General features: G+C 31.7%; 48 protein-coding genes and 3 pseudogenes (1 of these 51 running past the window's edge). 10 read left to right on the top strand and 41 right to left on the bottom strand.

The genetic code is table 11. The features are described 5' to 3' along the window. From CN601_RS03175 to CN601_RS03135, 9 genes are all read right to left on the bottom strand, one after another. A protein-coding gene (locus tag CN601_RS03175; protein ID WP_098170026.1) for an MFS transporter crosses the window boundary here: on the bottom strand, positions 1-643 show its 5' portion. It extends 602 nt beyond the left edge of the window; only the first 643 of its 1,245 coding nucleotides appear in the window; its start codon is at positions 641-643; its stop codon lies off the left edge, out of view. A gap of 769 nt (positions 644-1,412) precedes the next feature. Beyond that, on the bottom strand, positions 1,413-1,967 hold the full coding sequence (locus CN601_RS03170) for an NUDIX hydrolase (RefSeq protein WP_098119690.1): 555 nt from the start codon (positions 1,965-1,967) through the stop codon (positions 1,413-1,415). Between the two features lie 126 nt (positions 1,968-2,093). Next, entirely contained in the window at positions 2,094-2,582 is a 489-nt protein-coding gene (locus CN601_RS03165) for a GNAT family N-acetyltransferase (RefSeq protein ID WP_098170025.1), read from the bottom strand. Between the two features lie 137 nt (positions 2,583-2,719). After that, positions 2,720-3,187 carry a hypothetical protein gene (locus tag CN601_RS03160; protein WP_098170024.1) on the bottom strand — a complete coding sequence of 156 codons (468 nt, stop codon included), beginning with the start codon at positions 3,185-3,187 and terminating at the stop codon, positions 2,720-2,722. A gap of 59 nt (positions 3,188-3,246) precedes the next feature. Further along, positions 3,247-3,765: a hypothetical protein gene (locus CN601_RS03155; protein WP_098170023.1), complete on the bottom strand. Its 519-nt coding sequence runs from the start codon at positions 3,763-3,765 to the stop codon at positions 3,247-3,249. Further along, positions 3,762-4,304, bottom strand: coding sequence for an RNA polymerase sigma factor (locus CN601_RS03150; RefSeq protein WP_098170022.1), 543 nt, complete (start codon positions 4,302-4,304; stop codon positions 3,762-3,764). Before CN601_RS03150 ends, CN601_RS03155 begins: the two co-directional genes overlap by 4 nt. A 255-nt stretch (positions 4,305-4,559) precedes the next feature. After that, a complete protein-coding gene (locus CN601_RS03145) occupies positions 4,560-4,997 on the bottom strand; it encodes a GtrA family protein (protein ID WP_098170021.1) in 438 nt (145 codons plus the stop codon). Then, a complete protein-coding gene (locus CN601_RS03140; RefSeq protein ID WP_098170020.1) occupies positions 4,990-5,997 on the bottom strand; it encodes a glycosyltransferase family 2 protein in 1,008 nt (335 codons plus the stop codon). Before CN601_RS03140 ends, CN601_RS03145 begins: the two co-directional genes overlap by 8 nt. 26 nt (positions 5,998-6,023) lie before the next feature. After that, the gene (locus tag CN601_RS03135; protein WP_098170019.1) at positions 6,024-7,709 is read right to left on the bottom strand and encodes a DUF6044 family protein; all 1,686 of its coding nucleotides are present in this window, start codon (positions 7,707-7,709) and stop codon (positions 6,024-6,026) included. A 349-nt stretch (positions 7,710-8,058) separates the two neighbouring features. Between CN601_RS03135 and CN601_RS03130 the strand changes: the two genes are divergently transcribed. The 4 genes from CN601_RS03130 (at position 8,059) to CN601_RS03115 (ending at position 13,793) form a co-directional block, all read left to right on the top strand. Next, complete coding sequence (locus tag CN601_RS03130; RefSeq protein WP_098170018.1) at positions 8,059-10,284, top strand: alpha-galactosidase; 2,226 nt, start codon at positions 8,059-8,061, stop codon at positions 10,282-10,284. Positions 10,285-11,236: 952 nt separating this feature from the next. After that, complete coding sequence (locus tag CN601_RS03125; RefSeq protein WP_098170017.1) at positions 11,237-12,430, top strand: COG4705 family protein; 1,194 nt, start codon at positions 11,237-11,239, stop codon at positions 12,428-12,430. Positions 12,431-12,784: 354 nt separating this feature from the next. After that, positions 12,785-13,333, top strand: coding sequence for a hypothetical protein (locus CN601_RS03120; protein WP_098170016.1), 549 nt, complete (start codon positions 12,785-12,787; stop codon positions 13,331-13,333). Between the two features lie 145 nt (positions 13,334-13,478). Next, positions 13,479-13,793 carry a hypothetical protein gene (locus CN601_RS03115; protein ID WP_098121190.1) on the top strand — a complete coding sequence of 105 codons (315 nt, stop codon included), beginning with the start codon at positions 13,479-13,481 and terminating at the stop codon, positions 13,791-13,793. A 79-nt stretch (positions 13,794-13,872) separates the two neighbouring features. Here CN601_RS03115 and CN601_RS03110 read toward each other — a convergent pair whose 3' ends face one another. From CN601_RS03110 to CN601_RS03065, 10 genes are all read right to left on the bottom strand, one after another. Further along, positions 13,873-14,277 carry a GGDEF domain-containing protein gene (locus tag CN601_RS03110; RefSeq protein WP_098121191.1) on the bottom strand — a complete coding sequence of 135 codons (405 nt, stop codon included), beginning with the start codon at positions 14,275-14,277 and terminating at the stop codon, positions 13,873-13,875. 6 nt (positions 14,278-14,283) lie between these two features. After that, entirely contained in the window at positions 14,284-14,913 is a 630-nt protein-coding gene (locus CN601_RS03105; RefSeq protein WP_098170015.1) for a nucleotidyl cyclase domain-containing protein, read from the bottom strand. A gap of 459 nt (positions 14,914-15,372) precedes the next feature. Continuing rightward, the gene (locus tag CN601_RS03100; RefSeq protein ID WP_098170014.1) at positions 15,373-18,072 is read right to left on the bottom strand and encodes an Ig-like domain-containing protein; all 2,700 of its coding nucleotides are present in this window, start codon (positions 18,070-18,072) and stop codon (positions 15,373-15,375) included. A 36-nt stretch (positions 18,073-18,108) separates the two neighbouring features. Continuing rightward, positions 18,109-19,683 (bottom strand): Ig-like domain-containing protein, encoded by a 1,575-nt coding sequence (locus CN601_RS03095; protein WP_142317297.1) that lies wholly within the window; start codon positions 19,681-19,683, stop codon positions 18,109-18,111. 555 nt (positions 19,684-20,238) lie between these two features. After that, positions 20,239-20,904 (bottom strand): DUF2642 domain-containing protein, encoded by a 666-nt coding sequence (locus tag CN601_RS03090; RefSeq protein ID WP_098121195.1) that lies wholly within the window; start codon positions 20,902-20,904, stop codon positions 20,239-20,241. A 26-nt stretch (positions 20,905-20,930) separates the two neighbouring features. Next, the gene (locus tag CN601_RS03085) at positions 20,931-22,268 is read right to left on the bottom strand and encodes an arsenic transporter (RefSeq protein ID WP_373604950.1); all 1,338 of its coding nucleotides are present in this window, start codon (positions 22,266-22,268) and stop codon (positions 20,931-20,933) included. A 321-nt stretch (positions 22,269-22,589) separates the two neighbouring features. Continuing rightward, a complete protein-coding gene (gene dnaN, locus CN601_RS03080; protein ID WP_098121197.1) occupies positions 22,590-23,720 on the bottom strand; it encodes a DNA polymerase III subunit beta in 1,131 nt (376 codons plus the stop codon). A gap of 99 nt (positions 23,721-23,819) precedes the next feature. Next, entirely contained in the window at positions 23,820-24,341 is a 522-nt protein-coding gene (locus CN601_RS03075) for a GNAT family N-acetyltransferase (RefSeq protein ID WP_098170012.1), read from the bottom strand. A gap of 268 nt (positions 24,342-24,609) precedes the next feature. Next, positions 24,610-25,131 (bottom strand): DUF2628 domain-containing protein, encoded by a 522-nt coding sequence (locus CN601_RS03070; protein WP_098170011.1) that lies wholly within the window; start codon positions 25,129-25,131, stop codon positions 24,610-24,612. A 196-nt stretch (positions 25,132-25,327) separates the two neighbouring features. Beyond that, entirely contained in the window at positions 25,328-25,750 is a 423-nt protein-coding gene (locus CN601_RS03065) for a VOC family protein (RefSeq protein WP_098121200.1), read from the bottom strand. Between the two features lie 471 nt (positions 25,751-26,221). On the opposite strand from CN601_RS03065, the gene CN601_RS26785 reads away from it, so the two are divergent. Beyond that, positions 26,222-26,458, top strand: coding sequence for a hypothetical protein (locus CN601_RS26785; protein WP_098121201.1), 237 nt, complete (start codon positions 26,222-26,224; stop codon positions 26,456-26,458). Between the two features lie 174 nt (positions 26,459-26,632). Here the strand turns inward: CN601_RS26785 and CN601_RS03055 are convergent, their stop codons facing one another. From CN601_RS03055 to CN601_RS03010, 10 genes are all read right to left on the bottom strand, one after another. Beyond that, on the bottom strand, positions 26,633-28,231 hold the full coding sequence (locus tag CN601_RS03055) for a xylulokinase (RefSeq protein ID WP_098170010.1): 1,599 nt from the start codon (positions 28,229-28,231) through the stop codon (positions 26,633-26,635). A 42-nt stretch (positions 28,232-28,273) separates the two neighbouring features. Next, on the bottom strand, positions 28,274-29,758 hold the full coding sequence (gene araA / locus CN601_RS03050; protein ID WP_098170009.1) for an L-arabinose isomerase: 1,485 nt from the start codon (positions 29,756-29,758) through the stop codon (positions 28,274-28,276). 70 nt (positions 29,759-29,828) lie between these two features. Further along, a complete protein-coding gene (araD, locus tag CN601_RS03045; RefSeq protein ID WP_098170008.1) occupies positions 29,829-30,524 on the bottom strand; it encodes an L-ribulose-5-phosphate 4-epimerase in 696 nt (231 codons plus the stop codon). Between the two features lie 97 nt (positions 30,525-30,621). Further along, positions 30,622-34,356, bottom strand: a complete 3,735-nt coding sequence (locus tag CN601_RS03040; RefSeq protein ID WP_098170007.1) for a CBM35 domain-containing protein — start codon at positions 34,354-34,356, stop codon at positions 30,622-30,624. 75 nt (positions 34,357-34,431) lie between these two features. Next, positions 34,432-36,558 carry a glycoside hydrolase family 36 protein gene (locus CN601_RS03035; protein ID WP_098170006.1) on the bottom strand — a complete coding sequence of 709 codons (2,127 nt, stop codon included), beginning with the start codon at positions 36,556-36,558 and terminating at the stop codon, positions 34,432-34,434. A gap of 12 nt (positions 36,559-36,570) precedes the next feature. Then, a complete protein-coding gene (locus CN601_RS03030) occupies positions 36,571-37,416 on the bottom strand; it encodes a carbohydrate ABC transporter permease (protein WP_098170005.1) in 846 nt (281 codons plus the stop codon). A 23-nt stretch (positions 37,417-37,439) separates the two neighbouring features. Then, the gene (locus CN601_RS03025) at positions 37,440-38,390 is read right to left on the bottom strand and encodes a carbohydrate ABC transporter permease (protein WP_257131596.1); all 951 of its coding nucleotides are present in this window, start codon (positions 38,388-38,390) and stop codon (positions 37,440-37,442) included. Between the two features lie 109 nt (positions 38,391-38,499). After that, positions 38,500-39,798: an ABC transporter substrate-binding protein gene (locus CN601_RS03020; RefSeq protein ID WP_257131595.1), complete on the bottom strand. Its 1,299-nt coding sequence runs from the start codon at positions 39,796-39,798 to the stop codon at positions 38,500-38,502. A 187-nt stretch (positions 39,799-39,985) separates the two neighbouring features. Further along, the gene (locus CN601_RS03015) at positions 39,986-41,008 is read right to left on the bottom strand and encodes a LacI family DNA-binding transcriptional regulator (RefSeq protein ID WP_098121208.1); all 1,023 of its coding nucleotides are present in this window, start codon (positions 41,006-41,008) and stop codon (positions 39,986-39,988) included. Positions 41,009-41,408: 400 nt separating this feature from the next. Further along, positions 41,409-42,143, bottom strand: a complete 735-nt coding sequence (locus CN601_RS03010; RefSeq protein WP_098170004.1) for a GntR family transcriptional regulator — start codon at positions 42,141-42,143, stop codon at positions 41,409-41,411. Positions 42,144-42,499: 356 nt separating this feature from the next. Here CN601_RS03010 and deoD point away from each other — a divergent pair, with 356 nt between their 5' ends. After that, positions 42,500-43,210, top strand: coding sequence for a purine-nucleoside phosphorylase (gene deoD, locus CN601_RS03005; RefSeq protein WP_098121210.1), 711 nt, complete (start codon positions 42,500-42,502; stop codon positions 43,208-43,210). A 362-nt stretch (positions 43,211-43,572) separates the two neighbouring features. After that, positions 43,573-43,815 (top strand): hypothetical protein, encoded by a 243-nt coding sequence (locus CN601_RS03000; RefSeq protein ID WP_098170003.1) that lies wholly within the window; start codon positions 43,573-43,575, stop codon positions 43,813-43,815. A 93-nt stretch (positions 43,816-43,908) separates the two neighbouring features. Here the strand turns inward: CN601_RS03000 and CN601_RS02995 are convergent. The 7 genes and pseudogenes from CN601_RS02995 to CN601_RS02965 form a co-directional block, all read right to left on the bottom strand. Further along, positions 43,909-44,453, bottom strand: a pseudogene (locus tag CN601_RS02995) (SpoVR family protein); the annotation flags it as partial. A gap of 68 nt (positions 44,454-44,521) precedes the next feature. Beyond that, positions 44,522-44,656: a hypothetical protein gene (locus tag CN601_RS02990; RefSeq protein ID WP_098121212.1), complete on the bottom strand. Its 135-nt coding sequence runs from the start codon at positions 44,654-44,656 to the stop codon at positions 44,522-44,524. A 166-nt stretch (positions 44,657-44,822) separates the two neighbouring features. Beyond that, positions 44,823-45,320, bottom strand: coding sequence for a DinB family protein (locus CN601_RS02985; protein WP_056471542.1), 498 nt, complete (start codon positions 45,318-45,320; stop codon positions 44,823-44,825). Between the two features lie 507 nt (positions 45,321-45,827). Beyond that, positions 45,828-46,439 carry a type II toxin-antitoxin system HicB family antitoxin gene (locus tag CN601_RS02980; RefSeq protein ID WP_098170002.1) on the bottom strand — a complete coding sequence of 204 codons (612 nt, stop codon included), beginning with the start codon at positions 46,437-46,439 and terminating at the stop codon, positions 45,828-45,830. A gap of 714 nt (positions 46,440-47,153) precedes the next feature. Beyond that, on the bottom strand, positions 47,154-47,894 hold the full coding sequence (locus tag CN601_RS02975) for an ABC transporter permease (RefSeq protein WP_098170001.1): 741 nt from the start codon (positions 47,892-47,894) through the stop codon (positions 47,154-47,156). Beyond that, a complete protein-coding gene (locus tag CN601_RS02970; protein WP_098121789.1) occupies positions 47,894-48,622 on the bottom strand; it encodes an ABC transporter ATP-binding protein in 729 nt (242 codons plus the stop codon). Before CN601_RS02970 ends, CN601_RS02975 begins: the two co-directional genes overlap by 1 nt. A gap of 211 nt (positions 48,623-48,833) precedes the next feature. Further along, positions 48,834-49,736 (bottom strand): hypothetical protein, encoded by a 903-nt coding sequence (locus CN601_RS02965; protein ID WP_098170000.1) that lies wholly within the window; start codon positions 49,734-49,736, stop codon positions 48,834-48,836. 1,190 nt (positions 49,737-50,926) lie between these two features. Here CN601_RS02965 and CN601_RS02960 point away from each other — a divergent pair. Continuing rightward, complete coding sequence (locus tag CN601_RS02960) at positions 50,927-51,424, top strand: FTR1 family protein (protein ID WP_179865422.1); 498 nt, start codon at positions 50,927-50,929, stop codon at positions 51,422-51,424. Between the two features lie 547 nt (positions 51,425-51,971). Here the strand turns inward: CN601_RS02960 and CN601_RS02955 are convergent. The 4 genes and pseudogenes from CN601_RS02955 to CN601_RS02945 form a co-directional block, all read right to left on the bottom strand. Then, positions 51,972-52,166, bottom strand: a complete 195-nt coding sequence (locus tag CN601_RS02955) for a DUF2187 family protein (RefSeq protein ID WP_098121787.1) — start codon at positions 52,164-52,166, stop codon at positions 51,972-51,974. A gap of 519 nt (positions 52,167-52,685) precedes the next feature. After that, positions 52,686-53,120, bottom strand: a pseudogene (locus tag CN601_RS02950) (SpoVR family protein); the annotation flags it as partial. A gap of 238 nt (positions 53,121-53,358) precedes the next feature. Then, a complete protein-coding gene (locus CN601_RS26780) occupies positions 53,359-53,511 on the bottom strand; it encodes a hypothetical protein (RefSeq protein WP_179865421.1) in 153 nt (50 codons plus the stop codon). After that, positions 53,508-54,770 carry a helix-turn-helix transcriptional regulator gene (locus CN601_RS02945; protein ID WP_179865420.1) on the bottom strand — a complete coding sequence of 421 codons (1,263 nt, stop codon included), beginning with the start codon at positions 54,768-54,770 and terminating at the stop codon, positions 53,508-53,510. Before CN601_RS02945 ends, CN601_RS26780 begins: the two co-directional genes overlap by 4 nt. A 298-nt stretch (positions 54,771-55,068) precedes the next feature. Between CN601_RS02945 and CN601_RS02940 the strand changes: the two genes are divergently transcribed. Together CN601_RS02940 and CN601_RS02935 are read left to right on the top strand one after the other, a co-directional pair. Next, on the top strand, positions 55,069-56,436 hold the full coding sequence (locus CN601_RS02940) for a hypothetical protein (RefSeq protein WP_098169997.1): 1,368 nt from the start codon (positions 55,069-55,071) through the stop codon (positions 56,434-56,436). 217 nt (positions 56,437-56,653) lie between these two features. Next, positions 56,654-57,199, top strand: a complete 546-nt coding sequence (locus tag CN601_RS02935; RefSeq protein WP_098169996.1) for a DUF4352 domain-containing protein — start codon at positions 56,654-56,656, stop codon at positions 57,197-57,199. A 343-nt stretch (positions 57,200-57,542) separates the two neighbouring features. Here CN601_RS02935 and CN601_RS27385 read toward each other — a convergent pair. After that, a pseudogene (locus tag CN601_RS27385) lies at positions 57,543-57,671 on the bottom strand (SpoVR family protein); the annotation flags it as partial.

Genomic DNA, 57,671 nt, shown 5'->3' with positions numbered 1-57,671 from the left:
AAATAAGTTCCCCTTTAAGGGTAGATTGCTTATCAGGTTTGGAAACGTTCTTTATTGGCTTTAGCTTCAGCTTAATCAAAGTTAATGCTGAGACAGCGAACGTAATACAAATAAATATAAAACATGTTTTCCCTTTATCAAATTGATATAAATAAGCACCGATTATTGGTCCTATTAAGGCTGTGATTTGCCAAGTTCCGGCAAATAAACTATTTGATTGAACATTTTTACTGTCTTCTATTACTCTCTGTCGAATCGAAGTAACTGCAGGCCAATAAAATGCGTCAACAGTTCCAAAAATAAACCCTAAAATCAAAATATAAGTCATATTAATACTATTTAATATAAGAAGGAAAAACATAACTAAAATTAAGATTGAACGAAGTAGATCAGACAAGATCATAACTTTTCTTCCATCAAATCGGTCTACAATCACTCCACCAATAAGCATAAACACAATCCTAGGTACTCCTACTACTAGCAAAAAAGTCCCCATCATAATACCAGAACCTGTTAGTTCCTTTATCATCCAAGGAACTAGAAAATAGTAAATAGAGTCACCTAATGCAGAAAATAAATAGCTTAACCAATACATCAAAAAATTACGACTTTTAAAAAGACTAGAACACCTATTTAAACTCATACATCCTCCCAAAATTTTCACAACTCATATTTTAAATTAAACATGGCTTATCTATTTTAATTATATCATCGGTAAATCTACTGAATTGTTAGTTTGCAAAATAAATAGATGATGTAACAAAGGTATAACTTTAATGGGAATGCTTTTATTTCTTTTAAAAGTTGAGTGGTTTATCCGTTAAAATAAAAATTAAGCTTCGGAACATGAAAATAGAAATAACTGAAGTGAAAGAACGTGTTCTTATAAACGTGGAATGTGCAAATTAAACCATGGATCGTGCAAATAAGTGTTTGGAATGTGCAATTAACAGATAAGATAATGCAAATAAACAGTAAACTGCAATTAATACTAATGAAACTGCAATTAAAACTTACAAATCTGCAATTAAAAATAGGGAAAGTGCAATTAAGTTCCCTTGTATTCCCAAAAAATTTGATAATACCCATACCAGTTAGGGTATTATTACGTAAATACTGTTCGAATTAACTGCTGATAAAAAGAAAATTAGTAAGTTTTCTCTAAATCTTTCTAAACCAACTAAAATAATTACGAAATCTTTTTAAAATCTATGAAAAAGGATCAAAAAACGACTGTAAATAAAAAATATCACTAAAATACCCCTCATTTCATTTTTTTGACCGAGGTTTTGGTACAACTTAGCACCTAAAGCTTTCGTAGACTATCAATAAAATCAGCAATTTTTTTAATTTAAATAAGGGGACACCCATTTGTCAGTTTTCCTGACCTTTAGGATTACCCCCTCGAAAACTTAAACTAATTTTAAATTCGTTAAATGCTGCAATGCTAAATAAAATGCACTTACTGTAAAGAGTTGATTTATTTCTCCATTCTTTATTTTAGCGAATACTTCATCTATATCTGCTAATTTAATTTCAATAAATTCAGTAGAATCAAGTTCTTGTTCAAATGCATGATTAGCATCTAAAATTAAATAAGAGATTACTTTATTATTTTGTGTTGATGGATTAATAAAAAACTCACCTAATAAAATTGGTTCAGTTTCTGTAATATAGCCAGTCTCTTCTCTTACTTCCCTTAAAATGGCTTCAGTATAAGTTTCGTTTACTTCTGCCTTACCTGCTGGAATTTCTATAAAAAACTCTTGGCCAGCATATCTAAATTGGTTTACTAGCACTATTTTATTCTCTTTTGTTACAACAATAGCATTAACCCAGTCTGAGTATTCATTAACATAATAATCCTGAATAATTTCTCCATTTGGCAACTCACAGCTATCTTTTCTTAAATTTCCAAATGGAGTCTTAAAAATATATTCTGAATTTAGCGTTTTCCATTTCTGCATATTAAACTCCCTAATTATTTGCTTTTAAAAAAACGATCCATAATAAAATAATTAGCTAACATAAAATGCAATTCCAGAGAACTATATCGAAATTACCGAAATAATAATTTCCATACAAATTCACGTTCAAATATACATCTCGTTATTTACTATTTTTTTATAGCCTACAAGTGTTGTGCGTTCATTTAACCGTTTTGTTTCGCCTGATTGCTTGTATCCCATTTTTTCATATAAATGACAGTTTCGTCTTTCTTCTAGTAATGTTCTTAATTCCCAAGTAGTTGCTTGTGGAAATTGCTGCTCTATTAGTTGAATTGCCTTTTGTGCAAGTCCCAAGCCTTGGTGCTCTGGTAAAATGAACATCGGGCTAATCCAAAATTGCGTTTTTTCCTTCCAATAAACACAGACTGCTCCAACAAGAACATCATCGTGCAAAATTTTATAAAAACCTCCTGCAGGATAGTTAATCCTCTTAATTACCCGATCTATTGATTCGTTTGCAGGACTTGTATCAAAATCTTGATATTTTTCTAACAATGGTAAAAAGGCTTTTACTTGCATGTCAAAAATGATTTGTGCATCTGCGATAGTTGCTTTGTCTAATCGTAAGTTCATAATTTTCACCTCTAGTTAGTCGTGTTCATATTCTAATTTCTATATGTTTTATTGTTTTTCCTTGTTTAACTATTTTCCAAACTGTTAATAACTTTTTAAATTAGGTTAGTTTTCAATGAAACTCGTATGTTTTTTACTTATTTCACTTCTAAAGCAAAAGCATAAAATGCGTCACCATGTGAAACATGTTTATCTTTTTTATCCCTCCAATATACTCCGTAAGAATAGTAATAGATTCCTTTTTTGGTTGGTACAGTAAAATGATTATTTTCAATTATTACTTCGCTTTCCTTATTATTAACTATCTCATTTAGGTGGATTTCTCCCGGTTTTGGGCTATAATTCATTACGATCGTTACAACTTCGCCAGCTTTTACTGGAATCTTCTTTTCATCTTTTAATAGTTCAATTGGTCCAGCCGTATCAACACACTCTGCTTGCCCTTTTGTCTCCCAACAATACGTTCCTAGCTTCGTTTCATATGTTTCATTCCCTATTTGAATATGTGTTTTTGGAGGTTTATCACCTTTCAAACTATCATTTTGTGAACAAGCAGTAAAAGTAAAAAGGATAAAAAGCAGAGATACAATTAACCTTTTAGACATTTGCTATACCTCCCATCTATTATTTGGATTATAAGTAACACTCAATTTATGAGAAACAATCATTTTTCTAAAAATTTTAATTTTGTCCCATCCATTTGCTCTACAATTAGAACTTTCGTATTTTCATTTGTAGAATAAATTTTATCGCCTACATTTAAAATATTAGAAGAAAAATTGTCTTTTAAAACTGCTCCACCTCTAATTGCTTTTTGAACAACCCCTAATTGCTCTTTAATTGTAAATTTATTAGTTTCAACATGCCCTTGAAACACATACTCATTTCCATTCATTAGTAAATAAGCCATAGTAGAATCTTGAACTGTATCAGCCATTTCGTGTACAGATGAACTGTCACTAGAATCATTAAATAAATTTTTAAAAGAAGGTTTATTAATCATTGAAAACGTTAGAAACAATAAAACGAATACACCTAAAGCAATTGTGATCCTAGTTCGCTTATTTTCTCGTTTATCATGCGCCTTATTCCACACCTGATGGAATGTGACTGTAGTGTTATGTACATCCAAGTTGCCTTTAAGCGTCTCTTTAATTTCAGAAATTGGAGCGTTTTCCTTCATTTAGATTCACTCCTTTTTAGTCTATGATCAACTTTAAGAATTTCATTGTCGGATAAGCGATTTCTCAATTTTACAAGTGCATAATTTAATCTTGATTTACAAGTTCCTATTGGAATATTTAATGAAGCTGCCACTTCCTCCAATTTAAGTTCTAAATAATAATGAAGCACAATCACTTCCCGACTCTTATAAGGTAACAAGTTAATCTCTTTCCAAAGTTCATCTTCCATTTCATTTTTTAAAATTGAATTTTCTACAATTTTGTCAGTTGAAATTGCAGAATTCAAACTAAAAATATGTTTTATCTTGTGTTTTCGAATCATATTACGTGTAACATTAACTGTTATTCTATAAATCCAAGGTTCAATTGATTTAGTAGCATCAAATAAATCCATTTTTTTAAATATGCGAATGAAGGTCTCCTGCGTTATGTCATCAGCCATTTCTTTTGATTTCGTCAAAAAGTAAGCAGTTCGAAACACTAATGAAGAGTGATTATTAAACAATTCTTCTAAACTATTTTTATTACTTTCAGCCACTAGATCTCCCCCCTTTATACCTTTTACTTTATATACACTTGAAACCAATTTATAGTTCGGTATTTTTTATATAAACTTATGTTCTATTAAATTTAATTAAAAAACATGATTATTTAGTATGTATTTTCTAATGGAGACAAACAAAAAAAAGCCACTTAAAGTGACTTTTGATTTTGTTAAACATACTAGTTTTAATGAGAAGAGAAAGTTGTACGACCTTTTCCTAATCCCAGTAATTACTAAAATTCAATAAGATTATATTCCTTCTTCATCAACCAAGTTTTCATTTTCCCGTTTATTATGGAAAACAAACATTTTTTGACCAAAATAATTTACGATTGTGTATAAACCTGTGCTAATTAAAACTGCTAAATCAGTTTTCATTTTATCTGAAATAAAATCTGTATTGCTTAATGAGAAATCGATTATTTTTGCCCCAAGATTATAGGCAATAAAATAACTTGCTAAAATGACAATAATAAATAGTGGAACACTTTTTGAGACTGAGCTTTGACTTTTAAATGTAAATTTGCGATTTAATAAATAACTTACACATGCTCCAATTGTATTTCCTAAAAAAGTAGACCACCAATATGACAAGCCAAGTAAATGTAGTAATAAATAGATTGCAGATAATCCGACAATCGTATTTAAAACTCCTACTGCAATAAAACGAAAAAAGGTTCTATTCATCTTTCATCCCATTATGCACCACTTCTTTTAGAAACTCGAAAGAATTGTTCGTGGAGTATAAATCCGTTTCAATCGCATATCTTGGGCGTTTTTTAACTTCATGGTAAATCTTTCCTATATATTCACCGATTATTCCGATTCCCATAAGCTGAATTCCACCTAAGAACCAAATTGAGACCATTAAAGACGGCCAACCAATAATTGTATTTCCTAAAATATGCTGTGCAACTGTATAGCCTCCAGCAATTAAACTAAAGATTATTGATAAAAATCCTAGCAATGTAACGAATCTTATTGGAGCTATACTAAAAGAAGTAATTCCATCAAATGCAAATGAAATCATCTTTTTTAATGGGTATTTAGATTCGCCAGCTAATCTTTCCTTACGATCATAGTAGACCTTTGTAGATGGGAAACCTACAAGTGGGACTAGTCCTCTTAGGAAAACATTAATCTCTTTATATTTGAATAACTCATCTAATGCTCGTTTACTCATTAACCTAAAATCTGCATGATTGGGCACTAAATTAATCCCTATTTTACTCATAAATCGATAGAATCCAAGCGCAGTTGAGCGCTTAAAAAAAGTATCTGTTTCTCTACTATCTCTTACGCCATAAACGATATCGTATCCATCTATAAATTCTTCTACAAATGTACGAATGACATTAATATCATCTTGTAAATCGGCATCAATAGAAATCACACAATCTGAATGCTTGTTAGCAATTTCAAGACCTGCAATAAGCGCATTCTGATGCCCTACGTTTTTTGAAAGCTTTAATCCTTTAACATAATAATTTTCATTACTTTCATTTTCGATTAATTTCCATGTTTGATCTTTACTTCCATCATCTACAAATAGAATTTTACTATCATCTGAAATCAAATGGTCATCTATTAAATCTTCTAATACGAGAGAAAGTTGATTAGAAGTTTCCTTAAAAACTTCCTCCTCATTATAACAAGGAACAACTATTGTTAATAAAGGTCTTTTCATATATATTATTCCTTCCATTTCAACCGTTATTTTACTTCATATAAATAAATTCGCCATGCTGAATTTTTATTATCAAAGGTTTTTTTCAATACTAAATCATTACTTTTTGCATTATCTATTGGTACTGCAGAAAAGATATATTGTCCACCCATTTTCTTAAACACACTCATATTTAGCTGCAGATGATGAATTCTTACGTTCGAGTTCTTTTTGAATTCATAATTTTTCCCTAATTCCGCTACAAAAATATAGCATCTTCCACCCCAATGATCGAAGTAATTTTCAAGTAAGGGACTTTTCTTAAGTTCTGGAGCTATAATTTTTCTAAATTGATGCTTATACTTTAAAGAATAAAAATTATTATAAGTATCAAGTGTGTAAAAACCGTTATATTGTGCAATCGCTGGATGAATCCCAATACTTGCAACTCGGTAACTATTTTTCGGTTTACCAATGTATTTTGCAATTTCTGTAAATTGATCAACTGCATAAAATTGTTTATATGACGGCTTACCAGCTACTCGATATACGATTTCGTCATTTGCACAAAACATAACAAGAACTTGAACAACGAGACATATTTTTACAAACTTCCGCCAGCCTTTTCCTTTTAACCATAAAAGATAGCCACCAACTGCAAACATCATATAAATAATTAATGGCCTTAAAAAATGGAATCTAGCAAAATTAAATGTATTTAATAGTTGATAATGGTCTTTTAACGGCTTCCATCCTTTATAAAACCAAAATGCATACCAAACAGATAGTAAAAAGTTTAAGACAAATAAATAATAAAATCTTCGCTCACTAATATTTCTCTTTTTATTTCTAATTATCCAAAACGTTATAAATGATAAAGGTACGATGACTAAAGTGTGAAGAGTCAAAACATGAGTATGTCCTAAGAAATAGTTCTTGAATACCAATCGAACCGTATGCCAAAAACCTAAAGTTGAGCTTACAAATTCATTTCTACTAGTAGGTTCAGTTGGAAAAACCAATGAATAAACTAGACGATACTCGATCCCTAAATACATTAACGTCATTAATAAAATACTTAAAAAGAAAACTAAATTCAGTTTCTTTTTGACAATTACGTCCCTTAGCCATAAAAAGCCCATAAATGCTAAAAAGAAAAAGAATCCTAATACAAAACTAGAATAGAATGGTAATAAAATTAAAGTAATCCAATCTTTCCAATTGTGTTTGCCGCTTCTTATATTTAAAAATGCCCAAAGTGCTAATGGCATCCCCAATGTACTTAACATCCCTGATGGCCAAAATGGAGTTAGTGCAAACGCAAGCGAAACCCATACTCTAATCATGTAGTTTTCTTTTAATGTTATAAAATGTTTTTTTAATAACAAATACATACCCAAAAATGCAAAAACTCTAGTGATTGCTTGGGCAAATGAGTAAGCTAGCATTGGTGGAAATATATTATTTAGCCACTGAATCCCACTAAATTCTGTTCCATATGCATTTCTTGGTAATCCATTAATGATTTGTGGGATTGTAGAATTTAAACCACCAAATAATTGACCAGAATTTTTAAGTGTTTTATACCATGCTATATTTGAATCCAGATTATCATGAACTCTTATATGAGCGTTTTCTCCTAAAATGAATAAAGGAGAAAGATAGATCAGCATTAAAATGAATGCTAATACTAAATGTTTTTTTTCTTGACTCCAACTTGAATAAAATTTCATATTTGTTACACCACTTTACAATTACTTATTTCATTTTTAATTATTTAAATTTCACACCAAAAATTAACTGTCGATTTAAATCTTACTTTTATAAAGTCCACTACTATTCAATAATCCTATAAAAATGAAACGAAAAAATTTAAGACTATTTAATAATAAAACCCTAATATGAAATTCTCATGAAAATTAGGATAAAATTTCATTTAAATTTCTATTTTTCTTCGTAGAAATGTAAAATATATTAATTTTTTAATGGTTTGTATCATAACAATTTGACAAAGTTAACTTTAAATGTAGTCAATTACGTTTACTAGAAAAACATTAAATTAAAAAACTCTGAGGTGTTATTATGCTTATTTTTGTAGATGAAGATAAAAAAAAGTTTCATCTTACAAATGGAAAAATAAGTTATTTGTTCTATGTAATGAGAAACGGTCATCTAGGGTCATTATATTTTGGAAAGGCTATTGATATTCATTCTGATTTTTCTCAGATTCTAAATGATCATACCGCGACAACCTATACTTCTTATTATTTTGGTGACCCATCATTTAGTCTTGAAACGTTAAGACAGGAATACCCAGTCTATGGAACTTCTGATTATCGGGAACCTGCACTTAGTATCCGTCAGCTTAATGGAAGCCATATTTCAAATTTCATCTATAAATACTATTCAATAACAAAAGGAAAACCCCTTTTACAAAGTTTACCAGCTACTTATACGGAGAATGAAGAAGATGCAGAAACCATTCAAATTGTTTTAGAAGATTCAACCCTTAATGCCGAACTTATATTATCCTATACAATTTTTAAAAATTTATCTGTCATTACTAGAAGTGCGTATATATGTAATCAATCGGTGGAGCCATTTTATTTAGAACGATTTATGAGTGCATCCATTGATTTTCCTGACAAAGAATTCACTATGATTCAATTAAGTGGTACTTGGGCAAGAGAGCGACATATAAAGGAACGAACTTTAGAACAAGGTACCCAAAGTATCTCTAGTATACGCGGGGCGAGTTCACATCAGCATAATCCATTTATAGCTCTTAAAAGAAAAGAAACAACAGAAACACAAGGTGAAGTATATAGTTTTAATTTCATTTATAGTTCAAATTTTTTAGCCAATATAGAAGTCGATCAATATGATACAACAAGGGTATTAATGGGAATCCATCCATTTCGATTTACATGGAAACTATCTGAAAATGAACACTTCCAGTCACCCGAGGTCGTAATGGTATATTCTGAAAATGGTTTAAGCGGAATGAGTCAAACCTATCATGATCTATATCGTAACCATTTAATAAGAGGAAAATGGAAAAATGCTGATCGACCAATTTTAATTAATAATTGGGAAGCTACTTATTTCAATTTTAATGAAGAAACTCTTCTTAATTTAGCTAAAGATGCAAAGGAATTAGGAATTGAATTATTTGTCCTAGATGACGGATGGTTTGGGAAAAGGAATAATGCTTCTACCTCTTTAGGTGATTGGTATCCAAATTTTGCGAAATTCCCTAATGGTTTTAAAAATTTCGCACAAAAAATTAATGAACTAGGATTAAAATTTGGACTTTGGTTTGAGCCAGAAATGGTAAGTGCAAATAGTAATTTGTTTAAAAATCATTCTGATTGGATCATTAGTACACCAAATCGGCCAGTTACACTAGGAAGAAATCAATTTGTATTAGACTTCTCAAAGAAAGAGGTCATAGAAGAAATCTATCATAAAATGGCCAGTATTATACGAGAAACAAATTTATGCTATATAAAATGGGATATGAATCGAAATATTACAGAAGCTTATTCAAATTCACTAAATTCCGATCAACAAGATGAATTTTTCCATCGCTATATTTTAGGGGTTTATGATTTATTCGAACGATTAATCTCAGAATTTCCAAATGTCTTATTCGAATCATGCGCTGGCGGTGGAGGTCGATTTGATCCTGGTTTACTTTATTATGCCCCACAAGCTTGGGCCAGTGATAATACCGATCCAATCGAACGAATTAAAATACAGTATGGTACATCACTCCCCTACCCAATTTCAAGTATCGGTTCTCATATATCTGCATCGCCTAACCATCAAACTCAACGTTATACCCCATTATCAACGAGGGCAAATGTCGCATTGTTCGGAACATTTGGTTACGAATTGAATCTATCTGTACTTTCCGAAGCAGAAAAATTAGAAATTAAAAATCAAATTCTGTTTTACAAAGAACATCAATCATTAATTAGAAATGGTGATTTTTATCGTTTGATTAATCCGTTCAAAGGAAATGAAGCTGCTTGGATGATAGTTAGTAAAGACAAAAGCGAATCAATTATAGGCTGGTATAAAATACTTGCAACTCCAAATCCACCTAAGTTTCCAAAATTAAAATTGGTCGGATTAGATCCAAATCGCAACTACTTGATAAGTGGCCAAAATCAAACTTTTTTTGGAAATGATTTAATGTACAATGGTATTCCGCTATCCCCTGAATTCAATGGTCCTAATAAAAAGACTGCTAAACGATTCGGTGATTTCCAATCTGAGATTATCTATTTAGTTAGTATTTAATAGAGTTGGCCAAAAAGAATCTTCATCGCGAAGATTCTTTTTCAATGAGTTGGTCAATTAGTGTCCAGTTCTCTTTTTTTAACTTATGAACCCTTTATGGGTTAATTATTTTCGGGTTTCCTCTCTTTTTTAACTCATGAACCCTTTATGGGTTAATTATTTTTGCTTTTCCTCTCTTTTTTTAACTCATGAGCCCTTTATGAGTTAATAAATTTCGTTTTTCCTCTCTCTTATTAACTCATGAGCCTCTTATGAGTTAATTATTTTCGCTTTTCCTCTGTCTTTTTAACTCATGAATCCTTTATGAGTTAATTATTTTTGCATTTCCTCTCTCTTTTTAACTCATGAACCCTTTATGAGTTAATTATTTTCGTTTTTCCTCTCTCTTTTTAACTCATGAGCCTCTTATGAGTTAATTATTTTCAGATTTACTCTCTCTTTTTAACTCATGAGCCTCTTATGAGTTAATAATTTTCAGATTTACTCTCTCTTTTTAACTCATGAACCCTTTATGAGTTAATTATTTTCGAGTTTCCTCTCTCTTTTTAACTCATGAGCCTCTTATGAGTTAATTATTTTCTTTTTTCCTCTCTCTTTTTAACTCATGAGCCTCTTATGAGTTAATTATTTTCGCTTTTCCTCTATTTTTTTAACTCATGAACCCTTTATGAGTTAATAGTTTTCTTTTTTCCTTTCTCTTTTTAACTCATTCTTTATTTTAAGATCATGGAAATCTTTCATGAGTATGATCGAGTTATTTTTCAATATTGACTAGATTTTATTTCAACACATAAAAAATGTAAGCTAAAGATCCATTAAATCAATGTTCTATTATAAGATTAATGTGCTCTAAAAAATTTTTAATAAAATTACCCGCATTTTCATTTTCCTTTCATAATTATTTGTGAATATAAAAATGTAATTAACTAAATCATATGAAAGGAATTTAATTATGGAGGAAAACAAAATTAATATGAAAGCATTGCTTAACAAAGTACCAGAAGTCACAATTTTTTTCTGGATCATCAAAATTTTATGTACAACTGTAGGAGAAACTTTTGCTGATTTCCTGAATTTTAACCTTGGTTTAGGATTAGGACCAACTACGATTATCATGGGTGTTGCATTTTTCATCTCACTATTTTTTCAATTCAAAGCAAATAAATATTCTGCAAGTATTTATTGGTTAACTGTTGTTTTAATCAGTGTTTTTGGAACATTGGTAACTGACAATTTGACAGACGCAATGGGAGTACCTCTGGAGACAAGTACAATTGTTTTCTCCGTATTACTAGGATTAACGTTCCTATTTTGGTATCTTAGTGAAAAAACACTATCTATTCACTCAATTTACACAAGAAAAAGAGAAGTTTTCTATTGGCTTGCCATTCTTTTCACTTTTGCACTAGGAACTGCAGTTGGAGATTTATATTCAGAACAACTTGGTTTAGGATATTTTAATACAGGATTAACAGTTATCATAATCATTCTTTGCATATTTTTAGCTTGGAAGTTTTTGAAACTTGATGGGATGTTAGCGTTTTGGATTGCATATATTCTAACTCGCCCACTTGGAGCATCTTTAGGGGATTATCTATCCCAGCCAAAAGTGAATGGTGGGTTAGGATTAGGTACTACAAGTACAAGTATTATTTTTCTAATCGCAATTTTAGCAATCATCGTTTTCCTTGCTGTTACAAAAATTGATATTTCAGGAAAAGATGAATCCACAAAAACAAACAAAGTAACCGATCGCAAGAAAAATATTATGACACAAACTATCTTGGTACTGGTTATTTTCTTAGCAGTTGGTATTGGAGGCTATGTTAAGTTATCATCAAAAGCCGCAACTACTGCAACAACATTATCAGGACAATTATCAGATTTTGTAACGATAGAAAATAATCTACTAACTGATGTGAATACAAAGAACTTTACTACAGCTAAAAAAGATGCTGACACTTTGGAACATCAATGGGATCAATCAGAGGCTAAACTTAGAAAAATAGATGGAACCACTTGGACTAAAATTGATGGCACGATCGATGTTGTATTAGCAACCGTTCGCACATCGAATCCAGATGCTAGCAAATGTAAAACTGTAATCAATCATTCGCTTAGTGTAATAGACGCTGCGAATAAATAAAAATCGTTTACGAAATTGGAGCAGAAATTTAAAAATTTTGTTTTTTATTAAAGACTCTCCTCTTTCCATAAACATAATGATTAAGACACTAGTTTTTGAAGTTTAACTTCATAAGCTAGTGTCTTAACTTTTTTAGAAGACCTTTTCTTCTTCGTTTTACATAATAGTCAGCACTCAACTTCTTGCTTATTTTCTCCGTCACTAAATGGTTTACAAACATTTTCTAGAATTATCTGTCAATTTCATTGAACAAGGATTTAATTAAATAACATAGAAATATATATAGATTAGATATATATTAGCATTTTGTTAACGGGACATTAATAATACTCCATCAAATAGGAGGAATGTGGCTTGAAGAAAAAAACATGGATAATTTCAGCATTGATAGTTCTCTCTTTATTTGGTTGTAACCACACGAATAACGGTACTTTAAATACATCTAACTTAAAGAAAGTTGAACAAAAGGGAAATATGACAAAGGAACAATTAAAAACCATTCCAGAAAGATATGAAGCTTCCTCACTAGAAGAAGGATTAGATGCACTTCCTTTTAAGATAAAAATTCCGAATGATATTCCATTTAACGCCATGCCTTTTCGAATTTCTACAATTGATGATATTGAACACGATGGAAAAAAATTAAGAGTTGATTTTTCAACATTTTCAAAAGAAAAAGACGAAATGATTATCTTAACGATTACCGTTCACAATTTTGAAGTGGAGTATAGTGGTACCAGCGAGGAGGTTAAACTGGCAGGTGGAGTAATCGGTCACTATTATGGAAATTCGCTCACATTTGAAAAAAATGGTATTTATTACGAAATCGGATACAATAACAAGAATATTTCTCCTGAACAGCATAAGAAAGACATAATCAAAATCGCAAATCAAATGTTATAAATATTTAAATAGTAAACTAAGAACACAATTATATAACAAGTTCTTTAACTAACGAAAACGTTTATCGAAGACCACAATTGCAGTTTTTTTAACTAATTGGCTTGCAAAAAGATTTTATTAAATTTTAAAAAATGGGTGAAAACAAATGAAAATAAAGACATTTTTTACTTATGTATTATTACCATTAATAATATTTGTAGCAATTTATTTAAGGATACAGCATAAAATTAGCACTAGTACTTTTGGGTTAATTGGTCTAGTTTTTGCCACAATTGAATTTATTCGTATGCAATTTTTTGACACTATGAAAACGAAAGAAAAACCGATTACTGACTTAAAAGACCTTTTAAATCCTATCAAAAATAGGAAATACTATGTTGGTGGATTAGTAATGGTTTTAGGCGTTTTTTACTTTATCATTCTGATTTTTAGTGTTTTAGGGCAAATTAGTCATTTCTAATTCAATTTATGAAATGGTTGTTTTTTGCCCACTAATTTATGTATATATTAATTATTTTTCGTTAATATTTTTAAATGCATTAAAACTCCTCTTTCAGACTACTTGTTAGTTGGTCTCTACCGTTTTGTTTTGATTCATATAATAGTTTATCAGTTTCATCAATCATTTTTTCGTGTTTAAAGAAATGTTTTGGTGTTGTTGTAATAAGTCCCATACTGATACTTACAAAGCCTTTTTCTGATTTTACATGTTCAATCTTTAATTTACGTACTGAATCCATGATTCGATTGGCAACAATTACTGCACCATCATAGTCCGTATTTGGAAGAATAATTGCAAACTCTTCTCCACCGTACCTGGCAACATTATCTTCTGAACGATAGATTGAATCTTGTATGGCAGTTGCAACTAGCTTTAAAACACTATCGCCTCTTTGATGTACGTAATGGTCATTCAGTTTTTTAAAGAAATCAATATCTAGCATGATTAATTAAATAGGTTGCTGGTGTTTTTGACAATAATTCCAATGGTATTCAATTTGTTCATCAAAAAATCGTCTGTTAAACATTTTCGTTAATCCATCAAGATTAACTATTCTTTCCAATTGTATGTTTTTATCTGGTAGTTCATATGTATACATTACTCTTTGTTCAGCTAATCTTACCGCGTATTTGCAACAATAAATACAAGCAAAATAAACGATTATATAAGAAACTGATAACAATAAAAACACTTCACCTTGATTAGTAAGTGATCCTCGAGGTTTTAATGTATATTTATCAAAGAAATAATAAAAAATTGGTATGAATATAATAATTATTCGATTAAAAAAACGTTGCTTCTTGTTTCGTTCCCAGTTTGTAAAGCTTAATAGAATTGCAAAAATTGATAACACCATAAAGCGAATCGTATTACTCTCATCAAAAATATTGCCTCGAAGCTTAAATAAGTAAAATCCGCCAAGTATTACTGCTACAATCGTCATAATTTCAATTCGTCCAAGCAATATACTTCCGACAATCACCGCTATAATCCGCATATCAATATATACAAGCGAACTATTTTGTAATTCGATAACAATAGGACTCCTATATAAAATGATTCCTAATAGACCAAACATTAGACCATTTATGAACCGTTCATGAAGAGTAATCGGATTCGTTGTTCTTTTTTGCCAAATTGTATTTGAGAAGAGAAAAATAAATGTCGTTACAATACTAATATTGTTAATGATTCCTTTTAGTAAGATCGCGCCATTTAATTTATCTCTCTCCCAATAGTTATCTATTGAAATTCGTTATTGTCATAGACTTTGATACTGATCAATGCGAGAGGAGGGAAAAAAGTTTGCTTGTTACTAACAGATTGAAAATTATCTACCATTACATGTTTATTTTTCCAATTCATATTCTTCATGATAGAAGGTAGTAATGAAATACCTATGGACATATTCGAATTTTTGAAAGGAAAACTGCATCCGAAGTGTTTCATCGTGAACTGTTATAATTACTTGAAGTACTGTTAAATAGAAAAAGGGATCTTATTCGCAAGATAAGATCCTTTTTCTGTATCACTAACATTAATTTATTTTAATGACTTTCTCGGTACTTTTGTTGTTTGCTTTATCTGTTGCAAAAATTCGTAATGATGTTCCTTTTTTCTGTTTACTAAAACTCATTACAAATTCTCCTTTTGAATTTGTTATTCCTTTTTTTAATAAGGTTGAACCTGAATAGATATTGACTGTCGATCCAATTTCAGATTTCCCTGAAAGTGAAGTTGAACTAGATTTAGTAATAGTTGGTGCTAATGGTGCGATACGATCTTTCACTACTAAGCTTTGAATCTTACTCTTCGCATTTTCTTTATCAGTCACATAGAAATTCACAACTGCGCCAGCTTTTTGAATTGGTATCGTTAAAACATAGTGACCTTTTATATCTGCTTTTGTTGCACCGATTTCTTTCGAATTGACATTTGCATGGACTGTTACATTAGGAGAAGCAACCCCAATAATTGTTGATTGTAAATTTGAAATTTCGTTGACTTTGCTTAATCTTGGTTTATCCTGATTTTCAGTTTTAAAGGCCATTAAATAATAATTATCTGATAAATCTTTATAAATTGTTATTAATCCATTATTGTAAATTAAATATTCAGCAGATATGTCTTTCTCAATTGTATAAAGTCTATTATTCTCATGTGTATTAAACACATCAATCCCGCCATTTTGATTAGCTCCATACATTAAGTTGTTTACCGGATCAAATGCATAATCATTATACTTATTTTCTAAATTATATCTCCACATTAATTTCCCTGAAACTAGTTCATACACATTACCACTAGCACTATATGCAGCTAAACCTTCAGGTGAAATTTTAGCGAGTTTTGTATAACTCCCATTAAACTCCTGGTAGTTTGATTCATCCCAATTCGCATTATTTACATCTATTGTAATTAAAGATCCACTTGTCATTGAGGTACTAATTGCATAAATTGTATTAAACCTTGGATTTGAAAAAAGATACGATTTTTCATATAAATTGGCTTTTGAACTTAATTCAATTATCTTATTTTCAGGAACAGAATAGCCGTATACTTTAACTTCGCTATTGCCACCTATTATTCGCATGCCGCTTGATACATATATAATCCCATTTTTATCAATTGATAAATCAAATGGATCAGTATTTAATTCGATATATTTCACGAACGAAAAATTACTTAAATTTACCTCAGCAATGCCACCTTGTTGCGAACTATAAATCAGATGACTTTGCTTATGTTGTGTTACGAAAAGCTTATCACCATATTGTTCGATTCTTTCAGCAGGGTATGGAAGTTCTAATGTTTTTATGATACCTGTTTCGTAATTCACTGAATAGAGCGTTTTATTACCGTTTTTCGTTATATAGATAATAGGACGATTGGGATCAGCCACTACATCATTTGGTTTAAATCCAAGATTAATTGACTCCCTGTACTCATCCTTATTTAATGTTTTGACCGGTGGAATTTTTTCAACCACTTTTAAATTAATTGGTTTGCTATTATTTCCTGATGAATCTTTTGCACGAATTGTTATAACAGTTCCAACTTTTTGTTTTGGAATTTTTAAAGTGAATGTCCCATTACTAGTAGCAGTGCCTTCTGTAACATTTTTTGAAGAAATATCTGCATAAACACGAACATTAGGCGATGTCTTTCCTGTAATAATTGAATCTGTTGATTTGACTGGATTGACCTCTACATTTGGAGTATCCTTATCTGTTCCAGTTAAATATGAAAGATAATGCTTACCATCATTTGACGTATAAGAAACAATTAATCCGTCACGATACAATACATGATCGACAGTGACATTTTTTTCTAATGTATAAAGGAATTTATTTGAATCATATGAATAAACATCTATTCCCCCATTGCTTGCTGCAAAAGTTAATCGATTGAAAAGATCAAATGCATAATCATTATATTCCTTTTTAAAATCATAGGTTAATTTCATATCACCTGATTGAACAAGTGATAAATCTAATACTTTCCCATCCTGTGTATACATATAACGCTCATCTGGAGTCATTTTCATATACGGTTTAAAAGAAGGGTATATATCACTTGAATAACCCGCAACAGCTGTATTGTTTTTCATTTCAAGTGCCTTAATTTGTCTCGGAGTTACGATATCATTTGTTATTGAGTATAACTTTGATGTGCTATTAGCCCACAAAATATACGATTGAGTAAAAATCGATTGGTTACCTTGAGTTTTCATTTCTTCATTTGTTTTAAGTGAATATTGATCAGTGATTCCATGTTGACCACAACCTGAAGAAATGAAAATCATTCCATTTTTATCTATAGCTATGTCAAAAGGATCAATTTTAACATCTATTACTCTTAATAGTTTAAACGTCGATAAATCTACTTCAGCAATACCACCTTCTTGCGTTCCAAAGAAAAATCGATCGTGCGCTTGTTTTTGTTGAGTTACATATAATTTATTGTCGAATATTTCTAATCGTTCTGCAGGATATGGTAGCTCTAATTTTTTTATTGCACCCGAAAGATAGTTTACAGCATAAAGCGTTTTACTATCTTCAGTTGTCATGTAGACAATTTTACTATTTGGATCGAGTGCTTGATCATATGGTTTAAAACCTGTTTCTATTGGACCAATTGCAGCTTTTACTTTTTTAGGGATAAATGTATTCGCAAAAGTCGTGACGCTTAGGATTAGTACGATTACATATATCAAATATAGACATCTTTTCAACAATGTTTCTTCCCCACTTTTAATATTTTATTAGTTGAATTATTTTTTTATTTTCACAGAAGTCTTTTGACTACGATTTCCTGATAAATCTGACGAAGTAAATGTAAAGCTTGTACCAATTTTTTGCGGTTTTACAGTCTTTTTAAACACACCATTTTTATCAGCTTTTAATTTAAATACACTGCGATTATATTGAATCGTAACAATAGCATATGGTTCAGTTTTACCAGATACTATTTTTGATTTACTTGTAATAAGACCAACTTTCGGAGCATTTGGTGGTGTTACATCTTTTACGGTTAATTTTTTCTCGATGCTTTTATTTCCTGACGCATCAGTACTGAATATCGTAATTGAAGTGCCACCCTTTTGAATTGGAATTGAAATGTTAAACAAACCATTCGTATTCGTAACACCTTTATACATTATGGAATTAATTTTAACAGTAACGTTTGAGCCAATTTCAGATTTCCCCGAAACGATTTTTGATTTATCTGTAACTAAATTTGGAATCGGAGTTGCTGGCGGTGTCTCATCTTTTACGATTTCCCAATCATAATCATATTGACCAGTTACACTATCTGCAGCTTGTATCGCTACTTCTGTTCCGGCAATTTGTGACGAGATTGGTAACTTAAATTCCCCATTGCTTGTTGTTTCACCAGTAAAAACACCCTTCGGTGATTTGATAGAAATAGAATAAGAATGTTTTAGATTTCCAACTATTTTTCCTTCAAAAAATTTAGACGCGTCTGTTACTTTTTTTGGAACAATTATAAATGGTGCATCCTCATTGTATTGTGTTAGGAACTGATCATAATCAAAATTTAATGAACCATCATAATTTTGTCGATTCGTATAAAACATTCTATTTATTACATTACGATCTGATGTTCCATAAAAATTTTTTTCCGCTTGAATATGAAAAGCTGGGTACATGTAAAATAGATGATAAACTTCTTTTCCAGTATCTAAAAAATTATTCCCATTTATTTGGGAATTTTGGTTTTGTTGTGGATCATAATTATTCAAAGCCGCTCGATTAAGATTATTAAAAAATGAATTATTCATTATATTCATCTGGTAACCATAATTGAAATATAAGGTAGAATTATTTTTTATCACATTATTCTCGATAAAAGAAGATTTATTCAAAAAATTTAGATGAAATTCAGATTGACTTATTACATTATTCGTTAAGGTTAAACTCCCATTTTCCTTATAAAATTGCACTTGATTAAAAACTACATGGTCAACTGTTACATCCCAGAATCCAACAACTAAATTGATATTTTTCATGTATATTGGTTTCTGTACTTCACCGGCTAAATTTTGATTTACATCTAATACGTTCGGTTCGATTCCAACACCAATAATTTGAACACCAGGCTCAATTGTTAATACAGCAGGAGATTTAACTTGAACTTTTCCATTTATAAAATATGGCGAACCTTTCAAATCCCAGGTTGTATTTTCTGTGATTGTACTAGTTTTAACAATCGTCCCTGTTTCTGCATGAACTTGTGTTCCTCGATTAAATAAAACAAAACTAAACAAAGCAACAAGAACCACACACATGTAGTAGTGTATCTTTTGCCTCTCCCATTTAAGCATTCTTATTTCCTACTTTCTTTCACTTTTTGAATAGCAGATTAATAATCTTTAATTATTTTCTCACAAAACAGAAATTACTGAAATAATTATTTTCTATTCTATATGAAGATAGTAAATTAGAAAAAATAGTTTAATTACCTTCCCTTTTAAGAAAGTATGATTAAATTAAAACTACATTTCCTATTTAACAACATGTCTGTTCCAAGTCACACACAATTTGAATTAATCTTTTTACTATCCTGAAAGCTACCAGTCATCACTTGTAAATCTTACTTTAGGCAACAAAATAAATTAATTCACTTATAATTAAAATCAACTAGGTATATGTATTAGAAGTAGAAACTAATCTACTTCTCTCTTAGTTATCTCATTGTTTCTTGTTTATCCGCTCTTACCTTATTAAACTTATTTAGGCATTAAAGATGAAACAAATTAATTTTTGAAATAGATCCACATCATTTGTGACTAGGAAAACGGGAAGGAACATCAGAGTAATGACTGGAAGGAGATTAGCAATGAAAAGGAAGATACATAATCTTTTTATGAATTTCATTACTATGGGGTGTGATAAGATTTAATATGATTAAGCCTCAATAACGTTACCTCTCCACTTGCAGCTACTAATTCAATTACTCCATCCTCCACTCTTTTGAGCAATCCAATTTTCATCGGATCTAGACCCCCATCAAAAACGACAAATTTTCCTTGTTCTTTCTTTAATTGCGATTCTATTAAACGCGAAAATGGCATATTAGATGGATTTACTGGTAATATTTCGATTTCTGCGTTGTAGGGATTTGCATTATGGTTGTATGGTGTTAGCCATTTTAAATGAGATAACGAGATATATAACATTTTAAAAACTGGTGAATAAAACACGATATAGTCACTTAATACGTTTGTAATATATCCGTGAAATGTGATGTTTCCAGTTACATATATTTCTGCAAAAATTCCTTTTGCATTCATTAATATTTTTCGATAAGATACTGTGCCTATGTCTTCAGCAATTGAAGGGTTAATCGGATGATCGATTTTATCTTTAATGTTGTTACTAAGATTAACCCTGTGGACATGAAACCATGGAATATAATAATATTTCTGACCGTTATATAAAACTAATACGTCTTTTCCATAATCAGTTAGAATGCCTTCAAAATAATTCTCTCCTGATAATTGGACATAAACTTTTTCACCAAGCAATGATTGTACATCACTCAATTATATTTCCTCCTTTATTCTTTAAATTAAGCAAATACTAATTGTACCCAATAATATAGTAGAAACAGCGAAACAATTGTTGTTAATGGGATTACGATTATTGATACATTTAGATAATCCTTCCATTTTATTTTAATATTATTTTGTTTTAATATGTGCATCCATATTAGAGATGCTAAAGTACCTACTGGAAGTAATAATGAACCAATATCACTACCGATTATATTAGCTAGATAAATAGTCTTTAACGTAATTGGATCAAGACCCATTTCTGTCAGTGTAATCGTTCCAACCATCAGTGCTGGATGATTATTAAACAAATTCGATAGGATTGATACTAGTCCACCCATAATAAAACTTGCTTGTAATAATCCTTGATTTACGATTGGTTCACAGAATTTTACTAAGGCTTCAGTTAATCCAGCATTATGCAGTCCGTAAATAATCACATACATCGAAAATGCAAAGACTAAAATATGCCAAGGTGTCTTCTTTAAAATATCTACAGGGCTTGTCCGTAAGTGGTACCATCTCCAAGCTAATAAGACGAGTGAACCTAAAACTGCTACATATTGAATCGGTATTCCCATAAATGAAGCGACGAATAATAAGCAGCGCATTAGGAAAACAAATCCTAATACCTTTAACATAAATTTTGTTCTTTTTTGTTTTGTTTCTACTGACAATTTTCCTTTTAAAGGATGAAAGTTTTTAATAAAAAAAGACTCTTCAATATCATCGGTAGACACTGGTAATCGTTTTGGTAATTTATTTCTTAATACCATGTACATTAACCATGACATAAAAAGTAATCCTGTACTTGCAGGGACAAACATCATCGCTGTGTGCATATAGAGAGTCATATGAACAATTTTTAAAGCGATTAAGTTTACGATATTACTTACACCGATTGGAGCACTTGAAGCTGTAGCAATTAATGCGCCACTGAGAAGATATGGGATTTGTTGATGTGGTTTTAAACGTAGGTTTTTTAATAGAAGAATTAAAATCGGAGTTGTTATTAAGATACTGCCGTCATTATTAAATAGTAATGTCATTAAAAAGCAAAGTAGCTGGATATACCAATATAATCTGCGCCCTGACCCTTTTGCTAAACTTGCAAGCCTAGCTGCAGACCAATGGAAAAATCCAAAACTTTCTAAAATAATCGCCATGACAATCGTTGCAATAATGGTAATCGATGCTTCACCAATTTTGTGTACAATATCGATTAAATTACTTTTTGTCACAATCCCAGTTAGTAAAATGATGGCTGCCCCAATTGCAGCAGGCCATGCTTCATTTATTCCTTTTGGCCTCCAAAAAATGATTGCCATTGTTAAAAGAAATACACTAGCACTCATTAGAATTTCAAAATTCAATAAAACTCACCTTCTTTTAAAATATTTTTCAATAGAACTTGTCCATTTGTTATATTATTATTCAAATATAGCATTCGTGTTTTAGGTTATTTCATTAAATTATGAAAGATAGTTGTTTTACCTATATAATTCAATTGTCCCGTAAAGATAAATGACTATCGTGGCATTTGTCCAGAGTAATTGGGAGATTATCCTCTTTTACTAAATAAATGAAAATAAAAAAGAGAAGCTCTCAATAAAGAGCTTCTCAATAACTTAAAAATGGAAGTATCCCTTTTACACCAACTAGGTGAAAGGAATCCGTTAGTAAGTTCTCACAGGAGAAATTAGATGTAAATGAGTATTGTTGTTAATCGGTTTAATTATGAATGGTTTCATCGATCCACTAAAACTTATTGAAACCTCTTCCTCTTTTATTACTTTTAGTGACTCTATCATATAATTTGCGTCAATGGAGATATTTAATTCTGGCTGACCAGTCAAATTCTTAATGATCTGTATTTCCTCTATTTTTCCAACTTCCGATGAGTGGGATGAAATTTTCAGTTTTGAACCATCTAGAATTTCTAAATAAACATTGTTGTTCTTCCATTCACTCGCAAAGATACTTGCTCTTTCAAAACCTTTTAATAATTGTTTCGTGTCAAGTGTCATTTTTGTCTTCAATTCTTTAGGAATTAGTCCTGATACTTCTGGATATTTCCCTTCTATTAATCTTGAATAAAGTGAAATCAATTCTGATTTAAAGACAATATATTGTTCGGTAATAAATACATTCATTTCATCTGAATCATTACTAAATAATTTTACTACTTCGTTAAGGCTAGCGCTTGGTACTATGAATGAACCATTCATTACTGAATCTATTTTTAACTCTTTAAGTGCTAACCTATGAGAATTTGTTGCTACACATTTTAGTTTGTTCTCTAATATAGACATATTAACGCCTGTTAGAACAGGTCTTGCCTCGTTTTTTGAAACCGCAAAAACAGTTTGTCTAATCATTTCAATCATTTCAGAAATTGGAATTTTAATTTGATTCTCATTCTTTATTAAAGGTAGCAGTGGATACTGTTCAGAATCGAATCCATTTATATGAGTTATAATCTCATCAGATTGTATTGTCATTAATTGCTTTTCATTTACTGTAACTTTTATTTTACTTGGTAATTTTTTTACTAAATCACTAATGTATTTAGCAGACACTACTATACTACCAGGTTTACTAACCTCTACGATTTTAACGTCATTAATTTCGATAGGAATCGTTTTTTCTATTACAATTTCTGAATTACTTCCAATTAAAGTTAGTCCTTGGGAATTTGCTACTATTTTAATACCTGTCAGAATGGGTATTGTTGTTTTTAGTGAGATTACTCTACTAACCTCTGAGATTGCTTGATTAAAATAATCATTATTTATGTTAAATTCCATTTTGAATTTCCCTTCCATATAGAGCTACTTTCAAGAAATTCGACAAATTATTCCAGAACCCTTTTAATATCTATTATGCTTAATGAAAGAACACATAAATTAAAACTTTGCTAAAACATTATCAATATCTTTCCATGCATATACTAGAAGATTCAATTCCGTCCCTGCAATATTTATCTTTTCAGATTTCAATAATTCAGCCCCATAATACTCGTAAAAATAACGGGTTTTATTGTCTTCTAGCACTTCAACGAATACACTATTAAAATTTAATTCTTTAAATTGATTAAAAAGTTGCATCAATAATTGTTTTCCAGTTCCTGTTCCTTGATATTCTTCAAGTAGATAAATAGAAGTTAAGTCACCCGAATGGTCAACTTTATTCTTTTCTCTTTTACCGCATGTCCCAAAACCAATAATTTCTCCCTCATTATTTTCTGCTACATAAATATAATTATTTTTATGAGAAAAATTTGTTTTCCATATATCAGTTCTTTGATCGTATGATAGACTTTGTAAAAAATGATCTGGTAGTATGTTTCTATAAGTGGTTCTCCAGCTATCGACGTGTACCTTGGCTATTCCTTCTGCATCATTTAGATTAGCTTTTCTAATTTTCATTTATTCCACCTCAAACTTTTAGAATTAAATATATATATTACAGTTCACACTTGGATAGTCCTTCTATTTATTCCATATTCCTCCAGTTCGCACAAAAAATAGACTACCTAAGTAGTCTACCATTCTGTTAACTTTTGCTAGATTTTATAAATTTCTTCATCTACTAATTATTACATCTATTGTGAGTAAAATGGATTAAAAATTTAAAATGTGCACATTCATTGGTAAACTATCTTTTTTTGCTGCTGTAGAAAGCGTTATAGGATTTTCATTTATTCCATTGGTATTCAATAAGGGTGAGTACCGTGATGATAGCGATTGTGAGCACAATTGCAAGTGCTACTGATTTACCACTTGTACCACCAATCCGTTCATATTCGGCATTTTTTTCTTGTGCTGAAATTGATGTTCTTTTAATTGCATCAATTTTTTTCGCGGAATGAGCGAAGTATAGCGCGTTGCCGTACATTCCGAGGAGAACACTGATAATTAAATTCACCAAACGGTCTAATGCGCTCACTTGGCTAAACAATAAATCGGACAGGATATAATAAGCAAAATAAATACTGACCCATCCCCACATCTTGCGGTACGCCATCCAGTACACACCTAAAAAGAAACTTGCCCAATTCCAGCTCAATTGCTTGTGTTCCCGTGCGTAATCATAGTCAGATTGCGAAAAAATTCTTAAACGATTTGCGTACACATTCGCATTGTTGCCCGCAAACTGCCAAAATCGTTCGACATCATTTGTGTCTGTTATGTTACTTGTTTGATCTTGTTCTGACATAGGTATTTCTCCCTTCTATAATTAATAGTATGACAGACAAAATTCTTTATGAAAATCGTTTTTTGAATTATCTGCACATTCTTGATTTACATCGGGGAATTAGAAATTCGAGTCTAAAAAGTTTGTGTATTTATTTTGGATTCAAAACATAAAAAAAGATCTTCGAATTTGAAGATTCTCTTTTTAGACTATTTTATTAAGCTGGCATAGTTGAAATCTGCCATGTAACACCAAATTTATCTACTACTTGACCGTATAAGGGACTCCAAAAAGTTTCGTGTAGTGATATGATGACTTTCCCACCATCTTGTAATTTGCCGAATACTTCTTTTGTTGTTTCAACGTCAGTAATTGAAAGTGCTAAGGAGGTTTGATCGCCAATTTGATAAGGTAGACCTGTAAATGTGTCAGAGATCATTAAATCTGTTGAACCAACTTTGAGATGTGCATGTAAGATTCGATTTTTTTCTTCGTCAGTTAAATTTGTATTTTCTTCCCCAGGCATATCGCCAAATCTTTGAAGCACAAGGGTCTTTGTATTGAATGCATGTTCATAAAATGAAACAGCTTCCTGTCCATTTCCATTCAATATTAAATAAGGGCTGATACCTAAAATCATTAGAAACACCTCTTTTTAAAATTTTGAATTAATCTCAACATAGAGTACCCATTTCTATATTTTCTACTTTAAGTCCTTAATCCCTTTAAAATTTAAAGTGGGTTATTTAGCCTTGAAATAATACCACTAGTGAGTTCATTAATGGTATTATCGACTTTTTAATAAATTAGCATATTTGTATACGATCAATTAAAATGACTGAAGTAGTTGAATCTTGCTCGATTTATGAATGAGTTAGTTGCATTTAATTAAGTTTTTAATTTTATTTTGTTGTTCATTTTAATAAATTTGATAAATAACTATTCTTTTTCCCATCCTACACCCTTACGCCATCAGTTTTTTCGAAAAAATTAATGTACTTTATTCGATAATCCAACAAGGATATTTGAAATTGCGAATTGATTTTTCTTCATCCACTCACTTTTTAATTTCTTTTGAATATTTTACTTATTAAAGTTAGGGGGCAATTTTATGGATTCAAATGATAATTATATACTTGTTCTTCTCAAAGAAATTTCAACTCTATTACTTAGTGGTAATCTAGCTGAGACTTTCGCTATTGCAATCCTTCTAAGAACTATTACTAATGATCGAATAATAAGAAATTTATACGTTTTATTACTAGTTGTCATACGTATTATAAATATGAACGAGAATCCTAATACGACAAATGAGTCAACAAACAATAATCCATCTACCACAGAGTGATATTTACTTTTTTTGAACTCTTAATTTCATTGCATTTTGTCTAAAAAAGATTTCAAATAAAAGTTGGTCATTTTTTGATAAAATTTTAATCATACTTCCTTTACCTCTTTTTACCCAACAAATAAAAACCCTCAACGGCAATTGCGTCAAGGGTTATTTAAAATGTCTCATTTTTTATTTAAGATAATCTATTGCTGCTCTTTCAATTGCCAAACCATTAATGTAACGTTCCATAAATAACTCAAATCCTTCAACATCTTTAGGATCAGGAGATATTGCTTTTCCTTCTTCTTCTATAAATACTCTTTGGTTTAAATATTTTTCAAGTGATTCATTTTCCGCCTTGTTAATCATATAAGATGCAAGCAGGGCAATTCCCCATGCTCCGCCCTCTCCTGCTGTTTCCATTACCGAAACCGGAACATTAAGAGCGGCGGCCATGATGCTTTGTCCTACATCTTCCGTTTTAAACAAACCACCGTGACCCAGTATTTCATCTAGTTTCACTTCTTCTTGTTTGAGAAGAATATCCATACCAATCTTCAGTGCACCTAGAGCTGTATAGAGATGAACACGCATGAAATTAGCCAGATTGAAATTGCTACTTGAAGAACGGACAAATAATGGACGACCCTCCTCGAAGTGAGTCATATGTTCGCCGGAAAGATAGCCATAAGCAAGTAAACCGCCGCAGTCCGGATCTCCTTGAAGAGCTAAGTTATAAAGAGTTTCATATAACTTATTTCCATCAACTTCCATCCCTATTACTTTTGCGAATTCATCAAACAGGCTGGTCCATGCATTTAGATCTGAAGTGCAGTTATTAGAATGAGCCATGGCTACCAAATTGCCACTAGGTGTCGTGACTAGGTCAATTTCAGGATATACTTTGGACAACTCTTTTTCTAATACAACCATTGCAAATACTGAAGTTCCCGCTGATACATTCCCGGTTCGCTTAGCAACACTGTTTGTTGCGACCATACCAGTACCTGCATCACCTTCTGGCGGACAAAATGGAATACCAGGCTGAAGTTCTCCAGTAACATCTAGAAGCTTTGCACCTTCTTCAGTAAGATAACCTGCATTTTCTCCTGCTACCAAGACCTTAGGCAGAATCTCTTCTAATTTCCAAGGTAAATTACGTGCTGCAATTAAATCATTGAATTGATCAATCATTCTTTGATTATAGTTTCTACTATTCAAATCAATTGGAAATACACCTGAAGCTTCACCAATCCCTAGCACTTTCTGTCCTGTCAATTTCCAATGGATATAACCAGCAAGAGTAGTCTGAAAGGTAATACCCGCTAGATGCTCTTCCTGATTCAAAATGGCTTGATATAGATGAGCGATATTCCAGCGCTGAGGAATTTGATAGTTAAATAATTCTGTCAGTACTTTTGACGCCTGTTCGGTAATATTGTTACGCCAAGTACGAAATGGTACTAAAAGTTCTCCATCATGGTCAAACGCCATATAGCCATGCATCATTCCACTAAAGCCAATAGCTTCTATTTTTTGTAAGGTGACTCCGAATTGGCGTTTTACTCCATCAGCCAACTTTTTATAGCTGTTTTGTATACCCTTCCAAATATCCTCTTCACTATAGGTCCATCTATTGTTGATATAACTATTTTCCCAATCATGACTACCCGAAGCAATCGGTACATGATCTTCTCCAATGAGCACTGCCTTAATTCGAGTTGAACCAAGTTCTATTCCAAGAACTGTTTTACCACTTTGAATGGCGTCTCTTTTATCGAGACTCATCTTACTCACCTCAAGCCCTAGATTTTATGCAAATCTATTAATCTATCTGTAAATCACATCGTTCCAACGTAATTCATTATTGAATGCCTCTGTTTTAGTATCTTTGTTAATTACGACCATCTCTATTCCAGTGAGTTCAGCAAAATCTCTCAGCTGTTCAGTCGTTACTTTGTATGAAAAGCTAGTATGGTGTGCTCCGCCGGCTTGAATCCAATTTTCAACCGCTTGATTTAAACTGGGTTCGGTTTTCCATAACACTCTTGCAACTGGAAGATTTGGCATCTCTATTTCTGGTTGAACTGCTTCAACCTCATTAACTAGTAATCGAAAGCGATGTCCAAGGTCAATGATCGTTGCATTTAATGCGCTACCGCCTCTCCCATCAAATACAATTCGAGCTGGATCTTCTTTGCCACCAATTCCAAGTGGATGGACCTCGATTTTTGGACGAGTTGCTGAGATTGAAGGGCAAACTTCAAGCATATGCGCACCAAGAACCATTTCGTTTCCTGGTTCAAAATGATAGGTGTAGTCTTCCATAAATGATGTCCCTTCATTTCCTGCTATAATTTTCATCAATCTTACAAGTGCTGCCGTCTTCCAGTCACCTTCACCTGCAAAACCGTATCCTTGTTCCATCAAACGTTGAACAGCAAGACCAGGAAGTTGTTTCATGCCATGCAAGTCTTCAAAAGTTGTCGTAAATGCAGTATATCCGCCCTCTGTAAGAAAATGCTTCATACCTAGTTCAATTGTAGCTTGATAACGGATTGACTCGCGGGTTGGGCCATCAGTCAGCCCCTCAGGCGTAATATCGTATTTCTGCTCATATTCAGCCATTAACTGGTCAATTTCTTGTTCGGTTACATCATTCATTCGCTGAACAAGGTCCCCCACTCCGTATCCATTCACAGTCCAGCCAAGCTTAATTTGTGCTTCAATCTTATCACCCTCGGTTACTGCAACTTGACGCATATTATCACCAAATCTCGCAATTTTAAGATTTTTACTTTCCTCAAATCCTGCTGCAGTTCTCATCCAGCTGCCAATGCGTTCTCTTACTGATGGATTCTCCCAATGACCCATAATAACTTTACGCTTAATATTCATGCGAGCTGCAATAAAACCATGTTCGCGGTCTCCATGCGCGGCCTGATTCAAGTTCATGAAATCCATATCGATTGAATCCCAAGGAATATCTCGATTAAACTGTGTAGCTAAGTGTAGATATGGCTTTTGAAGTGATGAAAGACCAGCAATCCACATTTTAGATGGTGAGAAAGTATGCATCCACGTAATAATACCAGCACAATTTTGATTAGCATTTGCTTCTAACATTAATTTACGAATTGACTCTGAATCTTTTAATACTGTTTTAAAGAGTACCCTATATTGGATATGAGAATCATCATCTAATCCATTTACAATTGTTTTTGAATTCTCCTCCACTTGTCGAAGTACATCTTCTCCATACAATAATTGACTTCCAGTTACAAACCAAAATTCATAGTTTTTTGTAGATAACAATGTAAATCCTCCTAAGTAAATAAAAGATCGTAATCTAAAATTAGGTCAAGTTAAACTAAACTCCTCTTCATTACTTTTGTCCGTAATAGGCATTTGCACCATGTTTGCGAAGATAATGTTTATCTAGAAGAAATTGGTCAATCGCCTTTATTTGAGGGTTCAGTATATAAGTATTTAAAGCCATTTTTGCTACTTCTTCTAAAACCACGGCATTATGTACCGCTTCGTTAGCATTTTTTCCCCAACTAAATGGAGCGTGACCAGATAGTAAAATACCTGGTACTGCCACAGGGTCAAGTCCTTCTTTTTTGAAGGTTTCAATAATGACGTTTCCTGTTTCACGCTCATATCCACGGTCAATTTCCTCCCTTGTCAACGTACGAGAACATGGAATATCTCCATAGAAATAATCCGCATGCGTTGTCCCAAGTGCAGGAATTCTCCTCCCTGCTTGGGCCCAACTTGTAGCTGCCGGTGAGTGAGTATGCACGATTCCACCTATTTGAGGAAATGCACGGTATAAGGCAAGATGAGTTGGCGTGTCAGAAGAAGGTCTTAATAATCCTTCAACTATATTTCCGTATAAATCTAAGACAACAAGATCATCTATTTGTAGCTCGTCATATGGTACACCACTTGGTTTAATGACAACCAATCCTGTTTCATGGTCAATTCCGCTTACATTTCCCCAAGTAAAAGTGACTAAACCATGTTTTGGAAGCTGAAGATTCGCTTCCAAAACATCCTTTTTTAATCTTTCTAACATGATGTCTCCTCCTTTGGATTAGGCAAATTTCGCCACAATCAAAGTGAATTTAAAGACGGGAGTTTCAGATTTATTTACTAGATTGAAATTTTCATATCTACCTAATATAGAACTCAAGTTCAGCAACATTGCCATACCCGCCATCCGGGCTTACATATCGAATATAGCGATAAGCTGTTTCTCCTGATAATTCTGCTACGTTCCATCCAAGCTCAGGTGTTGAAGAAATCGTGTATAGATCAACAAATCCTTCAGTCGGTGATATGTTTGAACCTTGAATTTTCCCTCCTACCATTCTTCCTGTATAGCCTGCACGCGGATAGTAACGTATTTCTTTTACCACACTTTGATTACCTGATCCTAAGTCAATTCCTGTATAGCCACCATTTGCTTGACTAAAGTCATAGAAAGTATTGATATTTCCATCAAATGCCTTATCATATTCCCCACCTGGTGCCCATGGAGGATTTTTTCCAAATGGCACTCCTGTTACTTGAGCTAGCTGATTTGTAATATTTACGACCATTTCACTTACAACTCCAGATCCATCCGCTGCCGTAGCTACAACTTTCACTTGACCATTTTTACCTACTTTATTTGCAGATAACAATCCATCTGAAGAGATCGTAGCTAAATCAGTTTCTGAACCATTTAAATTAAACACGGACCACTTAACACTCTGCTCAGCATTTGCTGGAATAACCTTTGCTTCCAATTGCAATGTGGCACGATTTGTCGCAATTGTTTTCTCTCCATTTTTTCCGGTCAAACTAATTTTAGATACATTGTCATAAAGATCAATCGAACTAACGGTGTCCTCAAGAGTAACTAAATCTCCGTTACTTTTTCCTAAAGTTATATTCGATGATGAGATATAGGTCGTTAACTTTTCATTTACCTTAGCTTTCATATTGATTTTTACTAAATCACTCACTTGTTTGAAATGCCCTGGTGCGCCTTCTAGTACAATATCCACTACTCCTGGCTCTACTGATTTCTTAGTTGTAACCTTAATTTTGCTACTTAGAGATTCAGCTGAAACAAAATCCATTGTTTCAGAATCATAGTTTAGTTGCATCTTAAAGGAGTGAATATTATCTACTAAATCGTTAAGTGAATAAGTAAGATTAAATGAATCATTTACTTTCACTAAATTCGGTCCTTTTACCGATAAAGTCGTTTCAGTTGTTTCTGGTGCTGCAATCTCAATCTTATCAATATTCGGTGCATATTGTTCATAATCCGGTGACTCCGTATCGTTATAGAATCGAATTGTGTTAGTACCTTTTTTAAGGTCTACATCCAAAACAATCGATTTAAATGTTTCCCAGCTATACGTACTTCTAAAGTAAGTCTTTTCTCCAGATCCACCGTTAACGCTAATGTTTGCATGTCTTTCCACTACGTTTGCATTATAGTCATGGTTACCTTTTTGTTCATTATTTGCATAGTGAACAATTAACTTATATTTTCCACTTTTTGGAACGACAATATCATTAAACTGAAGATAATTATTGGCACCTTTTCCTATTAAACCAACATATTTATCCCCTGAAGCATATGCACTTTCTTGTACATTAGCTGTGCCAGCAACAGTATTACTCGTTTTTTCAGCCTCGATAACCTGAATTAGTCCCTCTGTATCCTTTGGTGCCGCTTTAACCTCTAGATTATCAATGTTTATATTACCTTTAGCATTCTTTAATTCTATTAAGTTAATTCCAGCTTTTAGATAACGGATTTCTGTATGAGTATTCCAATCATCCTCTGAATTTGTACGCTCTAACTTAATATCTTTCACTTTGTTTCGGTCGACATAGTATTCTACACTGCTGTTTGCACTGTCTGTTGAGTACTTAAAATTCGTCTCATAATATCCATTTTTTTCTACATTCACAACAAACATAACACTTGAATGATCATCTTTTGAAAAATCAACATAACCAGTGCCACTATAATGATCAAGCTTTGAGTCTACTATTCCATCTGTTTCAGCATATTCCGCCTCGTACAAATCAGCTTTTGGAGCTAACTCCCCTGCGAACTTACCAGCTCGTGTAAGGTCAATACGGTCTAGGAGAGCTACTCTCGTTAAAAGTCCATCCTGCATGACTGGCATTCCAGAGAACGTTAATGTATGTTCACCAGCTTTTAAGTCTAGATAAACCTTTTTGATGCCAATAAATTTAAACCCAATATTAGCTGGATATACAATTTCAGTTGCATCTTGGTTATCAACCTTAAACGAGTGTTTTGCAGTTTTTCGTCGATCGGCAATCGCTGCTTCAGGACCTAGTGGACCGTTTCCATAATAAACATCCATCAAATATTTTCCATCTTCAGGTACATTGACTGTAAATTTCACACTGCTATTTTCATCGTCAATGCCTCCAACTTGTTTCCCACCAGAAGTTGGCCATTCGATATATGCGCTGCTATTACCTAAATCATATACACTTGCTTTTCCACTAAGCTTCGCATTTTCTGCTTCATAGATTTTTTTCCATGGCTGTTTCGGATAGTTTGTTTTTGCTGTTGCTGGAGTGACAATCGCTTTATATGCAGACATATTGTTCATATTTGATACAGGAACGATTACTTTACCATCAACAACTGGATAGTCTTTTTCTTGTACGACTACTGGATTACCTGCAGCACCATCAAATCCAGTCCAAGCACTTTCCCAAATCGTTACATGTACTGCATTACCAAATTCTTGGTGCTTATTAAATCCTTTTAACACAAGGTCAGCACTACCATTACTACCTCCAAAAACGACTTGAGATTGCTTTTTCGATTGGTCAATTGTTGCAATTCCTTCTAATCCCATTTCGTTAACATTTGGAGGAGTTACTTCAACCGATTGTTTTCCCTTCATTTCCGCAGTCCATTTATAAAGCCACCAAGCTCCATTAACTTGATTATTTCCTACAACCAAGTCATTCAAATTGTCAGCCATATGCCAATATGGTAGTTCTCCATATACTTTACTTCTTTCAAATTTTGCAAGAAATTGCAAAAGTACACCTTGATTAGATGGATCTCTCGGACGAGCATATTCATTAATATTAATTTCAAGCGGTCCGATTCCTAAATCTTTTTCGATTGAACGAAAATCATTATATCTGGAGTTCCATCCTGAGAAGAAATTATCTCCTAATTCATGCCAAGTTACGATATCTGGTAAAACATTATTTTCTTTAGCAAATTTGAAGAAATTACGATAAACAGTGGAGTTATAGCTAGCAAAGTTTGGTCCTGCAATCTTTGCATCTGGATGAAGTGATTTTATTTTCTCAACGACAGTTTTCCAATCTGAGAAAAAACGTGCTTGTGCATCAGCATTCATTCCTCCATACCAAATTTGATCTGGTTCATTGAACGGTACATAAACAAATGTATTTTTATTTGGATTCTCAACAACTTTTTTCACAATTGTTTCGACTTTATTCACATAATCTGGTATACCAGTAAATTCGTATGGCCACTTTTCATAATAATCCTGCAAATAGATTTGAATTTGTTGACCTCCCGCTTCAAGGAAATAGTCTGAAATCTTTAACGCATCACCATTTGGATGTTGCAACCCATCTGGGGCTTTTTGAACTGCTGCATTTGGCTTAAGTGGGATAATCGTGTTAATGTCAGGAACATTTGGTTCACTCATACCATATAAGAAACCAGCTCCTCCGTTTAACATCTTTCCAGTTTCTTTCGATAAATCAACTTCTAGCTGTGGGTCGGCTGCTGCAGAGGTCTTTCCCGGTGCAAAGCTAAATCCGCTGCAAATTAAGATTGTACAAAAAAGACAGGTAACGATTTTTTTTAACATTCAATTGTCTCCCTTATTATTATTTTTACAATCTAGATCTCCACGGTGTAAGAACTTGATGAATTTTAAGTTTTTTTACTGATTGTTTACTGTAACTTCAAATAGTCTTGCAGCATTCCTTTTTGGGATTTTAACTGTTAATGAACCACTATGTTTGTTCCATTTGTAATCTACTTCACCTTTTGACGGATAAGCTAATGTCACTTCTACATCTTTATTATTTAAATGGTTTAAAGGGATAAAGATTTTTTCCTCACTTGAATCCTGTCTCCAAACGGCTATAAAATTCTTATTTCCTTTTCTTAAGGCAAAGCTCATCCAAGAATCACCAAGATTAGGTAAACCCGTTGGCCAATAAGGGGTGCTTGTTGCGATGTATTGACGAATTGTTTTATAGTATTCAATTGCTTCTTTTACTAAAAGAAAGCGTTCTGGACTTATTTCAGCAAGATGTCCGCTTTGATGAATTCTTAGAAGTAAGCTATTTACCATGTTAAAAATTACTTCTTCTTCATCTCCTTCTTTTAACGGATATGACCAAACTGCACACTGTTCGGGTGTTACTAGAGAGGCAGCTGCAGCAGCAATTGCACCATTTTTTAAGTAGTCTGTTTGATCACTGCTAGATTGAAGACTATGACGGCTTAGTAAACTATAATCCATCCGCATCCCACCGCTACTACAGTTTTCGATTACTAAATCAGGATATTTTGCAAATATTTGATCAAGCCAACCTAAATAAGCCCGGTTATGCTCAAGTAAACCATCACCCATTGAATCCGCATGATAATCAGTACCCACTCCAGCATTAATGTTATAGTCCATTTTGATGTAACCAACACCATACTCGGCTACTAATCTATTAATTATTCCAGTTGCAAAATCTCTTACCTCAGGATTTCGATAATCTAACTGATACCTAGAATGATCAATCACTCTCTTTCCATGTCGCAGAAAAAACCATTCATCTGGAACTTTACTTGCAAGTGGGCAGTTGATTCCCATTACTTCTAACTCTAACCAAAGCCCGGGTACCATACCCATACTCCGGATATAATTTAAAACTTCAGTAATTCCATTCGGAAAACGCTCTTTAGAAGGAAGCCACTCACCAACACCATCCCACCAATAACCATCTGAATACCACCCACAATCGATGCAAAAATATTCACAACCAGCTTCAGATGCAGCATCAATTAACGGTAGCAATTTTTCTGTCGTTGGGTCGCCGAATAAACAATTCATATAGTCATTAAAAATTACTGGTAAATGTTTATTATCATTATTTGGACGACGAATTCTTCTACGATATGTAGTTATTTCTGAAATTGCATTTTCCGTCCCCCCACAAATCGCGCCAATTGCAACAGGTACGGAAACAAAGGTTTCGCCGGGAATTAGCTCTTTCCACCACTGATTCTCATTTTCTGTAGGTCCACTTAACTGTAAATAAAGTGAATCCACTATATCGCTTATTTCCCAATGCCAAGAACCGTGGTGTTCAATTTGCCAAATAAAACCTGTTCCAGTCTCTGTATTTTCTAAAAAGGCCATTGGAACATATTGTGAAGTTGACCACGTTCCAGTACTTGAATAAGATAATCTTTTCATTGAAAATTCATTAACTGTGTATAACCCCAATTCGGTCAATGAATACCGTTGCCATTGTGCTTCTCCATACCATGTATTATGAGGGATATGTAATCTCATTTTTTCTTCTCTGCTTGTTAATCCCTCTTTATCAATACCTGTATAAGCAAAAGATGAAACATACTCCATACCAACTGGCTCGTTTCCCTTATTAACAACCTCTGTCCACGTTCTTACAATCTGAATACCGTTAAAAAATTGTAAAAATGAATTTACTTCAACATTAGTTACTTCATCGATCATTTCAAACACAATTCTACGACCGTTTAAATTGACAGTATCCTTAAAATTTTGTAATTTTAAGCGTCTCCCCGGATTTGTTCCAGTATGTTTCGACCCATGATGATCATTTTGATTTTCACCAGAAAAATGAATTTCAACAAGACGATATTTACTTCTTTTACGATCATCCCAATTTAAATACTCATTTGAAGGAATAGACGAAAAGTGAAGAAATCTAACATCTTTGTCCTCGGTGACCTCAAATGCAAGGAAAATTCCGTTTTCTTCGATTTCGATTAATTTTCCAACTTTTTCTATTACTTCTGACATGTTGTAACCTCCTTATCCTTTAACTGACCCTGCTGTCATACCTTCGATTAAATATCTTTGTAAATAAATGAACATAATGACGATTGGAATAACTGCTAACACAGATGCAGACATGATACTACCCCAATCTGTAGAATAGAGCCCTTTAAAAAGTGTGATTCCTGGTGTTAACGTACGATGAGCTTCGTCATTAATGAAAACATATCCAAACATAAACTCATTCCAAGCGTTAACAAACGCAAATAGTGCTGTTGCAACAATACTTGGAATCGAAATCGGAAGGATAATTTGAAATATTATTCGAACTCTTGAACAGCCATCCATTTCTGCCGCTTCTTCTAACTCATATGGAATAGAATCAAAGAATCCTTTTAACATAAAAGTACATAAAGGAACCATAAACGTTGTATATGCTAGAATCATAGATGCATATGTGTCCAACAAACCAAACCTTTGCATCAAGATATAAAGTGGCACTAACAATAGAACCCCTGGAATCATTTGCGATAATAGCATCGTTATATTTAGGAATTTAACTCCTCTAAATCTTTGAAACCTACTCAATGCATAGCCAGCAAAGATTGATACCAATATCGATATAAGCGTTGTAGAAATGGCAACTATGAAACTATTCATAAAAAACGTAATAAATTTTGTATTTACTAGCACATTTTGAAAATGTGAAAAAGTAGGATGTTTAATGAAGAAACTAGGATGGGTACTACGTATTTGATCAGTTGGTTTTAAGGACGTTACCAACATCCATAGAAATGGGAACACGCAGAATATCGAGATGACGATTAGTACAACATAGGTTACAATTTTACTGACAAGCATCCTTCTTTTACTCATTAGCATGTCACTATCACTCCTTACATAGATTAAACTCTATTTTTTCTGACATTATAGTAGTAATTGACTACAAAAATAGTAATCATAAATCCGATCATCATCGTTGCCAAAGCTGATGCTGACCCAACATCAAACTGTTTCATTGCATACCGATAGATCATAATTGGGAGGGTTTCAGTCGCATTAAGTGGACCGCCTTCTGTCATTACCCAAATAAAATCAAAATTTATAGCTGTCCAAATTAGATGAATAAATATTAATACAACTGATACCGGTTTTAATTGTGGCAACACAATTTTAAAAAATCGCTTCATCGCACCTGCTCCGTCAATCGCTGCTGCTTCTAATAATTCTTTAGGTATTGATTGCATTGCAGCTAGTAAACAAATAGTATAGTATGGGAAACTTCTCCAAATATTAACAAAGGTTACTGTTAGCAATGCTGAATTTAATTCACCTAACCAATAGTACGGTTTATCTAATATCCCAAACTTAGTAAGAAGAAAATTAATAATTCCATAGTCAGGTGTTAACATCCAGATCCAAGTCGTTCCAGCAATGACAATTGGAACAACCCAAGGTATAATAATTAATCCTCTAAAAATTGCTCTTCCTTTTAACTTTTGATTTAAGGCTACTGCAGAAATTAAGCCTAAAATAAACTCACCAGCTACAGAAAGTACAGTCCAGATGGTCGTATTGGAAAGTGCCTTAGTAAAATTTTCATCATGAATAACATTTTTATAATTTTCCAATCCCGAAAAGGAAGTTTTTAAAGTACTAACGAGGTTTTTAAAATGGAAGCTATCCCAAACGACATTGATCAGAGGCAATGCAATTAAGGCAAGAAAGAAAAGTATCGCAGGAAATATAAATAAATAAGCTTGAAACATATTCTTCTTTTCTTTTGAAAGTCCCCGTTTCACCTTTTCTTGTTTTAATCCAAATTCTTTATTAACTTGCTTAGATTCTATGTTCAAGAGTATGTACCCCCACTTTCGATACGGATGTTAAATGAATGATTATAAGTAATAAAAGAGCAAGTATTGCTTGCACGACTATACAATACTTGCTACTCCTTAGACGAATTTATTTACCGCTAAGTTCGCCTGATTTCTGTAAATCACTATTAATTTGATCTGACAACCATTCTGCAACTTTTTTAGGACTTTGCTTTTGCAATAATGACTTTGCAAGTGCATCCTCCATACTTTTTGTAACGCCACCTAAAGAGATTTCAGGATATGTTACACCAGTTGACGCTAAGTCAGTAAAACCTTTACCCCACTGGCTATCACTGACAACATCTGTACGTGGAGAATTAGTCGGACGAATGTTAGATTGCCATTCTTTTCCTAAAATATAGCTTGCAAATTCCCATGTTTCTTTCGGATGTTTACTGTTTTTGTATAAATATAGAGGGCTGATTTCTAGGAATGTTGCTGGTTTTTCCTTATAAGGAGGAGCTGCTACTTTTACATCTTTCATCTCTTTAGGATTTTCTTTTGCTCGATCTTCAATCCATGGTCCATTTACGACCATTGCATACTGCCCAAGAGAGAAGTTAGTATCTTCTTCTTCCCATCCCCATGCTTTCGCATCCGCTGGAATTACGCCTTTATCTTGCATTTCTTGATAAAATTTAAAAACGTCTGCCGCTTTTGCAAGCTGATCGGGATTATCTTTCCAAGTATTTTTGAATTTGCCATCATCCATTTTCTCAGCAATCTTAAGATCATTTGAAGCTAAGTATGCAAGTAGCTCTTGAGGCGAACGCACTCCTGCACCAGCTATACCGAAAGCTGGTTTACCAGTAGCTTTTTTAATATCACCTGCTACTTTAATTAAATCGTCAAAGGTTTTTGGAGGTTCTTGAACCCCAGCCGCTTTTAACATATCTTCATGGTATAAAAGTGCTCGAATTCCCAAATATTGAGGTAGAGCAGTAACCTTCCCTTCGAATGTTAGGGCTTTCATTACATTCGGATAAATTTTATCTTTATCAGCCCAAGCATTTACATAAGGAGTTAAATCCTGCAAAGCACCCATTTTGTTAAATTCTCCGTACCATTCACTTAACCCCCAGCTTAAATCTGGAGCCGCACCACCACTAATTGCTGCTACTAATTTATCATGAAGAGCATCGAACGTAATAACTTGAGTATTAATCTTAATATTTGGATGCTCATCTTCAAATTTTTGAATTTGCTCTTTCGTTTTTTTCTCTTCTTCAGAACCTGGTGCCCATGAAGCCCAGTACTGCAAAGTCACTTGTTTATTTCCGTTTTTATCAGTTGAAGCTTCTTTCGAATTATTACATCCGGCTAAAGTAGTCGAAAAGACGAGTAGTAACATAAATATTATTAAAAAGGACTTTTTCTTCACCACTATTAAATCTCTCCCTAAGATTTTTTATAAAATAATTACAAATTGCAAACTCTTTTATTCACTAAAGTAACCACTTTAAGACAAAATGCTAGAATGTTGGTTAAGAAATAACTAATGTTAAACATTAGAAATCTATGTAACTACTAATCTATCTCTACATAAAACCACCTCCAATAATGATCTTCTTTCAAACGCCACCACTACTTTCTCTGACTATTAATTTTGTTGGGACCGTTACTTTTAAAGGAATATCCCTTCCGTTAATCCGGTCGAGTAACAGCTTCACTCCCGTTTGCCCCATCTCTTTTGTAAATACTTTCACAGTTGTTAATGGCGTACTTGCAAAACTTGCCAACTCAATATCATCGAAACTAACAATTGCTATATCATTTGGAACTGAAAGATTTGCTTCTTGGAGTGCTCTTAATGCACCTATTGCCATTGGATCACTCGAAATAAAGAAAGCTTCCGGCAGTTCCTTTTGTTGGATAGCCTTTTTCATTAACTCATACCCTTGTGACATGGAATATTCCCCAATAAATGTATATTTTTGGTTATATATCCCTCTTTCTTTCATCAGCGTTTCATATGTTGTGAGACGTTTATCTTCAATAACAACTGTCTCATTTTTCAAATATTCAATATCCACTCCACCTATATAACCTATTCGCTTATATCCTCGCTCAAATAAATGCATCAATGCGGTTTCTGTAGATTTAACAAAATCTATGACAACTGAATCATATAAATCTTCATCTGGAGAATGATGGATATAGACTACGTTTTCAATGTTATCGCTAATAGCTTTGAATGCCCTTTCACTAATTTTCCCAACTATTATAATCCCACCTAAATCTTTAAATAGATGATTTGAACCAATATCATTCCACCTAAACATGAAAGTCGAAGAAATACCTTGGTTCAGTAATTCCTCTTCTACTCCTTGTCTAATTGTTAGGAAGTATGGATCAGCCATTTCTTCTTCCAAAGTTTTAGAAAGTAAAATCCCAACACTAATCCCTGGCTTATCTGATTCCTGCTGTTCAACTCGCCTTTCTAAAACTGTCTTATACCCTAATTCCTTTGCAGCTTGTATTATACGTTCTCTCGTTTCTTCTAAAACTGTAATCTTTTGATCATTATTTAATACTCTTGATACAGTAGCTGGTGACACTTGAGAAAGTTTTGCTATATCTTTAATAGTAGCCATATTATGAACCTCTTTACGTAATATTTTAGTGATTTTTATTTTATATTTACTAATTTATTTACTGATTATATTTGTATGTTAACAGATACTGTAAATGCTTTCAATATCTTTTTTCTAATTTTTCTAAAAATTTCAACAAAACAACAGTTTAACTGCAGAGCTTTATCAAATTCTATTGTTTATAACCACTAAATATTACCGGTAAATTATTTACTAAAAGAATAAATCCATATTTAGTTAATTAAAAATTTCCTGATGCACAAAAAAACCACCTAAAAAGGTGGCTAGATTTTCGATTTTCGTTTTAAATTCATCCCTTCAGAACTTTTAATATAATCGTTCTGAAGCTTTCATTTGCACTTCTTCATTTATACTAATTTTTTATAAATCGCTTATTCCACTATTTGTTTATTCGATTAATTTTTATTGAACTAAGTTCGATTGGGATATAAATCTTATTTTTAAGTACAATATTCCCCATTGAGTTATATAGATTTTCAATTAATAATACGAATAAATTATTATTTGAACGTAATTCATAGTTTGAAGAAGGAAGAACTGATTCTGTAAATTTTATTTCGATTGTCGATGAATGTATTAGCATATAAATATCTTCTTCAAGTATTTTTAATACACTCTGTTGATCGTTAAGATTCATTTGATATTGGGAAGCTGTTTCACTTGGGAACATTGTAAAAGCATGTGCGACAATTTTATTTTTAGACTTGTACCATCTATTAAACCTAATCATCACTGCTGAATCTTTATTAAAGATCCTTTTAATGTAATCATAATCGTCCGAAAAACTAACTTCTATAGAAGCATCTATATCATCAATTGTTTCTGTACAGCATTGAAAAACAGTATTTTCAATTTTTTCTAGGCCAACACTTCTTATATTCACATTTTGTTTTATAAAGTGCCCTTGCCCATGGATTGTTTCAATATATCCGTCCTCTTTTAGTAAACCCAATGCTTGCCTTAATGTCATTCTACTAACATTCATCATCTTAGAAAGTTCTGGTTCTGAAGGTAGCTTACTTCCAATTGGATAGACTCCCTCATTGATTAGTTTAAATAATTTTTCATAAATCTCTACATACAAAGGTAATTTTTTTTTATTTTCAACGGACATAACAACACTCCTTATAATTATTATATCGAGTTATGAATTATTCGCAATCTTGTCTGTTAAGTGAAAAGGGAAAATACAATTAAAAAAATGCGAAAGTTTAAGTTGTTATTGCTTTCTATATTATGTTGAAATATAATTTAGTTGTATCGAATTAGACAACTAAATATACAACTATATTTCATGGTACAATTTTAAACTTTAGGAACTTGTTGTTCTTGTTTTATTTTGTAAGCGAAAACATATTAAGAAAGAATGATCAGCTTTAGATTAATTGACATGCGAAAAAGGAAGAATATGAGTTGTATAGGTATTGTTAGTTAAGTAAATAAAAAGAGTAGAATTGGAGAGATGATAATATGACAACACCACATAATACTGCTAAAACAGAAGAAATCGCAAAAACAGTTTTAATGCCAGGGGATCCACTACGCGCGAAATATATTGCGGAAACTTATCTAGAAAATCCAACTCAATTTAATACTGTACGTAATATGTTTGGCTATACAGGAACTTATAAAGGTAAACAAATATCTGTAATGGGATCTGGTATGGGAATGCCAAGTATAGGAATTTATTCATACGAATTATATAAATTTTATGATGTAGAAAATATAATCCGCGTTGGTAGTGCGGGTGCTTATACAGATGAACTAAACATTCATGATATCGTGCTTGTAGATAGTGCTTGGAGCCAATCAACATTTGCAAAAACTCAAGCAGGCGTAGAAGGTGACATCCAGTACCCTTGCGAAACCTTAACAAATAAAATTGAAGAAACTGCAAAACAGATTAATACTCCGATAATTAAAGGAAGAATACATTCAAGTGATGTATTTTATTATGAAAGTTCAGTTCCAAATTTTGTTGATTTTTATAATGACCATAAATGTATTTGTACCGAAATGGAAAGCTATGCACTATTCCATAATGCGAAAGTATTAGGAAAGAACGCAGCTTCTTTACTTACAATTTCAGATTCTTTAGTTACTCATGAAGAGATTAGTGCTGAAGCAAGACAAACTTCATTCGATAAAATGATGAAACTTGCATTAGAAGCTTGTTTGTAAAATGTAGAAATATGAGATTTATATAGATGTAAGAGCGTTTATTAGCATCTTAGGAATTATTAGGATTGCCTTTTAATAGTAGAAAAAGTTAGAACACAAACAAAAATTATACAAATAATTAAAAAGAAAAGTATTGAAAATGAAGTCAAAGATTAAAAAATTTTTATTCAACAAACACATACGTATGTTATTAAATAAAGCAGCCAATGGCTGCTTTTTTAATATTAGTATTTTGAAGTATAGTTAATTAAGGCATGGTATAATTAATTCTTAAGTCGATTAAAAACAATAAAATAGATAAAAACAATAAAATAGATTTTTATTTAAGTTATTACAGATATTTTATAAAAGGGGATGAAGTAATGGAGAGAATTTGTGGGCCATGTGCTAAAAATATAGGAATGTCAAAAGAAGAACGCATGAAACTGGCTGACTCACGCATTAACAAACAAATATATATCTGTCCAAATTGCGAAAATGAGCACAGTTATGTTAGTGCAGTAAAAATAGCTGTTCATGTAAATAATACTCCGAAACAAATAATTGAAAAGAAAAAACCCACAAAGAAAAAGAAAGTGGAATCAGAGCAATTTACATTATTTTAGATTTAATATTTCAATTAAGTCGAACTTTTTATTTCAGAATTCAAATTGAATAATAGTTAAAGTAGCAAGCAATTCATACAAAAAAACCACCTTTTAAAGGTGGTCTATTATATACCTCCGATGAATATACTTCCCATCATAACTAAACAACACAGACTTATTCTCAGTATTCATCTCTAAATGTACGACTCTACCTCACAACTGATGAATATAAGGTATTACTTTCTCCACATAATTACATCTAATTCCATAATTTTGATCTCTTACATTTTCCCATGCCTTATCGATAACTTATATTCCTTACCTTGTCGTTGGAATAAATACATATCTTCTCGCATGACAAGATCTTTAGTTAAGTAGTTTCGAATAAATGAACTAAAAGATTCTAATTCTCGCACTTCAAACATTTTTTCTCTTCCGCTGCCAGGTTTAACGCCTAATTCTTGCATTTCTTTTGTTGGATTATTATATCTCTCTTCAATATCTTCAAACATTCTTAAACCTAAATTATAGGGATTAATGCTTGTTTTTGACGGCTGAATTACTCCTGCATTAAGCTTTGCGTACTCAATTGCTTCATTGGAATCAAGATTTAGTTCGCGCATAATTCTTATATGCCAATAACTTGCCCAGCCTTGTTTCTCTCAACGATCTTCTTTTTGATATTCCTCACCAAGAATTTTCCCTTCTGTTTCAATATCAATTTTTATTTATTTTTCACCGTTTCTTGCATAGATCGAATGAAGTCGAGGTAATCCGTTGAAGTTGCATGATCTACATTCACAATGAAACCTGCATGCTTCTTTGATACTTCTGCTACCACTCCAACTACTTTAATCATAAGAGCATAAAAAAATTGGACAACTAGTAATTTAACTAGTTGCCCTTATAATACGAACATATACGTTAGTCATAATGAACTAATGAAATGCCCTCCAATTGTTGACTCAACTAACCTTTATAGTGAATTTCAATTGGCTTCCATGAATTCACTGTTGATCCAAAGTTTAGGCAGGATATCCTCCGGTTGGTGGTGGCCAAGCACTAAATAATCTGCGTATTAGTACGATTTCACCTAAATGATAGGAGTTGTGTGATGCAATATTGCGTAGTACACCACCTGGGGATTCGCCTGGCCATTTCTCTAATGATTTGTCCAATTGAACAGTTTGGGCAATCGTACATGCCTGTTCTATCCCTTGAAGAAAATGCTGAATAATCTGTTTCCACTCTTCCTCATTACTAGGTCCTTCTTCAACAGGCCAGCTTTCTTTCACATCAGAAGGTAATTTAGGCCTCTCTCCTTGTGCGAATAATAAGAGGAATTCTTGCCAGTATGTCATGTGTTTGACTAATTGATAAATAGTATAAGGTAACTCCTCTATTCTTTTTCCAGCAAGATCCATGTCTATATCCAACAAAGCATTCTTGATAGGAAGATGACCACGTTCTCCTCTTAATGATTTTACTAATGTGTCACTAAACGCTTTATTTGACTGCTCCATATTATCGACTCCAAACATTTTTATTTCTATTTTACTAAATTTGTTGTTCTATCCCTTTCTATTATCTAAATATTTAATAGAAAAAATCACTGATTACATTAATCAAATCGAATTTTCCATCTGAACCATATGATGATAAAGACACAATTTTTTACTAATTACAGTAATTTTTCATATCTTTTTTTTATTATATTGTTTAGAGTAAACTCTAAGTCAATAGATTATGAGAGGATTGCTTTTTAATAGTAGAAAACGTAAGAACCCAAACAAAAACTCTACAAATAATTAAAAAGATATGAATTGAAAATGAATACTAAGATTAATAAATCTTTTATTCAACAAACGCATTAGTTAGTTGAATAAGATTATTTAGATTTTAAATAAGTAAACAGTTAAAATCTTTTAATTTCCGTTATCATTAAATTTGCATCTTCTTCAGGAACTTCACCACTTTTTACTTTTTCATTTATTATTTGTATGACGGATTTTTTAAATTTCCCTCTGATTCTAATAGTTCTTTTTCCGTTCTATCCATTTATCCTTGGTACGGAGCTTTAAAATTACATTTTTAACAAATTGATTAAACTTCTCTTGTGCTTCAGAACGTAGTTTGACGGAAAAAAGTATTATACTTTCTGGGAACGGAGAATTTTTCTTGTACGTTGAATCAAAAAATAGTGCTTCCTCTTCTTCGGAATAATCTCCAAAAAAGATATCCCATTCTCCTCGGTCATTTTTATAGCCTATAGCTTCAATTTCCTCTTCATATTCTTCAATGTAATAGGCAATATGCCAATGGCGACCTTTTAAATGCTCCTTTATTTCATTGGAGTATGGTATAAAAGAGGTTTCTACATCAATTAATTCCATTCCCTTTGTAAGTAACTCTTTTTGAATAGAGAGTGGTATTGGAAGAGATTCATTATCATATAAAATTCCTGCTAAAGAATACGCTAAATCCTTTTTTGCATTTTTAATAGCTTCAAATTTGGTAACACCTGCCGATAAAGAAAAGTCCCACCCAAACTCAGGAAAAAGAGTAGGAAAATAAACACCAAATCCGCCTTCATCATCTTGTTTAATGAATGCTGGATAAACTAATTTTTCGAAATTAACCATAAGAACACATCCTTTATTTCTTAACAAAACGTTTTTCATATTAACTTCTACTTTTAATATCAACTATAACAAAATAAAAAGATTTTTACAGATTCTTATTCCACTAACCTGCCATTTAGTTGCAAATGGTTCACTTACCAAAAAAGAATTTTATACTTTCTAATCCATTAAGAAAACCACCTAAAAAAGGTGGCCTTAAATATACTACCGATGAATATTCTTCCCATCATAACTAAACAAAACAGACTTATTCTCAATATTTGTCTCTAAATGTACCCCTCTACCCCACAACCCCATTTTTTTAACATAACACTACCTTTTTTCTTAATTATTTTATTGTTTCAATTTATTAAAGTATCTTTAACATCCTCTAATTATTTAATCCGTATTTTTCCTTAATGCATTAATTCTTTGTGCATAAGCAATTTACCCTTCTTAGATCTATCCTGTCATTTAGCAAAAAAGAGGATGTTCAAATACTGATCATCTTCTTTTTGCTGTTGAAATATTTGGGGCCTTTTTTTTCAATAAGTGGCATTTAATAAAAGTATAACTTGCTAGTTTTAAAGTATTTTGTACTTTCTTATTTTAAACTTCATACCTCTTCAGAAATACATTTAAAATCAATTTTCAGTGTAAATCTAACTTTAAACTGATCCTATAAACAAAGAATCAGAGAAATAAAGGCTAGTAAAACCAACTTAGATTACTAAATTAATACTCTTGTTTATCAAAAAAATAATATCCGATAATAAAAAAAACGATCATGTATCCTAATAGCATGAAAAAATGATTTAGATTGAATAAAAGTGTTCCACTTGATAACCATTCGTGTGACCAGTTTAAATAATTGGTAAATAGTATATTATTAAGACCTGAAATAAATAGAGTCAATATTTGTATACCGATATACACTAAAATTCCGCTGATCAGAGCTGTACTGCTACTTTTAAAAAATTGCACCACAAAGGTTGCGAAAACCATAAAAACAACAGCTGGAATAACATCCACAAAATAAGCACTTATCACATATAAAGTATGGTCAATGTGTAATTTTAATATCATACTTGAAATAATTGAAACCAATAACGCCATTACTAAGCAACTAATAATATAAAAAGCAATTGCTATATTTTTTGAAATAAAAACTTTTAAACGACTTATCGGTCGAATCAATACTAATTTCATTGTTCCGTCCGCTACTTCTCCAGAAAAAAGTTCTGCAGATACCATAAATATAAATAATGGTAATAGTAAATTCGTTAGTATACTTAAGATAATGGAAGGATAATCTATAGAATCCATCGCTATAAAAATTAATTTTTGTTTAATTGAAGAGATAAAGAATGCAGGTAAGAAGCTGATCAAAGCTATTAAAAGTAAAGAGACAATTGTCTTTTTTTTCAAAAAAAGCTTCTGTGTTTCGTTTAAAACATTACCAACCAATATATACATTATTTTAATACCTCTTTTTTTATTGAGGACATATAAAATTCCTCTAATGAATTAAACTCTTTTTTTATTTCAGAAATTTCTCTTCCATTATTCACTAGTTCTCCATAATGGATAATGGCAACTCTACTACACATAAGTTCAATTTCATGGACAAGATGACTAGAAATAAAAAATGTAATTTGTTGTTCTTTAGCTAATTTTATTATTAGATTTCTCATTTCAATGGTACCTTCTATATCGAGACCATTTGTGGGTTCATCTAATATAACGAACTTAGGATTTGATAACAGTGCTATAGCTAAAGCTAGTCTTTGTTTCATACCTAATGAAAAATTTCTGACTTTCTCGTTTTTATATTCTTTTATTTTAACGACGTCGAGAATCTCATCAATATCCGATTCGCTTACTGACTTATAAAATCTTGTTGCTATTTTCAAATTATTATAAGCGGTCATAAATAAATATAAATCAGCTGTTTCAATTATCGATCCAACATGTTTTATAGCTTCTTCAAAATTTTCATGCAAGTTCGTTCCAAATATGTTCACGGTCCCAGATTGAATTGTATTTAATCCGACTATCGCCTTCATTATTGTTGTTTTGCCTGCTCCATTAGGCCCAAGAAATCCAAACACTTCACCTTTATAAACTTCAAAGTTTATATTTTTAACTCCTCTACCATTTTTATATATCTTTGTTACATTATTGACCTCAAGAATTTTTTCCATATATGCCTCCATTTAGAAAAGCCAAGTGCCTATGTCAATGTCAGACCAATTAAGATGTTTTTCTCGAATATTTAGCTACTATTAAGGTGCTAAAATATAGAAATTTGAAATAAAAATGAGTTTGTTTTTTCATGTTCAACCATAAATTTGAAAAACAAAGAGGGGGAGATCCGAAAGCTAAGCTTTTGGATTGCTCCCAATCTCATTAATATTATTCTCTATGATCTTCTTTAAAATGGCTGGTGATAACTTTTACTTTTTTACCAGATAAGTTAATATTATCTGGAGTTGTTTTGTTTATGTTTGATAAATCTAGATTTACATTAATTTCGATGCTGTGAGCTTTACCTTTAGCATCTGTACCATTTATTACGATTACAGCATCTTGGTGATTAATAATTTTATTTTGATTAAGATCTACATTAGATTTCACACTGTTTATTGTAATATCGCTCTGAAGTTGTGGAATTAAATTTTTAAAATTTTCTACATCCGTAAATTGCTCATCTTTGTTATATTCTTTGTTATTATCCATTTCGTGATGAGATTCACCAGCTTTTGTCAAAGCAATTGATGCAAATGCATTTACTAATGGAGTAACTTGATTTTTATCCATTGCAATTGTTAATTTTGAACCATCTTGATTAGCTGTTACATTATCTTTCATATTTCCAACTAAAGAGTCAATGATAACTCCCACACTTTTTTGTATTTGAGGGTTCAATTGATCATGATGGTCTTTAAATTTTTCAAATTCATTTTCATGAACTAAATATTGATTACTGCTACTTGATTTCGTAATTTCTTTTCCACCTTGATTGTAGGAATCAATTGTTACAGACTTAGTTCCTACTGTAACCGTCTTTGTGCTGCTAGAAGCATTTTCTTTTTGGTTTTGTTTTATGTTCGTACTAGCATTAAATAATTGAGTGCCATTATCCTTAACAGCAACATGTAAAGTAACTGTTTCATTTGTTAGTTGCTTAGTTTGAATGACAGCTTCTTTATATGCTTCATAACCAGATACTTGAGAGGCATTAGCAAAAACCGTACCTCCTAGTAAAGCTCCACCTATTGTAAGACTTGAAAGAATCATAAGATTTTTTTTCTTCATAATTATTTCCTCCAATTACTTATTTTAATTAAAGTATTTTAAATAAATTCTTTTCTCGTCCTAGTTCAACCAAAAAAGAAGTAGCATTTATGTATTTCTAATCTAAAAGGTTGAGTTGGACACTTAAATCATTTTAAACAAGAAAACAATTTCATAAACAAATAAGAAAGTAACTTAGGTAACATTGATATAATCTAATTACATATACATCACCACCTATTATAGAGATTCTTTAATACCGATAATAATAGCGGTTATCAAAGCCTCTTTAACTTTAAATAGATATTTAGCATTACAATTAGATACGATACAAAATTAAAATGAAAACTTGATGAAAATATGTTCCATTTCTATTTAATTTTTGGAGTATACAAAAAAGAACTTCAATTAAACTGCCAGTAACTTCAATAAAAATAAAAAAAGCCCTTTACAAGGAATTTGATTCCATTAGGAAAACCTCTTTTATCCAAAATAAAAGAGGTTTTCCTTTTGAAAGAAATGTGTGGATCAACGAAAATAAATATTTAGCAATATGCAAAGTAAACTAAGATCATAATTTCCAATTAAGACAGTTTCCGTTTTTGGAAAATAGAATGTTGAAAGTTCATCTTCACTTGCTATTAACTTTTTTAATATGTCCACTATGTGAAAAATACACACAATTCGGTGATCAATATGCATTTACTTTTTCCAGCATTATTGTAAATTTTTTTAACCAGTCCTTAGGAAACTGCTTATTGTAATTATATGGACCGTTCATTAGGATTGGGATATCTGAAAAGGCTCTCTTATACTAGTTTACTAGCTTTAATCATTGGATTTTGGTATTTCACTGAACCAACTGTAAACGTAATAAGAATTGAGACAAAACGAGTAGTTGGAGTACATTCTTTAAATCATTGCACAATTTTTCACATTAAACTTTAGTTAAAATTTAATGCGAAAAATTATAATTTCATTAAGTTTATTGACAAATATAAGACGGTGAAATACACTTCGTACAACGATAATGATTATCAATATTACTGTTTAAAATTTGGGGAAATTAATTTGTTAAATAAAATTTTTATCTAAAAACTATTCTTATATCAATCTCTTTACTAGTATTAATAACAGTTATTGTTTGGCAAGGAGTAAATTTTCACGGTAATCCTGATCCTACCTCTAAAAATTTAACACCAGGTGCTGCTGTGATTAATACATCTATTCTTATTTTTCGTGAAGGGTTAGAAGCAATTTTAGTATTATCAGCTATTATTTCGGGATTAGTAAAAAAGAAACAGGATAATTATTGGAAACCTATTTCTGTAGGAGCAGGTGTATCTTTCTTAGCAACTATTGCAACATGGTTTATCGTAGTAGCAATTATTTCTTCTGTAAATGCTTCAGAACTTCATATTCAAGCTGCAACTGGAATATTAGCTGTTGTTGTTCTATGTATTATTATGAATTGGTGCTTTCATAAGCTTTACTGGACAGGTTGGATTAACCTACATAATCGAAAAAAACAAAAAATAACAACAAATTCATTTGAAAGTGTTGCAAAAAATACATTTTGGTCCTTATTTTTACTGGGTCTTACTTCAGTTTATCGTGAAGGATTTGAGGTAGTATTATTTCTTCAAAATCTCCGTATGAAATTAGGAAACGACGTAATTTTTTTTATTAAGCTTAGACTTCAGAATTAAAGGCATTAAATTTACAAATATCAATGTCTTTTTTTATTTGTTTAACATAATATAACTTTCATAATTAAATTAAAATACATATGTAATTGTGTTTTATGACCACATTTATTACTAAATTTTTTACTCCATAAAATCCATAATTAAAAAGCGCATTCTATTTTTCTACTAAAGAAATAGTTAACTAATATAAAAAAATCGATGAAATGTCATTCCTGTTATGCAACTAGTCATTGCTAGTGAGACTTTTTTAGCAAACAAAAACTGGATAGCTTTTAAAACTATCCAGTAATTTCTTTTTATCCAATTACATTATTACTCTTATTTCTTTTTATTTATTCATCACATTTTCAAAAACATTAACAATTTACATCACATATACAATTTCATTATTCCCTGGTATTGGCCCCACCTACGCCAAATACGATGATAGCCACACATGCCATCCAACCTACTATTTAGCATAACAGAAAACGCTTACATTTTCAATTTTTAGAATATTCGTTAAAAATATTTTAATAACTCGTGAATAACTGACTTTTCTTTTCCTTCAGACACCATCAATCACTTTGTAATTTTTATGTGATATAACAGTTCTGTTTCCTTCAAACACCAATTCCGTTTTATTATCAATTATATTTACAATAACTGTATTTTCATTGACCTTTTCAACAATCCCTTTAATTCCATTCTTAAAAAATACATGTTCACCCAATCCAGCTATCTTTTTTGACTTAAATTTCATCATTTACTCCCCAATCTTAAACATTATTTTCCTTAGATTTACTACCATTGTTTTAGTATAATTTTTCTTCTTCACAATTAAAAACACCTTCATTAGTATAAAGATGAACATTTTAATTCGTACCAAGTTAGCTAGATCCTTAATAAGTAATACGTCTAAATCCATTTTGTAATTCTAACTTAAACAAATAACCTAATGGACATTTTTCTTTCTTCGTTTCATACAATGATGAAAAGTTAAGAAGTAATGATTTTAATTACTTTTCTTTCAAACTACTTTTTTATTATATTACCAAAATTTTAGATAAAAATATAGTATTTATTTTGAATAATAGAATTTTAGGAGTGTAGCATCGTCTTTTATTTTTAACCAGCAGTTCATCCGAAAATTAATTTTGTATTACTAGAAACTAAAATAAAGAATATTATTAGGGGAATTCTACTCCATCTAGGATAATAACGGAACAAATAATTCACTTTGGCATCTGCCTCTTCATTTAATGTTAGGATGAGAAAGTAACTCTTGAACTACAATATAAGGGAATCCCCCATTTACCCGACTAACTACAAGTTGATCTCGTACATTCTCCCATGCCTTATCAGTAACTTTATATTCCTTACCTTGTCGCTGGAATAGATACATATCTTCACGCATGACAAGATTTTTCGTTAAGTAGTTTCGTATAAATGAACTATCAGATTCTAATTCTCTTACTTCAAACAATTTTTCTCTACCGCTGCCAGGTTTGACACCTAACTCTATCATTTCTTTGCTTGGATTATTATATCGCTCTTCAATATCTTCGAACATCCTTAGTCCTAAGTAGTATGGATTTATACTTGTTTTAGAAGGTTGAACTACTCCTGCGTTTAGTTTTGCGTATTCGATCGCTTCATTTGAATCGAGATTTAGTTCACGCATGATACGGATGTGCCAGTAACTTGCCCAGCCTTCCGTCTCCCAACGACCTTTCTTTTTCATTCAATTTCGAAAAGTATTTGATAATTATTCCCTAAAACTAAATATACTATTTCTTTACTTGAAGACTGAGAAAAGACAGGCACCACTCTAAATAACAGTACTTATTGAAGAGTTAGGGAATTTTAACAAAGTATATAAATGCCCAAAAGCTCGCCTGATGCAAGCGAGCTTTTTCTTTTAAATTTCTTTTATACTAGAAAAGAAAATTGTCTTATCTAGTTCCAGGATCTTTTGGATCCTCATCTAAAGTTTCAATCAATAAACTACTTTTATTGATTGAAATGTGTTCTAAAGATTTAATTCCTAAATCTAATACCATAATCAGTATAAAAATATGGGACATATACTTCATTATTTTTTTCATTTTATTACTCCTTTATTACTATGTATTATCTTGTAGTTATGAAAACTTATTTGAAGGTACTCGTTAGCTAAGATTGCATTACCTTGCCTTTGAAAATATTTTGCAATCCTTTCACTGAACTCATATACTTTCATTCGATTATTAGTTTTTTCCATTATCGGCAACCCATGAGATATTAAGAATTGAATAACTTCTTCCTCATTATTTTGGGCTTCTAAGTAGAATATTTGGAGTTTAATATATTCTAGCTTTGTTTTATCTTCAAATGATTCTAATTCTTGTGCTAAGGTCTCAATAACTTGTTGATTCTTATGTAATTTTAACAAGTGCTCGACAATATTTCCGAGCGTTAGATAATATCCATCCGTATTTTTTTCTATCATTGCTAAAGATTGATAATAATAATCCAATGCTTTTTCTGAACAATTTTGTGAGCCGTATAAAAAGCCCAAGTTATGCAAAGCAGTCTCAATAATAGTATTATTTTGAATCGATTCTGCTTCATTTAATATTTCCATTAATAATTTTTCTGCACTTGCATATTCCCCAGTTCTTATTAAGTGAATTGAAAGAATCGTTTTTGTATCCAACAATCGGATAGTATTGTTAGATTGTTTATATATTTCAAAAGCTTTATTTCCATAATAAATAGCTAATGCAGATTGACTTAATTTACTATGCATTATCGCTTTAAGATAATAATATTCTGTTATTTGGTCTCGATATCGTTTTCTTAAATCTTTTACTTCATTTAATAATTCTAAGGCTTTCGAAAAATCATTCTTTCGATGATAATAGATAGCATTAACTACATTCCATACAAACGCTTCATATTGAGTAAACTTTTTCTTATTTATTTTTATTTTCTCAACTTGCTCTTCCACTTTTTGATATTGATGAACATATAAGTAATATCTTAAAAGATATAAATCGTATAAATAAAGCAAATCTGTAAACTTTACATATTCTTTATATTTAGAAAGCTCATTAAATAATGATTCTACCTGCTTATTATGAAGACGTTCCATTCCATTATAAAATCGTTGTAATTGTTCCTTTATTCGTTTAATTTTCTCTTCTTCATCATCAATTGATATACCCAATCTATTACATAACAATTTTAAAGTTTCGATATTAGCCTCTTTAGTATCATTTTCGATTTTGCTTAAGTGTGAGGCAGAACATATCCCATGACAAAGTTGTTCTTGTGTCATATGTTGTTTTTTTCGATGATAATTGATAATCTTTCCCAAGTTCATAGAGGCTCTTCCTTTCGTTAAAATTGTTTTAATATTACCAATTTTCATTATAGTGTAAATTACATAATGTTACATCTGTATTTTTTTACCATTTTTACCCAATTAATTAAATTTATATTAAATAAAAAGTATTAAACTCTAAAAATATTAAAAAATGATTTGATTTTATGTTTATTCTTTATATTTTTATAATCAAACTTGGGAAAGTTTTTAATGTATTTACGAAAACTCTGAAAAAGTGTTATCTTTTTCTTAGGACGTCCAGGAAATCATTAGTAAAAACAACAAGGAGAAAATTATGAAGAAATTTCATTTAAAGAGTAAGGTAGGAGTTACTGCATTAACAATCGGAATGCTAACTTTTGGAGGATTCAATTCTGTACAAGCGGCGTCTCAAAGTGCTGAAACCAAAATTCAAGTAGGCACAACATCTACAACAACGACTAGTTCTAAGTCATTATTCTTTTATAGTACTACACAAGTAGATGATTCCTTTTTGAGTAATTTTTCAGATAATTCACTATATTCAATCCAGAGTAATCTTAATAACGGAAGTGTCCAGTTTTCCAATAAAGTAAATGGACCTGGAGACATTATTAACATAAATGAAATGCTTGAAGCAGATGAAATCGCATACCCTGCCCAAGCTCTTTACAACAATTCATACATGCAATCTGTATTAAAACAAGCATTGATGAATAATAAATTTGTTTACCTTTATGGTAATGCAATAACAATCAGTGACTATAAATCTTTATTAGGTTTAGATTCAATATCTGTAAACGATATTACTAGTGACGGAGAGGAAATTACGCCTGTATTTGGTACAAATTCTTCTACAGAAAAAGGAGTTGTTAGAAGTAACCCTGAAAGAGAAAATACATACTATGAAGACCCTTCAACTAGAATAATTGGACCTGTAAACGAAGATCGTTATCAAGTCATAGGTTACACATTAAATACAAATGCTCCTACGAGATTGATTACAAATACAATTGTAACTGGATACAATGACGATTATTACGGTGATATCCCAAATGATGTTCAGACAGAACAGATTTTACAAGAGACACTGGAAGATGTTACTCAAAATAAAATTTTAGAAGATACAACTACAAGAACTATTGTAGCCAGTTCTCCTACAAAATTCACGTTAAGTTCTTATATAGCAGGTGAATTGGTTGGAAAAGTAGTATCCCATTGGACACTTAATAAAAAGAGTGATAGTGATTCACACTTTGATTATTTCTATGTAGATGATCAGACACAATTATTAACTTATAATGGAGGTATAGCTACTTACCTAAAAGTTGACCATGATATTCCGTATAGTGAAGATTACCTTGATCAATGGGGACCTAAGGATGGAACTGGTTCATTCCAATTTAGCTTTAGTATTCCATTTTCAATAAGTTTTAGTTTTAATATGGATTCTAACGCACATGTAGACGACATTTCAAATGAAGATCTAGATTATGCAAGATGGGTCGTAACAGACGGTGATATGTCGGGAGACACTTTTCGACCAAGAACTGCTTGGAAGTCAGCAGGTACGTATGCATCTATGGACATTAGACATTGGGCAAAGTTTAAGAAAGTAATTGATGGCAGGGTTCTTTTATCAGATGAAGTCAGCCATAAGTTAGATGTAAATTATGATTATTAATAGCTAATAGGGAAAATTTTAAATTAATCCTTTTAATTGGTTTTTTATTAGGACAAAAAGTGACCAATGAAGTCATTTTTTGTTCTATTTTTTCCCATAAAAATATTAATGTTGCACTTAAATGATGAAAAATTACTAACTATTATACTAAAAACAACTCTATCTCACTTCTGAATAACGAACTAAAATTATAATGAATAATTGAGAGGTACAAGTTATGAAAAAAAAATCATGGTTTGTTATTATATTATTAACAATAGTAGGAAATGTATTAAGTGGTTGCAATTTGCAACAGGTAAATAAAGATAAAACTTATGATGTGTACACACAAAAAACCACTAAAGCATTACAGAATAAAGTTTATAAAATGGGAGAAACAGTTGAATTAGATGGTGTACAGATTACTATAGACAAAGCTTATTTTACAAAACCTTCTATGAAAGAAAATGCAAAAAATAACAATGTTCTTACTGTAGATTTGCAAGTGTGGAGCAAGCCATTAACTAAAGGAGTTTATATTAATCCTTCTGATTTTAGTTTATATGATCCACAAGAAAATCTAAAGCTTCATTATAATGGTTATAGTAAACAAGAAATAAATAGCACTATTTCTGAAGTTAATACTCCTAATAAAAATGTAGTTGGAGTAGAAGGAAATCTCTATTTTGACACTTCTAAATTTGGTAAGTATGAACTAGTATATAAACCGCCTTTCTCAAAAAAAATAAATGAAATTAGATTTAAAATTACTCCCAAACAATAGATGATATGAGGATTCTGCAACCACTATAGAGACTAAAGTTACCATAAGAAAAATCCTCATATCGTCTTGAGGATTTTCCATTCTCTATTCCAATCAACGACATTATCACCTGTCACTCAACTGAAATATTCACCTTCTATTTGGTAAAGACCTTTTGCCAACATTCTTTTAAGACGGACATTTTACAATTGCGTGTATTTCCATGATCATCTTGACTAATTCTCCTGTGGAAGCAACTTTGTCCTTGTGCTATTCGTTCAACAAAGATACTTCTTGTTGCAGTGTAAGTGCGTAATATACCGTGTAAATCGGGGATACAAAAAAACCACCTCAAAAGGTGGTCTTAAATATACTTCCGATGAATATTCTTCCCATCATAACTAAACAACACAGACTTACCTTCTATATTCGTCTCCAAATGAACCCCTCTACCCCACAACTGATGAATATACGGCATTACCTTTTCAACATA

Source organism: Bacillus sp. AFS017336 (assembly GCF_002555445.1).
GTDB lineage: Bacteria > Bacillota > Bacilli > Bacillales > Bacillaceae_G > Gottfriedia.
Note: the sequence above shows the minus strand (reverse complement) of the source record. Positions and strands in the feature narration are given on the sequence as shown.

Bases quoted from the DNA above. Each gene is read 5' to 3' on its own strand.
- CN601_RS03170 (WP_098119690.1), bottom strand. From the start codon at position 1,967: ATGCAGAAATGGAAAACGCTAAATTCAGAATATATTTTTAAGACTCCA.
- CN601_RS03165 (WP_098170025.1), bottom strand. From the start codon at position 2,582: ATGAACTTACGATTAGACAAAGCAACTATCGCAGATGCACAAATCATT.
- CN601_RS03160 (WP_098170024.1), bottom strand. From the start codon at position 3,187: ATGTCTAAAAGGTTAATTGTATCTCTGCTTTTTATCCTTTTTACTTTT.
- CN601_RS03155 (WP_098170023.1), bottom strand. From the start codon at position 3,765: ATGAAGGAAAACGCTCCAATTTCTGAAATTAAAGAGACGCTTAAAGGC.
- CN601_RS03145 (WP_098170021.1), bottom strand. From the start codon at position 4,997: ATGAATAGAACCTTTTTTCGTTTTATTGCAGTAGGAGTTTTAAATACG.
- CN601_RS03140 (WP_098170020.1), bottom strand. From the start codon at position 5,997: ATGAAAAGACCTTTATTAACAATAGTTGTTCCTTGTTATAATGAGGAG.
- CN601_RS03135 (WP_098170019.1), bottom strand. From the start codon at position 7,709: ATGAAATTTTATTCAAGTTGGAGTCAAGAAAAAAAACATTTAGTATTA.
- CN601_RS03130 (WP_098170018.1), top strand. From the start codon at position 8,059: ATGCTTATTTTTGTAGATGAAGATAAAAAAAAGTTTCATCTTACAAAT.
- CN601_RS03125 (WP_098170017.1), top strand. From the start codon at position 11,237: ATGGAGGAAAACAAAATTAATATGAAAGCATTGCTTAACAAAGTACCA.
- CN601_RS03115 (WP_098121190.1), top strand. From the start codon at position 13,479: ATGAAAATAAAGACATTTTTTACTTATGTATTATTACCATTAATAATA.
- CN601_RS03110 (WP_098121191.1), bottom strand. From the start codon at position 14,277: ATGCTAGATATTGATTTCTTTAAAAAACTGAATGACCATTACGTACAT.
- CN601_RS03105 (WP_098170015.1), bottom strand. From the start codon at position 14,913: ATGTTTGGTCTATTAGGAATCATTTTATATAGGAGTCCTATTGTTATC.
- CN601_RS03095 (WP_142317297.1), bottom strand. From the start codon at position 19,683: ATGCTTAAATGGGAGAGGCAAAAGATACACTACTACATGTGTGTGGTT.
- CN601_RS03085 (WP_373604950.1), bottom strand. From the start codon at position 22,268: ATGAGTGCTAGTGTATTTCTTTTAACAATGGCAATCATTTTTTGGAGG.
- dnaN (WP_098121197.1), bottom strand. From the start codon at position 23,720: ATGGAATTTAACATAAATAATGATTATTTTAATCAAGCAATCTCAGAG.
- CN601_RS03075 (WP_098170012.1), bottom strand. From the start codon at position 24,341: ATGAAAATTAGAAAAGCTAATCTAAATGATGCAGAAGGAATAGCCAAG.
- CN601_RS03070 (WP_098170011.1), bottom strand. From the start codon at position 25,131: ATGTCAGAACAAGATCAAACAAGTAACATAACAGACACAAATGATGTC.
- CN601_RS03065 (WP_098121200.1), bottom strand. From the start codon at position 25,750: ATGATTTTAGGTATCAGCCCTTATTTAATATTGAATGGAAATGGACAG.
- CN601_RS26785 (WP_098121201.1), top strand. From the start codon at position 26,222: ATGGATTCAAATGATAATTATATACTTGTTCTTCTCAAAGAAATTTCA.
- CN601_RS03055 (WP_098170010.1), bottom strand. From the start codon at position 28,231: ATGAGTCTCGATAAAAGAGACGCCATTCAAAGTGGTAAAACAGTTCTT.
- araD (WP_098170008.1), bottom strand. From the start codon at position 30,524: ATGTTAGAAAGATTAAAAAAGGATGTTTTGGAAGCGAATCTTCAGCTT.
- CN601_RS03040 (WP_098170007.1), bottom strand. From the start codon at position 34,356: ATGTTAAAAAAAATCGTTACCTGTCTTTTTTGTACAATCTTAATTTGC.
- CN601_RS03035 (WP_098170006.1), bottom strand. From the start codon at position 36,558: ATGTCAGAAGTAATAGAAAAAGTTGGAAAATTAATCGAAATCGAAGAA.
- CN601_RS03030 (WP_098170005.1), bottom strand. From the start codon at position 37,416: ATGCTAATGAGTAAAAGAAGGATGCTTGTCAGTAAAATTGTAACCTAT.
- CN601_RS03015 (WP_098121208.1), bottom strand. From the start codon at position 41,008: ATGGCTACTATTAAAGATATAGCAAAACTTTCTCAAGTGTCACCAGCT.
- CN601_RS03010 (WP_098170004.1), bottom strand. From the start codon at position 42,143: ATGTCCGTTGAAAATAAAAAAAAATTACCTTTGTATGTAGAGATTTAT.
- deoD (WP_098121210.1), top strand. From the start codon at position 42,500: ATGACAACACCACATAATACTGCTAAAACAGAAGAAATCGCAAAAACA.
- CN601_RS03000 (WP_098170003.1), top strand. From the start codon at position 43,573: ATGGAGAGAATTTGTGGGCCATGTGCTAAAAATATAGGAATGTCAAAA.
- CN601_RS02990 (WP_098121212.1), bottom strand. From the start codon at position 44,656: ATGATTAAAGTAGTTGGAGTGGTAGCAGAAGTATCAAAGAAGCATGCA.
- CN601_RS02985 (WP_056471542.1), bottom strand. From the start codon at position 45,320: ATGGAGCAGTCAAATAAAGCGTTTAGTGACACATTAGTAAAATCATTA.
- CN601_RS02980 (WP_098170002.1), bottom strand. From the start codon at position 46,439: ATGGTTAATTTCGAAAAATTAGTTTATCCAGCATTCATTAAACAAGAT.
- CN601_RS02975 (WP_098170001.1), bottom strand. From the start codon at position 47,894: ATGTATATATTGGTTGGTAATGTTTTAAACGAAACACAGAAGCTTTTT.
- CN601_RS02970 (WP_098121789.1), bottom strand. From the start codon at position 48,622: ATGGAAAAAATTCTTGAGGTCAATAATGTAACAAAGATATATAAAAAT.
- CN601_RS02965 (WP_098170000.1), bottom strand. From the start codon at position 49,736: ATGAAGAAAAAAAATCTTATGATTCTTTCAAGTCTTACAATAGGTGGA.
- CN601_RS02955 (WP_098121787.1), bottom strand. From the start codon at position 52,166: ATGAAATTTAAGTCAAAAAAGATAGCTGGATTGGGTGAACATGTATTT.
- CN601_RS26780 (WP_179865421.1), bottom strand. From the start codon at position 53,511: ATGAAAAAAATAATGAAGTATATGTCCCATATTTTTATACTGATTATG.
- CN601_RS02945 (WP_179865420.1), bottom strand. From the start codon at position 54,770: ATGAACTTGGGAAAGATTATCAATTATCATCGAAAAAAACAACATATG.
- CN601_RS02940 (WP_098169997.1), top strand. From the start codon at position 55,069: ATGAAGAAATTTCATTTAAAGAGTAAGGTAGGAGTTACTGCATTAACA.
- CN601_RS02935 (WP_098169996.1), top strand. From the start codon at position 56,654: ATGAAAAAAAAATCATGGTTTGTTATTATATTATTAACAATAGTAGGA.